Here is a 57671-nt window from a genome sequence, read left to right as displayed (position 1 = left end):
TTTCATTTTTGTCCATCCTATCCTTTAATAGTTTTTCAACCCTACTGCTTGTGCCTCAGCATCCATTAATTCCGTGATTTCATCATCTAAATCGACGACTGTCAATGACATGCCACCCATATCCAGCGATGTGACAAAATTGCCGATATAAACTTTTTCGACGCTGTGACCTTTTTCCTTCAATGTTTCCAGAACTTGTCCGCACACCACATATTGTTCCATCAGCATGGTCGAGCCCAAACCTGAGATCATCACGGCTAATTTCTTATTTCCATCAAAAGCGAAATCAGTTAAAATCGCTTCTGTCATTTCAATCGCAATTTCATTGGCACTGCCCAGTTGTTTCTTTTCAATTCCCGTCTCACCATGATGACCGATCCCAAACTCCAGCGTGCCCGGATCAATCAAGAAATTCGGCTTCCCTACAGCTGGAATCGTGCAAGGTGTGACCCCGACACAAATACTTCTCGTTCGATTAACCACTTTCTGTGCCACCGCGATGACTTCATCCAATGTTCCACCGGCCGCTGCTTTGGCTCCACCAACCTTCCACATGAAATAGCCGCCGGCGATTCCGTGACGTTTTTCACGAGTTTCTTTAGGCGAAGAGGCAATATCGTCTGTTGCGACCACATACTTCACTTCAATGTCCTCATCTTCGGCCATTTGGATCGCCATTTTGACGTTCATAGTATCTCCAGCATAGTTACCAAAAAGACACGCGACACCCTGACCATTATCAGCCTCGGTCATGGCATCGAAAAATGCTTGAGCAGGCGGCGAGGCAAAAACTTCACCAATCGCTACTGCATCCAGCATGCCCTCACCCACATAACCGAGAAAAGCTGGTTCGTGTCCGCTGCCGCCACCGGTAATGACGCCGACTTTTTCCTTCTTATCTTTGAGGGCTACTACCCGATCATTCAATGGTGAGATCATAATTTCAGGGTGCGCCGCAGCAAAGCCCTTCAGCATATCTTCAACAATAAAATCTGGATCATTCACGAAAATTTGCATCGCTTCTATTCCTCCAACAATTCTTTTATCGTAGTTACCAGCGCTTCAATAATCAAATAACAGGACGTTGCTCCAGCATCCTGATGCCCGATCGAACGATCACCGATCCGACTTGCTCGTCCGATTTTTGCTGGAATCATCTTAGTTGATTCCAGCCCTGCTTTAGCGGCACTTAGCGAGCTCGTCAAACAGTCTTCAAAGGAGCCATCTTCTGCAAAAGCTTGTTCATAGGCTTCAACTGTTGGAACCAACACGTCTATCAAACTCTTATCCCCAACCTGCGCATCGGTCAGATTAGCGAGGTTTTGATAGGATTTTTTCAACATTTTCAGTATGACTTCCTTGTCGATCTGCTCGTTCTTTCTCGATGCTGCGCTAAGTCCTCTGAAAAAGCTGCCATATAAAGGGCCCATCGAGCCGCCGATCTTATTGACCAACACCTGACTGATCACCTTAAAGCCATCACTCATAGTGTAGCTTGGCAACTCATCCAGTTCTTGTCTGGCAAATGTGAAGCCTTTGTTCATGTTGATGCCGTGATCACCATCACCGCCGTGACTATCGACTTCGCTTAAATATTCTTTATTGGCTTGGATCGTTGTAATAACCGCGTCTACAATTTGACTCCCTGCTTGATTGGAAAATTCCGTCTTCATGTCGGCTTATCCTTTCATTTCCAGAAATTTCTGATAATTTTCTTTAATCACCTGATGCATTCGAGTATCTAACGATATATTAGTGAAATGGATGATCGCATCATCAATCCCATGCTCATGAACATACGCCAAGAGTTCCACGGATTGTTCATCCTCTGGATTGTCAAAGAGAAAAGCGGCCGCGATCCCTTCCAATAAGCGTTTATTTTCTAGACCCAATTCTTCACATTGGACACATGGCCCTACTAAGCGTTCTTCTGGCTGTAACTTGCGAATAGGTGAGCGGGAAACACGTGTGATCATATCTTTGATACCAGGTGTCTGATAACGATCCATAATGAAATCAATGTAATCAATCATATCCTGCTTTGTAAAGCCGTATCTTTCCATCAATAAATGTGCTGATTCCCACATCGTCTCACGAATCATCTGCACCAAGTCTTCATTATGAAAAACATCTTGTATGATTGAATAGCCATGAACAAAGCCAATAAATCCCGCCCATGCGTGACCGCAATTGACAACGTAAAGCTTACGTTCGATATACTTTTTCAAATTAGTCGTATAGACGGCTTCCTTGATCGGCTTGTCTACTGGATCGACGAGTTTTGATTCTTCGATCACTAACTCATGGTCACGACCGATGTCGATGGTCTTTTTCCCGTCATGTTCAGATGCAAGGACCATCCGATCCACTGCGGTGTTAGGAAATGCCGCAATAGCATCCAGCCAATGATCTGCCGCCGGCTCTAGAGCAAGGATCGCTTTACGTAAAATCTCGCTGTTAAACATCGCATTTTCACAGGCTAAGATGTTTACTCGCTTTCCTCCAATATCAGCGCGTTTTTTCAACCCTTGTAAAAGAACTGGTGCAATCTTTGGTAAATTTTCCGCCCAGACTGCTGTCGTAATCAAGTCCGTGGTACTGATTTTTTCAATGATTTCTGCTTGATCTTCGATCGACGACAGTGCGTGGATATGGGTCAGTTGTTTCTTTTTGTAATCCTCATTGATTAAATAGAGATCAAAAGTGGCGGTTTCATTGATTTGCTTAACTAACTCACTATCTATATCAACAATTGTAGTTTCGTAATCGGAATCATGTAACAGGTCAGCGATAAAGCCGATACCGATACTTCCTCCGCCAAAGTGCAATGCTTGTTTCATTTAAACGACGACCTCCTCAAAAATCTTTAGAATCTCTGCTTTCGATGTTGCATGACGAAGAATCTCGACATTTTCCATCTCAGAGCAAATAGTCGCGATTTGACCCAAGATCTCGAGATGTTCGTTGTTTTTCCCCGCAATTCCGAATACTAAGTACGCAGTATTGCCATCAAAATCTATCCCTTCTGGTACTTGCAATAATGAAATACCCGAAGAATGAATCTTCTCAACTGATTTCACAATACCGTGAGGGATAGCGATGTGGTTGCCAATGTACGTCGATACTTCTTCCTCTCTCGCCAGCATATCTTGAATATAGCTTTCTGCCACATAGCCATTTTCAACTAAAATAGTTCCGGCTGCTAAAATGGCTTCGATTTTATTTTCGTAGTGCTGATTCAATTGGATATTCTCATCTTTAAAAATTTTCATTTTCCCATCTCGCAATCTATACAATTTCATTCATTTTTACTAAATATGTTTTCAAATCATCAGATGATCCGATCTTAGTGAGATCATAGACATGGTCAAAAAAGATTTCTTTGACTTGACGATAAAATTTATGGCTAATTCCCGAAAGACTTTCGGCAGTGTCTACTACGACTAAATAGTAGTTTCCTAATTGTTTTGATGCCTCAGATATTACCTGAATCCGATCTGCCGAAAATGTTGCGTTTTTACGAATAATAAAGAGCACCGTTTGCTCCTGCTGCGCAGTTGTCTGGATACTATTCGTCAGCTTGGCCTCATCAACTTCTAAAAATTCAGCTAAACGTTTGAATACATCACGCTTTTTTTTGATTTTTGTCGTAAAAATCACTTCTTCTCTGAACTGGCAATACCTCATCAACTCTAATACTTTTTGTGCGTAAAATAATCTTTTCATCAGATGATGCTCAAAATCTGCTACATTCATCTGCTTTTGCCGTTGAATCGTTTTCAAATCAGAGTACTTGTGGTTGTTGATCTTCGTCTGTACTAAAGCCAATTCTTGTTCATTCAGCAAGGGAGATACTTTCAAATAATCTTCCGATGCTAGTGGTAATGGGATCGTTGACAAGACTAATTCGTACTCATGGATATCTTTATTATGCAGATCAGTGAGTGAAATAATGTCCTTGACGTACACTTCCGGCACTTCGTATTCCAAACGGCTAGTTAGCATCTTTGACGATCCCATACCACTAGAACAAACGATTAGCACGCGAAAGGCCTTATTCGATAACTTGTCGATCATCATCACAAAATAAAGCACAAGAAAACACAGTTCATCTTCTGGAAAGAATTCTTTTCCAAACACCTCTTCCGCCGCATGACTCACGATCTCAAAAATAAAGAGATAGTTTTTCTTGATTTCATCCTTCATGGGATTTCTAACAAATAGACCGCTGTTGATACGCGTAACTGCTTTTCTTAAATGAGCGGATAGATCCCGGACTTGCCGTTCATTTCCGTGAAGTTTTACACCTAACTGTGCTTCGACATTGTTCACCATGTCCTTCACAGATATCGCGATATCATTGTCAAAATGCGGTAAGTCAAGTTCATTTGTATGATCTCTTTGAAAATACAAATGGATAATCCATTTTAAGTAATCTAAAAATGATTCTGGATGCGTTTTTTCAGCCAAAATGCTCTTTTGATTTTCAATCATCCGATGATAAAGCCGGTTACCCGTCTGATTTAGTTCGATTGCGATCGTATCAATCGAATTATTGGGCAACGTAGTCAAATGACAGATACTCAGCCACAGTGATAATAAAACAACTAATTCTTGCAGATCATTATCGTCAATATCCGCCTTTAGTTGACCTAGCTGCTCATAAACAAAATGGAGCGGATCACTGATTTTTTGAAAACAAATCTTCTTATAAAATGAATCCTTCGACTTTTTTAGTAAAAACCATGCAATAAATTCCGAAGAAGTCACGTGCTTCGTCAAGATATCTAAGGTCAAGATATGGCGATTGATCATGTCCGCCTCAAGTTTAATGCCTTCACCTTTTTTAGAAATGACGCGAATGCCCTTTTCAGGCAGACTATCCGTTAAAAAAGCAACATCCTTCTTAATCGTCGAAAGAGAGACCTGTAATTCTGCAGCAATCGCCTGCATCTTAATGAAGTCCTCTTCCAACAATAGAATCAGCGTGACCAAATCGACCCGTTCCGTTACGGTCAAAATTTGATGGATATTCTGTTTTTGAAAAGCTTGTTTTAGCGCCGCAAGATTTTCGGATTTCCCTTGGATCTCAAAGCCTTGTGAAGGAATCGTCACGAGCTCCAGTTGGAATGTTTTCAAGGTTGCCTTGATATTTTTCAATTCTCTGTAAACAGTCCGTTCGTTGATGTTTAGCTGATCACTGATATCTTGCACCGTATGCTTGCTTCTACTATTTAACAAGATCGTTAAGATAGAGCTTTCTCTGGTAGATAAATACATCTAACTTCCTCCCCATCTATTAATTAGTAGAATTCATCATACTACACTACAATGAAAGCGGATACGGTTTATTCACCATTATTTTCTCTGATAAATTTTATGAAGCGGTCATACTCACTGTTATCCAAGAAATTCTTGATTGTTAAAATCGGTACCTGCTTATCACTTGTCAGACCCTTTACTCTTTCCAATAAAATTTCATTCGTAATGATCAAATCAGCATTCTCGGGAATGTTATCAACAGAAACATTTTTGACCGTGACCTCCAGCATATTTTTACGTGCTTTAGTACTGAGCATGGAAGCGCCCATCGCACTGGAACCCATTCCGGCGTCACAGGCAATGATGACATTCTTGATCAATTTACCTGTTGGCACTGCATTTCCCGCTACGATTGGTTCTGGAATGGCTGTTTCAAAGGCTTCTGTAGTCGTAACGCCCACGCCTTCCACAGCTAACTCCTCTGCTTCGGCTTCAGCAGCAAGATCCTTTTTCAGACTCAGTTTTAAGAAAAAGGCACCAACTACAAAAGAAACCAACACCGCTGAAGCGTACATTGCAATGTTCACGATAAAATTTCCTCGAGGTGTCATCATCAATAGAGCTAAGAAACTTCCAGGAGAAACGGCACCAACCGTTCCACCGCCAAATATTTGGCCAATCGCTAAAGCTACCATATTGCCTGCGATCGGTGCTAAGATTGTAACTGGTTTAATCATGGCATAAGGAAAGGCTACTTCCCCGATTCCGCCTAAAAACTGGATCAACATTGATGCTGGCGCGGATTTTTTCGCCATGCCGGTACCAAACATTGAAAAGGCGATCAACAATCCAACCCAAGCACCACCATTTGCTTCTACTAAGAATAAGAGCGATTTCCCCGTTTCTAATACTTGCTGCGTACCCAATGGAATCATGATTCCGTGGTTAACAGCATTATTTAGGAATAAAACTTGTGCTGGTTGGACGAAAATACTGGTTAGAGGAATCAAGTTCCGAGCCATTAACCAATCGACTCCACCAGAGATGAAGGACAAAATCACCGCAAAAATTGGTTCTACTGCGACAAATCCAATCAATGCGATCGCAAAACCGAGAAAACCTAAGGAGAAGTTATCCACCAGCATTTCCAAACCAGGTTTGACTTTTCCCTTAAACAATTCGTCGATTTTCTTCATTAAGATCGCGCCAATCGGTCCCATGATCATCCCACCGATCAACATAGTGATATCTGCTCCGACCACGACCCCCATGGTTGCCAAAGCGCCAATGGCCCCGCCTCGTTTTCCATAGACATTGTATCCGCCAGTGTAACCAATTAAAACAGGTAATAAATAATTCAAAATCGGCGGAACCAGTTCATTTAAATGCTCGTTCGGCGTCCATCCAGTCGGGATGAAGAATGCTGCCATTAACCCCCAAGCAATAAATACACCAATGTTCGGCATAACCATCGAACTTAAAAATCCACCCATCCGCTGAATCTTCGCTCGCCAGCTGTTCGCATTTGCAGGTTGCTGAAACTCCATTTTTTTTCCTCCTTTTTCGCTATAAAGTACATGTGCCAATTTTATTAAACACTTTTTAGATTTATACATCCTTTTAAAAGTTGTACCAACATCCTTTTTAAAAAATTATTTTCGAAAGCGCCTTCTGACATTAATTATAGGTGGCGTTATTCAGAAAAGCTATCGGATGAAAGGACACCTTTGTCAGGTTGTCTCTGTCAAAAATACTCTTGTAGGACTTTTTAGAATTATTTAGACTTTGGATACTAACAATTATTGGAGGGATTTGTATGTCTGTAAAAAGAAACACACGGGAAATTATTGAAGAGTTATTATCTTTCGTAAACTACGAAAATGACGAGGAACTTGACCAATTAGTAGAGGCCATCCTAAATGCCAATAACATTTTTCTTTCCGGTGCCGGCCGATCGGGTGTCGCCATCACTGGATTTACTAATCGCTTACTTCATTTAGGCTTGGCGGTTAGCCTTGTGGGTGAGATCAGCTGTCCGAGAACAGCAAAAGGCGATTTATTGATTATCGGTTCCGGATCTGGTACTACGCCAAGCTTGGTTGCCCTTGCTAAAAAAGCGAAAAGAAACAACGTGACCCTTGCTCTGATGACGATGGATAAAGAGTCTGAAATCGCTCAGCTGGCCGATGTTGTTGTCGTGCTCCCTGGCGTATCGCCGAAATTGAAAGAAAACAATTTAACTTCAATTCAGCCGATGGGCTCTGCGTTTGAACAAATCAGTTTTCTTACTTATGATGGAATCATCTTGGAGTTGATGGCTAGGATGGGAGAAACTGGTGAGAGTATGATGGAAAGACATACAGATTTGGAATAACAGTGTCACGACAAAGAGTGCGCAATCAAAAACTGATTACGCACTCTTAAAATTACTTATCATAAAAAGCCTTATTTGAGCACATTTTTCTTTTATTCCTACTCTGAAAACATCAACGAAACTTTCTCTATTGAATCAATTCTCCTTCACTTTTACATTCGTCTGCATCCGTCCTTCAAAGATCCCTTTGATGATCCCCCATCGAATCAAGAAATCCCAGATCCCATACCTCCTTTTCCGCAGATTTATCCGTTTTACTCCATCACAAATAACCCTTCCCTAAAAACTGAAAAATTATCTTTTCCGATTCTGCTGGAATTGTTTCAACAGGTTCCTGATTTTTTTATTGGATTTCTCCTCTTTTCTTTGCGGCATGGTTCCGGCTTCTGCTAGTCCATTTTCCAAATGAGTAGCAGTTGAAGCCGGTGCTATTTTATTAGGAGGCGTTGTCTGAAGTGGGGCGGATGGTCGAGAAGGAGCCACTTGTTTTTGTGCATTCTGCTCTTTCGAATTTGCGGAAGTCGGATCATCAGGCGCTAAATAAACATCCGTTGACTGCGTGGCTTCTGGAATCGTGGCTGTTGCTCTTTTCGCGGTTTTTTCCCCATTTACTTTATTTGGAGCGACAGCTTGAGGGGATTCGTTTTGTGATTTTTGGCTGTTTTTTTCAAGTGAGGAGCTGTTTCCAGCCTTTGGACGGGTGTTCTTTTGCGTTGAGGTGGACGTTGTTTTCTTTTTGGCTGCGATTTTCTTCCCTTTTTTCGGCGAAGTCTTTTTCTCAACGAGAATCTCAATTTCACTTTTCACTCGTTTTGAATCCACTAAAGACACAAATTGACGGACTCCATCCTTTTGAAAAATCGATAATGTCGTCAAAATTTTCAGAATCGGTTCGAATTCTTTTTTATCCTTCGAGGGATCGACATCTCTCAGTACCCATTTAACTGCTTTCCCATTCGCATCTTCAAAGATCGTTTTAAGCACCACTTCCCGTTCATCTGGTTGCTCTTTCGTGAGCGTCGGCTGATTCACCAGATTGCTATGACGACGGGCTGTCTTGAAATTTTTATAATAATTATTTTTGCTTTTATAAAGTCGAGTAATGATGGCATTACGCTCTTCTTCAACAAAATAGCTTTCAAAAAAGGCATAATAGTCTTGCATTGTTTGATTTGGCTCAGCGGAAAGAAACAGTTCTCTGACTAGCGAATACGCAATTTGAGAAAAATCAGCAACAACTAGCGCATTTCTCACTAAAATCGCAACCAGACATTCGATAATATATCCGCTGTCTTGCTCGCTCGTGTAATATTCTGAAATTCTTTTTTCTAAAGAGTCTTTCTTCATTCCAAAAATCTGGCGTCTGTTCAACTGTTTCTTTTCCATCCCCATACTCCCCTTTGTTTTTGCTTGCGCTTTCATAAAATAAATTATACACCATTAAATAACTTTTTTCTTACCCAATTTTTTTCTTTTTTATAAAAAGTTTTGCAACATCAAAAGGATTCGTGGTTGTGATTTCTCGAAAATAATAACGTCAAACTTTTTTTGAATTTCGTTCTATTTCTCGTCAAACAAAAAAGTTCGAAAGATACGGCTGTCTCTTTCGAACTAAAAAAAATAGAAATTTCACGTAGCGGTACCTGAATTTAGGACACAGGAGCCACCCGAACAACTAATTTTAAAAGAAAATCATTGAATGTATGCCCCGAAAGGCCATTTAGGATCATGTCGACGTAAACATTTCCTTGAATTTTTAGATCCTGTTTCTCCAGATACTCGAACATCATTTTGAGGATCGTATCGTGGGAGACGACTCCGGTATAGTAGCACACCAAGTAATCTCCTGCTGGTCGGCTCTCAGCAGCTTCGGGAACGCGAATATAATATTGGATCTCGATGGATTCAAAGGGATCGTTCTTTAATTTATCGCTTTCAATTTTGAACATGATCCCCGAAGGATAAATAAACGGATAGCCGGCTGAAAAGCCCTCTTGATAGACTTCACTCAACGAGATCGATGCGCGGAATTCAGGGATTTTATAAATTTTCGAACTAAAAAAAAGTGGGGTCATCTCTAAAGGGACCACTGAGAATTTTAACTGTTCTGCTTGTTCGTATTCCTTTAATGACGCCAATTGGCGCGTGACCATACCAGACATTTGCTCATAATGCTTTTGCTTTTGAAGGATCAATTCTTGCTGACGTTTAAGCAACGTGGCCGCTTGTTCCGGGGTACTATTTTGCAGGTGATCTTTGATTTCTGACAAGGGCATTTTGATTTCTCGAAATAGATTGATCATATTGACCGTATAAAGTTGCGGATAATCATAGTAGCGATAGCCTTTTTCTCCGACATGCTTTGGTGGCAAAAGCCCGATCTGATCGTAATAAATCAAGGTCTTTCGTTTAATACCCGATAGCTTGGAAAATTCACTGATAGTTAAGTAATTCGTTGAGCGCATCACGGTCCCTCCTTTTTTTGTGCACATTTCTTGACTGTCTATTCACTAGACAGTTTATCATAGAGACAACTTCAATTGACCCTATGGTTTTGAAAAAAGACCATTTCCCTGTAACGAAGATATGGAGGTTCATTACAATGAAAAATGCTCAATTATCCACACAGCGTTCTAACGCATCTGATCGTCAGTTCATCCGACAATTAGCGGACTTAGCAAAAAGAAACTACGCACTCACAGACAACTTTTATTTAGCCAACAACCTGTCTTACTTTCTATTTAATGCGGCTGAATCGATTCCTATGCCTCACATTTTTCCTATTTCAACCATTGAGATTATGGAGAATTTATTTAAATCAGAGGTCGCCTTTGCAAAAAAAGCCGTCGAAGAAATAGAAGACTATTTGCAGCAGCCTTTGAAAACGACCGATTCCTTCGTTCTGACCGAGGCGGTCATAGCCGCAAATTATCAACTGAACATCAACGAACATGAACAGGAAAAATTTCTCCAATTGATCCATAGTTTACTTACACAAATTATTTTCCATGTTCAAATACCACGAGCTGACCTGTTTTGAAAGCCCCGCGATTGATGCGGCACCTTAAGTTTTTGGCGCTACATATACTAAAAGAGAAGCAGGAAGCCGAAGCATCTGACAATGACCTATATTTTTACGTAAGTGAACGCTATACCCATGAATTTCACGCTGCGAATCAGATCCGTGTCTTTGTCACTGAAACGTATGATTTCGATTTATCGAATGACGAAATCAGCTACCTCATTTTGCATTTTCGCGTGTTGAGAAAATTAGAAGCCTACTAAAATAGAACGAAAGAAGCCGTCCTCCAAAGCTGGAATAACTCCTAGCTTTGGAGGACGGCTCCTTTTTCTGTTGATTACAGCGTTCCGTCGATTAATAAATAAAGCATCGTTGCTAAAACGAGGATGATTCTGATGTGGATATTGATCTTTAACATGAAGAAAATCACTAGTAATCCTAAACAACAGGCAACGATTAGCAGCCTTTTTCTCATATATAAACGCCGATATAGCCACCGGCGATATGGCGATAATATTGGATTCGCTGCTTTCCACGATAGGTTTTGGGCGGAACATTCGTAAACCATTGTTTTATGGTTACTGCCCGGGTCCCGATATCTCCTGTTTGATTATCAAAACCCCCGTACTCGTTTTCAGCCCCCAGCGCGGTTACTGGCGTTGTTGCCAATAGCATTACTAAAACGCCTGCTGCCATTTTTTTCTTCATGGTCAATCAACCTCCTCATTCATTTGATTCGAATGCCGTTTATCGTTCATCGCCGTTATCCCTTCTAGTAACCTGCTAGAGACAAACAGCATTGAACAGACATTCCAATTACTGCTCATTATAAAGGTTGATCACTGGTTTGTTCGAAAATCATCCTAAACGCTCATTATTTCGTCTTGAGCGTTGCTTCCAGCTTTTTACTCAGACGAATAGACAACAAACATTTCTCGCCATTGGTCATCGTGACTTCTCTTTTTTTCTTATCGATCAGCTGGATATTTTTAAAATTGATCACGTATGATTTATGGATTTTGATCAGTGAAGGAGATAATTCAGCGGTGTCATTGATTTTTCCATAAAACTCCAGTGTACTGTTGGCTAGATGCAGGATCAGCTTGTGGGGTGTCGGCGCCGTTTCAAAAAACATCACCTGCTGCAAATCAAACACCCGAATTTGACTACCGATCTTCAATTGAATAAAGTCATCCGCTTTTTGAGACTCCTCCAAAAAATGTCGCTGCGCTTGGTCTAAGGCTGCCTGGATTCGTTCTCTGACGTTCGCAATGTCTCCCTCTTTTAAAATATAATCCATCGCTTCGACTTTGTATTTGAATGTCAGCGACAACAATTCATCATGGGTGGTAATAAACACAATTTTTCCACGTAAATCTTTTTCTCTGATTTTTGCGCCTAATTCAATACCGTTCATCTCACATTTTAAGTCGACATCTAAAAAGTAAATGCCTCGACTAGCCGGGTGCTGCTCCAAATAATCCAAAATCTCTTCAGGATCACCCGTGCTTACTTTGATCACCATGTCTAGTTCTTCGATCAGCAGATACTTTCTAATAAAAGACGTGACTTGTTTTCGTTGAACCTCATTGTCTTCGCAAATAAAAACCCCTAACACCGCTCTTCCTCCTCACCAATCACAACCACCTTCTGAGTAAAGCGCTGCTCAGAAATGATCGTTTCCAGCAAAATATTCGGCTCCATGGCTGTTAATTCATCAAGATTAGAAAGACCCAGTCCTCTTCCCTCGCCCTTGGTCGAAAAGCCTTTTTGTTTCAATACGTGCATCGGTTCTAGCTGCTGACGGGTCGTATTCTCTATCACAAAAATCGTATCTCCTTTGACCGAGAAAATACCGATCACTATTTTCCCGCCTTCAATCCTTTCTACCTCTTCGACTGCGTTGTCTAATAGGATGCCTAGTATGCGGATCAGCACGACTGAATCCACCTTCTGATTGAGCCTGATGCCGTCATCCGCTTCTATTTGTACATCGATTTTTTTATCCTGGGCCGCAAGCAATTTCATAGTCAAAATACTTTTTATATCCAAGGAATCGATCTTGTTCAATTCATCCGCATGGAGAATGTCGTTGCCTGTAAACCTTTTGGTCTTTATGACACTGGAATTAAAAAATGTTTTCAGCCCATCAAACTCTTCTTTTTCAATATAGTATTCGATTGCAGTCAACAGATTGACGTAATCGTGACGAAACTCGCGAATTCCCTGATACTGATTTTTTAGGTCCTCTATGTAGCGCTGGTGAATCACATACTCCACCTGTCTTTTCTCCGCCTCGATCTTTAACTCTTGATTACTTGAGATGGATTGAATGATCACGCCTCCGAGAAACGCGAAAATAAGATAAAAGACAGCTACAAATAATTTTAAGAACACCGTAGAGGCATAGAGCGAGATCGTCCCATAGGAAAAGTAGACAACCAATGCTGTCGTTAATAAATACGCGGTCAAATTAATTTTTCTCTTTTTTCTGATGAACGTTACTACATGCTTTTTATAAAACGAACTGCTAAGAATCAAAAGAGCATAATAGAGTACAAAAAAGAGCAAAAAGAACAAACCATTTTGTTTTTCCAATACAATAAGCAACAAGGGTTCGGTAATTCTACTGACTAGTATTTCTATCAGACACGCACTGGATACGATCAACAGTGAAAAGACAACATTTCTCTCCTCCGAATTTTTCAATGACAGAATCAGGAAAAAGAGAACCATCACCACCGTGTCTAGGTAAGTGAAGGTATAGCCAATAACTACTCCAAATAGGACGATCAAGGGAACAAGCAAATAATTGATCCGTTTTTTATTTTTGATCTCATCCAAAATAAAATAACTGATTCCGAAATTTAATACATGTGAAAAAGTGAAAAACGTAATAATCATTGCCTGCATGTGATCGCCCTTCCTTTTTTCAGTTAAATTCAGTATACCAAATGAGAAAGGGCTGAAAAAAGAAAATTCTAGTAATTTTCGAGCAAAATCTCCGGTACATAAGTAGCACACAGGAAGCTTTACGAACCTTTCACCCACAAAAAAATCAAAGCATCAGAAATCCATCCATGATCTCCGTGCTTTGATTTTTTTCTTTATTTACGATACATCTTAAATTCCAAATACAGATCATTATAGATCCCCAAATACTTCGGACCTAGATCTTTATAGACCTCCAAATGACTGATGGTCGCATCGTCGGGGTAAAATTGCTTGTCCCCAGAAATGCTTTTTGGCAGCATCGCCAACGCCTTTTTGTTCGGTGTGGAATAGCCGATGTACTCCGCATTTTGTTTCGCTGCTTCTGGCTTCAGCATGAAGTTGATAAAGTCGTAGGCCCCTTCTTGGTTTTTAGACGTTTTGGGAATCACGATATTATCGAACCAAAGATTCGAGCCCTCCGGCGGAATCACATAGTGCAGGTGCTCGTTCTCAGACATCATGTCTGCCGCTTCCCCTGAAAAAGTCACCGCGACGGCACTTTCTTCATTTGCCATATACATCTTAATTTCATCCGCCACGATTGCTTTCACATTTGGGGTCAATCCGCTCAATTTTTTGATTGCCTGATTCAATTGCGTCATGTCTTTGCTGTTGATTGAATGGCCCAAGCTTGTTAATGACAAGCCCATCACTTCCCGGGCACCATCGATCAGCATAATATTATTTTTTAATTCCGGACGCCACAAATCATCCCAATGCTTGATTTTATCGCTAGAAACAAATTTATCGTTGTACACGATCCCCAAGGTTCCCCAGAAATAAGGAATCGAGTACTTATTATCTTTGTCAAAATCCAAATCTAGAAAACGCGGATCGATATTTTCCAACCCATGAATCTTGGAATGATCCAAAGGCAGCAATAATTTTTCTTTTTTCATTTTTTGGATCATGTATTCGCTAGGAATCGCGATATCATATGCTGTACCGCCCTGCTTGATTTTTGCTTCCATAGCTTCGTTGGAGTCAAAAGTCTCATAATTGACCTTATAGCCGTACTCTTTTTCAAATTGCTTGATCAAATCAGGGTCGATATAATCTCCCCAGTTATAGATATTCAGCACTTTAGAGCTCGCGTTGGAGGAGTGGTTCAAACGCACCACCATGAAAGTCAGTAAGAGAATAATGGCGATCACGCCGATAAAAAGAGATTGTAGTTTCCTCATTTCAGCACTGCCACCTCCTCGAATTCACGCTTGCGTTTCCGTGCTTTCTTCGAAGCATCGCGACTAATAAAGTAGTAGCCCACGACTAACAAGAGAGAGAAAATGAACACAAGCGTAGACAAGGCATTGATTTCCAAACTGATCCCTTGTCGTGCCCGCGAATAGATCTCTACAGACAAGGTAGTGAACCCGTTCCCCGTTACAAAGAAGGTCACTGCAAAATCATCCAGCGAATACGTGAATGCCATGAAATAGCCTGCGATGATTCCCGGCGTCAGGAAGGGCAAAATAATGTTGGACAAGACCTGCCTATTGTTTGCCCCTAAGTCACGCGCCGCATCGATCATAGAATCATTCATTTCCTTTAATTTAGGTAAAACCATCAGAACAACGATGGGAATACTAAAGGCCACATGGGAAAGCAGCACACTGAAAAATCCCAATTGAAAGTTCTTTAATACACTCCCCAGCATTGTAAATAAAATCAAGAAACTGGCCCCTATGATGACATCCGGCGACACCATCAAAATATTGTTGAGACCTAGCAGCACATTCCGTGAATTTCGTTTGCGTGTATAATAAATGCCCATTGCCCCGAACGTCCCGATAACTGTCGCAAGTAAGGCGGACAGAAAGGCTAACACGAATGTTTGTACAACGATACCGATCAGCCGACGGTCCGAAAAGAGATTCTCGTAGTGCTCCCACGTGAACCCCGTAAAGGTACTCATATTCCCACCTTGATTAAACGAATAAAAGATCAAGTAAAAAATCGGGATATATAATAGAACAAATACAAAGATCAAATAGACATTGGCCCAAGAAAACGTTCTTCTTCTCATTTCACTCGACCTCCCTTCCGTTTTTCACCTGTCAGCATCATCACGATAAACATCGCGACGATCAAAATGACACCGATCGTCGAGCCCATTCCCCAATTTTGCGTCACAAGGAAATGTTCTTCGATTGCCGTACCCAATGTGATGACTCGATTTCCGCCGATCAGTCGTGTCAACATGAACAATGAAAGCGACGGAATGAAGACAGCCTGCACACCGCTTTTCACGCCATTCAACGAAAGCGGGAAAATCACGCGGCGAAACGTGTCAACATTGTTCGCACCCAAGTCTCTGCTGGCACTGATCAGAGAAGGATTGATTTCTTCCAGCGCATTAAAAATCGGCATGATCATAAACGGCAACTCGATATAGGCCGCTACAAACATGAAACTAAAATCCGTGAACAGCAGCTGTTTTTGTCCAATGCCAATAAAACTTAGAAAATCATTGACCGACCCATTGGCACTGAAAATCCCAATGAAGGCGTAAGCTTTTAACAATAAATTGATCCAAGTAGGTAACACCACCAACAGTAACAACAACTGACGGTGCTTCAGCTTTGCCAAAAAGTAAGCCGTTGGATAGCTGATCAAAAGCGTCATCGCAGTGATCAAAAAGGCGAACATCACCGAATTGACCGTCATCATCAAATACGTTTTTGAGGTCAGATACGTGTGATAGTTACTCAACGTAAAATTGCCGTTCATATCAAAAAACGATTGATAAACGATCAAAATCACAGGGGCGATCACAAAGAACACTAGCCAGAAGAAATAGGGGATCGAGTAAAAACGACGTATATTTTTCATTCTTTTTGCCTCCTAATCCTCATAACTGTCTAAGCGTGCTTCAAAGTCTTCTTCACTTTCATTGAAGCGCATGACGTGAATATCCTCTGGTTCAAAGGACAGACCAACTTGACTACCCTTTTTCGCTTTCTTAGTCGAATGGACCATCCACTCATTGCCGTCTGCATCAATGCAGTTCATCTCATAGTGAACGCCGCGGAACAATTGTGTATCCACGGTAACGACCAATTTTCCTTTTTCTGGCGTCGTCAGGGTCAGATCCTCTGGGCGCAAGACTACTTCCACAGGTTCATTTGGCCGCATCCCGCCATCGACACACTCGAACTCTTTCCCGACGAATTTCACTAAATTGTCTTCTACCATCTCACCGGCAACGATATTGCTCTCTCCGACAAAGTCCGCAACAAAATGATTGATCGGCTCGTCATATATATCAACTGGCGTGCCGCTTTGTACGATCTTCCCTTTGTTCATAACAAAGATCTCGTCACTCATCGCCAACGCTTCCTCTTGGTCGTGAGTCACAAAGATAAAGGTGATCCCTAAACGTTTTTGCAGCGCACGCAATTCATATTGCATGTCTGTGCGCAATTTCAGATCCAATGCAGATAAAGGTTCATCCAATAACAAGATCTTCGGTTCATTGACGATCGCACGAGCAATTGCGACCCGTTGGCGCTGACCGCCAGACATTTCGGTGATTTCCCGATTTTCATAGCCAGGCAATTGAACCAATTGCAGCGCCTCAAGCACTTTCTTCCCGATTTCTTTTTTCGACATTTTCTTGATTTTTAATCCAAATGCGACATTGTCAAACACATTCATGTGGGGAAATAGCGCGTAATCTTGAAAGACGGTGTTTACCTGACGTTTGTTCGCCGGGATGTCATTCATTCGTTTTCCTTCAAAAAGAATATCGCCTTCACTTACGTCAGTGAAACCGGCGATAATTCTTAAAATTGTTGTTTTCCCACACCCTGATGGACCCAATAAAGTATAAAAACGCCCTTCCTCGATATCAAAGTCGATTTTTTTCAATACAGGCTCATCATCGTCGTATCGTTTAATGACCTCTTTAAATGAAATAATTGTGTTTGCCATGACTTCACGTCCTTCTTCTATAAATAAGATTCTGTTGCGACGATCAGAACTTTACTGATTCCTGTCGCTTGATTTTGCAGGCGGTGGGGCTTGCTGGCTTCGTAATAAATACTTTCGCCCTTTTCCGCTTCATATAAGGTTTCGCCAAATCGCAGGGCTACTTTTCCTTCTAATACATAAATAAATGTTTCTGACAATGAAGGCGTGAACTGTTTGTACTGACCTTTTTTTTCTAACGTCAGTAAAATCGGCTCCATCTCTTTCTCGTTGGATTCCGGGATCAACCATTTAATATGGTACCCGTGTTCAGCATCACTGTAAAAAGTTGTGTCTTCGTCTTTGTAGACAATTTTTTGATCCCCTGTTTTTTGTTTGAAAAATTCTGCGGGGGTCACACCTAAAACTTCCAAAATATCAAAAAAAGTCTCCATGGAAGGAGAACTCAAGTCGCGCTCTAATTGAGAGATGTAGCCTTTGGACAGATCGGTTCGCTCCCCTAGTTCTTCTTGAGTCAAATTTTTTTGAATCCTTAAATTACGCAGCTTCTCACCAATTTCCATCGTCTCACTCCTTTTTTCATTCCACTTTTTTCGCAAGTTTGCTAATAGTAAACTTCATGTTTAATAGCACCATTCAAGTATACGAACTTTTTAGTAAAAATCAAGCGTTTCGACCCATTTTCTTAGGAGAGTTTTATAGAAATAAAAGAGAAAAGAAATTTGCTTTTTCTTCTATTTCCGCTAAGATAATAGTAATGAAAAAATGGATTTTGTCATGATAAAATAATTCCTTAGGAGGACGCACCATGACCGAGTATCACCGTTTACGTGTGGTCAAAGATGAGACCGTTCACACAAAAATTGAAACTTTTTCAAAACCCGAGGTGGATCAAGGAGACGTATTGATCGCTGTCAGTTATTCCGGCATAAATTACAAAGACGCTTTAGCAACAAAAATAAACACAGGTGTTTTGAGCAGCTATCCTATGACGCCCGGTATCGATCTTGCGGGAAAGGTCATTGAAACAGCCGATGCTAGTCTTGAGATTGGTGAGACCGTCATCGTTACCGGCTATGGTTTAGGGGTCAAACAAGACGGCGGTTTGAGTGAGTTAGCGGCCGTCCCTGCTGCTTGGTGCGTTAAGATACCCGAAGAATTGACTGAAAAACAGGCCATGACCTTTGGGACTGCCGGGTTTACGGCAGCATTGTCAGTCGATGCCCTGCTTGCTCATGGATTAAGCGCAGACAGTTCTGTACTGGTCACTGGTGCAACAGGCGGTGTAGGCGGTTTTGCGCTACACTTTTTGAAGCAAATCGGTTGTAAAGAAATCGTGGCATTGAGCCGTAAAAAGGATCAAGCAGACTACTTAACTCAATTAGGTGCGACTTCGGTGCTGTCACCAGAGGACTTGTTTCCTGAAAAAAGTCGCCCATTGAATAAGCAGCGTTTCGATTTTGCTATAGATACTGTTGGCGGCGACACTCTTGCTCAGATTCTTCCATTCATCCACTATGGCGGCAGCGTGGCTCTTTGCGGAAATGCTGGCGGCATCAAGTTGAATACGACTGTCTTGCCTTTTATCCTGCGTGGTGTTAATTTATTAGGCATCGACTCCGTAGAAGCATCAAGGACACAACGTCAAAAGCTTTGGAGCAAAATGGCAACAGAGTGGTCACTGCCGACAAATTTCCAAGTCCAACAAATTGAATTGTCACAGGTCCAGGAAACAGCGGATGCCCTTTTGGACGGGAACCACGTGGGGCGCACAATCGTTGCATTAGGAGGAAAACAGTAGTGAGAGTCTTAATAACGTCAGGCGGTACGTCAGAAAAAATCGATGATGTCCGCGCAATCACGAATCACTCCAGCGGTAAGCTTGGCAAAGCCCTAGCAGAAAGTTTTGCAGAAAAAGGGGCAATGATCGATCTGATCACTACCCGCCATGCAGTTAAGCCTGAGGGTGCGTCGTTCCACATCCACATTATCGAATCAACCATGGATCTAGAAAAAAAGATAACGGAACTAATGACAGAGCATACGTACGATGCCGTCATTCACAGTATGGCCGTCAGTGATTTCACACCTGAAAGTTCCGTGACATTAGAGGATTTAGAAACGGTGATTGCAGACAATCCGACAAATTTGCCAAAATCATTGTCCGATATCGCCAATCAGCGAACAGAGAAAAAAATCTCCTCAGATACCGAGCATTTGGTGATCGTTTTAAAGAAAAATCCAAAAATCATTTCACTGATCAAAACTTTGCAGCCTGAAACGATTTTAGTTGGGTTTAAGCTCTTGGTGGATGTTCCGATGATCGAGTTGTTGAATGTTGCTAAAGAAAGCCTCAAAAAGAACCACGCTGATTTTATTTTAGCTAACGATCTCGCGGAGATTCGCGGTGAAAAACACCATGGCTACTTGATCGACGCCCATCAAAAAGTGAAGGAAGCACAGACGAAATCAGAAATTGCGGAATTGATCACTCAAGAAGTCCTGAAACTGGAGGAAGCAAAATGAAAACTATCTTACTAGGGGTCAGCGGCAGCATCTCCGCCTATAAGGCAGCGGATATTACGAATGAATTGACTAAAATGGGCTATCAATTAGATGTTCTTATGACTGAGAGCAGCACAAAATTCATCACACCCTTAACGATTCAATCCTTGTCTCATCGCCGCGTCCATACAGACGTGATGGAAGAGCCGGATGCCGCATTGATCAATCATATCGCTTTGGCAAAAGAAGCCGATCTCTTCTTGGTCGCGCCTGCTTCTGCTAACACGATTGGTAAACTAGCCAATGGGATCGCAGATGATCTATTATCTACCGTTGCTTTGGCACTTTTACCCGATACACCCAAGATTCTCGCGCCAGCAATGAATACGTATATGTATCAAAATCCGATCGTCCAACGAAACATCGCAACATTGAAAGATGTAGGGTATCATGAAATAGAACCACGGGAAGCGCTGCTTGCTTGCGGAGATTATGGCCGCGGGGCATTAGCGAATGTTTCTGATATCGTGCACCTGGTAAATTCAAAACTAAAGGAGTAACACATGAAAGAGCGAAATGTTAAAGATTTTACGTTGACTGCGATGTTTTTAGCCATCATGATCATTTTGGCGGTCACCCCACTTGGTTTTATCCCGATCGGTCCTATCAATGCGACTACGATGCATATTCCAGTGATCATCGCTTCGATCGTTTTGGGCCCGCGTATCGGTGCAGGACTCGGTGCCATATTTGGTGTAATCAGTCTGGCTCGAGCGACTGTCGTAATTACGCCGATGTCCTTTGTTTTCTCACCCTTTATCGCCAACCCTTTGACAAATCATGGTGATTGGCGTGCCGTCATCGTTGCGATCGTCCCTCGAATTTTGATCGGTGTCGTTCCTTACTTTGTTTATAAAGGACTGCACCGCTTATTGAAAGAAAAAGTCCGTCCAGTCAGCTTATTCATCGCCGGACTGGCTGGATCAATGACGAATACGATCTTAGTCATGAATTTGATCTTCTTTTTCTTTAAAGACAGCTACGCAGATGTGCTGCAAGTGACCGCCAATGCGGTTTACGGTGTGATCCTTGGTATCATTTTTGGCAGCGGCTTGGTTGAAGCTATCGTTGCTGGAGTTGCCACCATGGGCGTTTGTTCCGTCTTGCTACGCTTAATGAAAAAATAAAAAAATGCTTGAAAGAATCTCTCAATGAGTTCTTTCAAGCATTTTTTTATTTTGGCTCTTCCCCAAGAATCCGAACTTCCGTCTCTAATGTCACATCGAATTTTTCTTTGATCGTTTTTTGAATATGGGCGATCAATTCAATATAATCCGTTGCTGTAGCATTGTCGATATTGACGATGAAGCCAGCGTGCTTTTCAGAGATTTGCGCACCGCCCCAGATCAATCCCTGCAAACCAGCATCTTGGATCAGCTTTCCTGTAAAATGTCCTACCGGACGTTTAAAGACACTGCCGCATGAAGGATATTCCAATGGCTGTTTCAGCTCACGCAATTCGGTTAATTCAGCCATTCGTTTTTCAATCTGTGTATGATCGCCAGGTGCCAATCTAAAATTAGCGCTTAGCACGATCGCGGGCTGCTCTTGGATCGCTGAATGCCGATAAGCAAAGTTCATTTGATCCTTGTACCACGTTTCAAAGGTTCCGTCCGCGAGTAAAACATCTACAGATTCAAAGACATCTTGCAATTGACCATCGTAGGCACCTGCATTCATGAAGACCGCTCCCCCGATGCTACCTGGGATACCGCAAGCAAATTCAAAGCCTGTCAAGGAATGATCCAAAGCAACATAGGTCGTATCAATCAGCTTGGCACCTGCTTGAGCAGTGATCGTGTCCTCTTCTACACGGATCGAGGTCATCTCTGTCAACATGATGACGACACCTCGAATCCCGCCGTCTTTGACGATCAAGTTGCTGGCATTGCCCAAGACGATCCAAGGAATGTCCTGTTCGCGGCAATAATCCACTAAAGATTTGACTTCTTCTTTGTCTTTCGGAAATGCTAGAGCGTCCACAGGTCCGCCAGTTTTTGTAAACGTATAATTCATTAAAGGTTCATCCAAAAGGATTTTCAAATTAGGTAGTGTGTTCGTTATGTCTATTGTTTTCACTTTGATAAGCCTTTCTCGTTCGATACGGGTAAATTTTTCAAACATCCTTGCTATTTTAGCACGCAAGAAAAAAACTTACCACCCCTTATAATTGATGGCGGATGTGTTGACGAAGCATTTGATCACACAGCTCATGACTCAATAAAATATTTTCTTGACGCAAATCAATCGTTTGTCCCTTCAAGCTGCCGATAAAGGCCTCGACTAATTGTTCAAACCCGCGTTTTTCCAATGTCGTTGTCCAGTCACCAAAACGTTGACTTTCTTCTGCTTGACCACGCTTGATCGTCAGCTCCGTCAATTGATCGAGGATCATTGTTTGTTCCGACGAACTAACGTGGTAGCGTTCCATTTTGCCGCCGCTCATCAGATCCATGGATAACAGACACTCTGTTGTTGCAGTGGACAGTTGCAGCTGTGCATAGGTCATCTGACCCTGTTCTTCCCGAATCTTCGAATGGACACTCATGATCTCATCATCCAGTAAATAAACCGCTGTATCCACCAAATGAATGAACAAATCATAAATTCCATACTGGGCATTCATGCCATGAGCAGGCTCATTCTTTTCTAGATGGATCACTCGTTTTTGCGGCAATTGCTTCAGTTGATCTACCATTGGCGCAAACCGACGATTGAATCCCACCATAAACAATAGCTGCTTCTCCTTGGCTAATTCCTGAAGCTGTTTCACTTCTTGCAGCTCTTCGCTGACAGGCTTGTCCATAAATACGGCAACCCCAGCTTCTAAACACTTTTTGGCGATTTCAAAATGCACCTTTGTCGCGACATGGATGAAACAAGCATCGATCGTTTTTCCCAGCAATTCATCAATTGTCGCTACCGTTTCAGTAAATCCATATTTCTCTGAAATGTTGCGGCGAACCTCTTCATTCCGTGTCGCAAAAATAAACTCCGTATCCTGACGCATTTTCGCATAGGTAGGCAAGTAGGCTTTTTGTGCGATCCCGCCGATCCCGATTACTCCGATTTTCATAGGTATTTCCTCTTTTCAATCTATTTTTTAAGCACTGTCAACTGACAAATACGCTCAACTGCTTTGCTTTCTTACTCTTTTTCGATACAATTAATTCGATGATCACTTTATAATGTATGGAGGAATGAACCGTGAAATTAATTTCTTGGAACGTCAATGGATTACGTGCCGTAATGAAAAAGAACTTTATGGACGTTTTTAATGAACTCGATGCCGATTTTTTCTGTCTGCAAGAAACCAAATTGCAGGAAGGTCAAATCGAGATGGACCTGCCAGGCTACTACGAATACTGGAACTATGCGGAAAAGAAAGGCTACTCCGGTACAGCAATCTTTACGAAGCATGAACCAATGACTGTGACGTATGGCCTAGGCATGGAAGAACACGATCAAGAAGGCCGATTAATTACCTTAGAATACCCTGAATACTATGTCGTTACTTGCTATACGCCCAATTCCCAAAATGAATTAAAGCGTCTAGACTACCGCATGACATGGGAAGAAGCCTTCCTGCAGTATCTAAACGGCCTAAAAGCGAAAAAACCGGTTATTTTCTGTGGCGATCTAAATGTGGCTCACGAAAACATCGATTTAAAAAATTGGAAAACCAATCAAAAAAATGCTGGTTTTACACCGCAAGAACGCGAAAAATTCAGTATCTTATTAGAGAATGGCTACATCGATACGTTCCGCTACTTCTACCCGGATCAAGAAGGCATTTATTCATGGTGGAGTTACCGCTTCAATGCCCGTAAAAACAATGCCGGATGGCGCATCGATTATTTTGTTGTCTCTGAGGACTTAAAAGACAAGCTGGAAGAGGCAAAAATTCATACCGAAATTTTCGGCAGCGATCATTGCCCAGTCGAACTCGACATTACTCTTTAAGAAAGAGTGAAAATTTGACCGCAAGACTTTCGCCGCTGAAAAAAATAGGTTAAAACAATGGCGAAGAGGTGAACCTGTTGAATTTTATCGCAATGGACTTTGAAACAGCCAATTACCAAACCCACAGCGCGTGTTCCCTTGCGCTGGTAATGGTGAAAAACAGCCAGATTGTTGGCGAATATTATTCCTTGATCAAACCAGAAACTGAGTTTTACTGGAAGAATATCCAAATCCACGGTATCCATCCTGAAGATGTTGAAAATGCGCCGAAATTTCCTGAAGTATGGCAAGAGATCCAGCATTACTACAAGGAAAATCGCTTGATCGTCGCTCATAATGCTGGTTTTGATACGAAAGTTTTAGCTGGCTGTCTAGAATATTATCAGTTAGAGCAGCCGTCCTATCTTTCACTTTGCACCGTGCGATCCAGCCGCCGCTTATTTCCTGAAATGGCAAACCATCGATTGAACACGGTCTGCGAAGAACTGGACATCCCATTAGAACATCACCACGATGCCTTAGAGGATAGTCGTGCGTGTGCCAAAATCCTTCTTTATCAAGAAGATCACTTTGGCGTTGATCCTCTAAAAAAATTAGTCTTGCCGATGTAGTCGGTGATTCCTTTAAAGCGAAGCACGCTGCTTCGCTTTTTTTAATGAATCAATTTACTCATTAATAGAACCTCTAAAAATTCCCCTTGTGCATCCCGAGCGCCACGTACCATCGTGGCTTCCGTTTCAAAACCAAACTTTTGATACAAATGGATCGCTCGTTCATTTCTTTTTTGAACGGTCAATTCCAATCGTCGAAGTGGCGAGGCATTCTCACTCCAATAAATGACTTCATCTAATAAAGCAGATCCAAGTCCGATTCCCCAGAACTCTTTCAAAACACTGATACCCATTTCTCCAATATGAGCGACTGTGTACTCTGGTCCTGCTTTGACCGATGCCATCCCAACAATTCGATCATCTGCAAGAGCTAATAAGAGGACGTTATTTTCACTCTCGTAAAGATTCGCCAATTGCAGCTCCAATAGCTCTTCATCTATACCTAAACCAGCCTCATCCATGATCAAAAAATCGGTTTCCTTCGCGATTTGACGACTCACCTTTAATAAGTCCGCAGCATCCTCCGGAATCGCTTCTCTCAAAGTTATTTCGACTTCACTCATTTTGTTTCCCACGCTTTCAAAATGCGTTCTTTGAATCGCTCTGATCGCTCACCATTCGCCAGCAACTCGACCCTTCTCAGATTCTCATCTTGATCGTCCTTAGATAAGAGCAGCTCCAGATAATCTTCTGGCATATAATCGCCCAATTGCTGCCCCCATTCAATCACAGAAAGACCATCACCTTCAAAATAATCATCCAACCCTAAATCATCCGCACCTGACTCGATACGGTACACGTCCATATGATACAGCGGCAACCGTCCCTGTTGATACTCACGAATAATCGTATAGGTAGGGCTTTTGATCATTTGGTCAATCCCTAACCCTAAAGCGATGCCTTTAGTCAGTGTTGTTTTTCCTGCACCAAGATTCCCAGTCAATACCAGATTATCGCTTGGATTCGCTGCCACTCCAATGATTTTTCCTAATTCTTCTGTTGCTGTTGTATCTGCTAACGTTATCACGCCGATTCCCCTCTTTTCTACTACCAATTTAGTATAACGATTTCAGCTTTTGTAGAAAAGTAAAAGATTTCTAATTGCTCGTTCCAATATAAAAAAATCAAGATAGCTAATAGATCTACCTTGACTTTTTATTTATTTAATTGAATTCATTTGGCCTCTATACTTATAGCTCTCTTCCAAGCCTATAACATGCTTTTCTCAAGCAGTAAGTTCAAATTATCTGTTCCTTTTTTTATCGTCCATCCTAATAACAATAGAATAGAGAGTGATAGGACCATAAGAACTATACCAAACACTTGTATCGTGTGATGAGCCGTTCCGAATAAAATAAGCGAGAAAGCGATAGAGGATAAGACCAACATATTTCGTGCCCAACGCTTCAAATTCTGAAGCATTCTCAGTTGAAATTCCATTTCTTTTTTATAGGCTGCTCTCGTTTTGTTAGCCATTCGTTCAAACTCCTTACTTTATCCAACTTTCCTATAAACCATACATCTTAAATATTCTTGATTCCTTTTAATATTGCAGTCCTGGATTAAAGAAACCAATCAATACACCTGCAAAAGCAATAACTACCAGTAGCAACATGACCTTTACCGGAGACATTCCTTTTTTAGCTAACAAGTACCAACAAAAGAAAACAAAAATAGCTGTTAGAAATCCTGGATAGACGCCATCTAATGTTTCCTGCAAATTAAGGAAAGGTTCCTTTGCCCCGTCTGCGGTCATTGTGAAAGCCGTTTTTATCGAGACCCAGCTTGCCGCAACGGCTCCTATCACGATTCCACCAATCAACGTGATAGATTCCCTGATCGCATCTCCCTTTGCCCCTACTAGGAAGTCAACCGCTTTCCCACCAAGATCGTACCCTTTAAAATAGATAAATCTCATTCCAAAATAAGCAAATAGATTCCAAGCAATAATATAGAAGATCGCTCCTAGTGGGGAACCGCCATTCGACATTCCTAACGCAATACCAAGTAAGATTGGAATGACCGTACCAACAACAAGAGAATCTCCAATCCCAGCAATCGGCCCCATTAGACCAGCACGTAAACCATTGATGGCTTCATCATCGACATCCTCCGCTCCGGATGCTCGCGCTTCCTCTAAGCCGGCAGTAATTCCGACGACGACTGCTCCTAATTGAGGCTCCGTATTGAAAAAGGCCGTGTACGTCTTGATTGCCTTTAACTGATCTTCCTTTTTTTCATACAATTCTTCAACGATTGGCAACATCGAACACAAGTACCCGAATGTCTGCATATGCTCTTGAGAGAAGCAGGTCAAATTTCCGTAATACCATTTATGAAAGGACTTAGACAACGTCTTTTTTGAAATCTTTTTCTCCATGTTAAATATCCTCCTCATCATCGTCGAATGGAGCACCCGCAGCGGTTGCTTTTTCCAATTTTATTGATCTGATCCGATAATTGATTAATGCAAACATTCCGGCAATCACTGTCGCAGATACTAAGTTGATGCCTAACGATGCTGCTAATGTGAAACCGAAGAAAAATGGAATGAAATCCGTAGCTTTCGTAACAATTTGTTTCAATAGAATAGCGATCCCAACTGCTGGCAATAATGCGCCCACTGTAAACAAGGTTTTCATTGCTAGACCATCCATTGGCAGATAATCCTTAATCAGATCTACCATTGGGGCACCCATCTTACACATCACTAATGTAGGTAGAAACGAACAAATGATATGGGATATCCAGGGCAGGCCATAATTGACCAGATTCAACTTGTTGAGTTCTCCCTTTTCGACGGCTTTCCATCCGATATGTTGCCAAGCCAAATTGATGGTAGCTGTTCCGTAAAACAGTACGGTTCCTAATGTACCGACCATTGTTCCAAATGACGTTGCTAATGCTGCTCCGTCTGGACTTGCCGCATCAATTCCATAACTCTTCAATGCCAGCATTGCCAATGGAATACCAATATAACTAACTGCGCGAACATCCGCTGACACCGTTCCGCCGGGTGTTACTAAAGCAATATATACTAATTGCATGGCGGCACCGACTAAAATACCTGTCTTCAAATCTCCTAAAATAATTCCACAAACCAATCCCCCGATTAATGGGCGACCTAGCGTATAATTTCCAATTGAAGTCCCACCTAGTCCAGGCATACTTGATAGACAAGCAAAAATCCCTAAAACTGCCGCCTGAAGCCAATTGATTGCCATAATTTATTGCTCCCTTCTGTTTTTAATAGCCAAATTTCCCTTTAAACTTGCTCCATGGACCGATCGATACATCTGGAAGCAAAGAAAACTCAATCTCATACCCCGCCTGACTCAGTTTTTCAAAAGCATCGGCTTCTTCTTGAGTAACGCTTTGATTGTTTCCAAGTTTTACAGCTCCTTCTCGATCATTGCAAGGGCCAACAATGATCTTTCTGATCCCCGGATCAAACCCGTCTTCTACTAAAAGCTTGTACATATCATTCGGATTTTTAGTAATTAAGAAATACCGTGAATCACTGTCTAAGACCTTTTGTGATTTTCTAGCAAATTCTTCCATACTCCAGACAAACGTTTTTTTCTCACTAGCGGCTTTATACGCGGCTTTTAATACGTCACTGGAAGCAGCCTTGTCGTTCACAGCTACCAACCCGTCACAAGGGTATTCCTTTGCCCAACGTGTCGTCGTCTGACCATGAATGATCCGATCATCAATCCTTACAAATGAAACTGTCATAATATAAATACTCCTTCCTAAATATCTTCGTCTTCATTATTTTTGACTAAACGAAATTCCTTGAGCGCTTCCCTTGCTTCCTTAGTTACCTGCACTACTAACTCTTCCTTCGATAAAGAATCTTTCATTAATGCAACTGTTACAGCCAACGGCAGATTCATCCCGCCCATCACGACCATCGTTTCTGTGAATCCTTTTTCCATCAAAATGCTTGTTGCATTGGTCAAAGGCGATCCGCCAATGAGATCTCCCAGGACGACCAATTCACTCCCAACGGGAATATCTTTTATTAACATTGAAAAATCGTTGGCAAAACTATCTATGGATTGGTTTTCCTTTAATCCACAAGCAAGTAATTCCTTTTTCGGTCCAACTAGCATCTGCAATGCATCTGCTAGTCCCTTGGCAAACATTCCGTGGGAAACCAATAGCATGTATTTCATTTACACTCCTCCTTGTCTTTACACTTGTAGCTTAACAAGAATTCTTAGCTATTCCATCTGCCGTCTGTCACATCTTTTTTATGAATTTTCAACAAAATGATTATGACAGATGTCATTTTGGTCTAGCATAATGTAAACAAAAAAACATGACCTTGATAACAGGTCATGTTTGGATGCGATCGTTTATTCTTTTAAATATTGATTAACTTCCCTTTGGAGTGTTAATAGTGAGACGTCCATATCTTCATTTGATTCAATAAGCTGTTGCAAGCTGGTATCGATGATTTTCAAGGTGGACTGATATTTTTTAAATTGACTATGATTGACCGTATCTTCCATCACTTCATTTAAAAGATGCAAGTCTACCATACTGTCTTTTGTATCTTCATTTATAAGTGAGATCGTCTGATCTGATCTAGTGACTTTTTTTAGTGGAGAAAGTCCTTGCGAGTACTCAATCAAGCTCTGCTGTACCTGCTGATCGTAACATAATGTTTTCAAGAATTCCCAAGTAATTTGAGTATGTTTTGTGTTCGCTGACATTCCCATTAATAGTGTAGAAGTTTGACTATTGCCTTCCTTACCATTAAGAGTTGGCATCTTTACGCAATCCCATTCGAAATTCGAGTACTTCTTCACTCTCCAAGGATAAGGTTTATACGTTCGGTACTGGGAAAGGGGCATTGGAGAAAAAGCAATCCTTCCCTTATCAAAATCATCTGCACTCACTGGGTAGCCTCGATTAAGTTTCTGAAGTCGTCTTACGAAATTAATCGATTCTTTGAATGAATCCTGGCTAAGATAGCTCGTATCCCCTTCCTCATCAAATATTTGGCTGCCATGAGCAAAAACGGAATCTAACCAATTGTAATCATAGTATCCATATTGATCAATCAGCCCGTCCCTGTCACTGTCTTTCGTCACTTCTTTTGATATCTTATAAAAGTCTTGTAATGTCCAATCATTATTAGGGATTGGAATTCCTTCTCTTTCTAATAGTGTTTTATTTACGAACATCAATGTCGGGTTACTCTCGTATGGCAGTGCATATTGATTTTTTTGGTAAACACCAGATTGCATTGCGCTTTTATAATAGTCCTCTTTGTTGAAATTCTGATCTTTTTCCATTAAAGAATCTAAGTCCTTCATAGCACCCAAAGAACTAAGCGTATTAAAATCCTCACTAGGGACTAAAAAAATGTCAGGTTCTTTACCTGTGACTATTTTTTCAGATAACCAAAGGGAATAGTCCTCTTTTTGAACTCCGCTATCATACACTATCGTGACATTTGGATGTTTCTTTTTAAAGCGAGCGATGGCATCGTCAATCACTTTATAGCTATTGCCGTTGGGAACATCCCAGTTGCTTCCTGCGAAGGTACCTAACGTGATCGTGACAGGCCTGCGATAATACGTCACGCCCAAAATGAGTACAACAAGAAAAAATAGCCCTGTTATCGCCCTCGCAATCTTTTTATTCATTGTTAAACCCCTTTGCCGTCTGCCCCGATTGAACTGCCCAAATTGCTAATTGTGTCCGATCCCTTAAATTGAGCTTTGTGAGGATAGAACTTAAATAATTACGAACTGTTCCTTCAGAAAGAAACAATTTTTCAGCGATTTCTCTGTTTGACAACCCATACCCAACTTGCTGCAGTACCCGCCATTCTGGATTACTGATGGTCTCAGTATCTTTCTTATCAACTTTGATGGTGTAATTATTCTGATTCATCTTTGAGAAGGTACTAAATACTTTCATCGCAATATCCGGATTGATCATTGCGCCGCCTTGATTGACGGTAACAATGGCGTGGTAAAGTTCATCCATACCTACTCCTTTGAGCAGATACCCGCTCGCTCCGTATCTCAATGCACTAAAGACAAAATCATCATCATCAAAAGTCGTCAGAATAATGATTTTAGTTCCAGGGTATGTTTCTTTGACTGCTTTAGTACAAAGGACACCATCCATATTTGGCATACGAATATCCATTAAAATAATATCCACGGCTTGCCTTTTTAAAAATTTCAACACCTCTACCCCATCAGCTGCAACACCTGCCACAGATAAATCATCGTGACTTCTTAAGACGACCTTCAATGATTCGCGAATCAATTCTTGATCGTCGGCTATAAGAACGCTAATCATACTGTTCTCCTTTCTGAATCGGTATTTTCGCTACTGTATGGAATCCATCTGTGCCGTCAAAACGAACGTCCCCGTTGATAACAGAAAGCCGCTCGACCATTTGCTTTAATCCAAAACCATGATGAATTTCCAAAGCCCCGACACCATTGTCATGGATATCCAAGTAAACCCAGTCTTTTTCTTGATAGAAACGAATCTTCAAACTTGTCGCACCGCCGTGACGCATGGAATTGGTCATGCTTTCTTGAATCACACGAAACAATACGTCTTCCTTTATCGATTCAAAATCAATATTATGCAGTTGATAATCCAATTCCACCTCTAAATGAGAGACGCTCGTAAACTCAGAAATCAGCTTCAACAGAGCACCCTTAAACCCTTGTTCTTCAAGTGCTCCTGGGCGAAGCTTATTCAAAGAATCTCTTACTTCGCCGATCCCTTGACGTATTACTTTTGCTACGACCTTCAATTGTTTTTTTGTTTCAGGTGCATCGATATCTATCATGACGATACAGGCATCTACCCCTGCAGCTATCCCTGTAAGTGCATGACCGAGGGTATCATGAATCTCTCTAGCGAGTCGTTTTCGTTCGTTTCTTTCTCCCATTTTTTCAATGGCTACCGAATAATTTTTTAATTCACGGTTTACTTGATGGATCATATCGAGTTCCTTAGCGATTTTTTCATTTTCTTCAAGTTGATGCGTAATGTACATAATAATAAAGCCAATAAAAATAAGGATATTCAGTGTGACCAATACGTTTCGTATCGCAAATAAGAGACTCCGAGTATTCATATCATATATTTCAAAAAATGCTTGCGGATTGTTCATGGGCAATACTGCTGAGGCTACTTCATAACTAGATACTAAATATAATATAATCAGTGCAACCAATATCCAGCGAGAAGAAGAATCTTTCCAATGATAAATGCTGTCACAAAAAACTAAGAGTACAATTCCGTTGTATCCCATATTAAATAGATACATCAATCCAAAACAAATCGTCAGCTGTACGACCGTGAATAAGACATTTAACACCTTATGATTGCGTGCAATGATTGTTCGATAATACATTAAAAAAATCAATACTATAAATAATAAAATCGACGCGAAATACACTACCTCTGGGTTCAAAGGAACATGATTGACCCGATCCAAAAACTCACGCGCGATTCGATGATCGACAACATATTTAGTTCCTATCAAGTAGACGGTTCCAAAAAAAATCACAATAATAAAATTTAATGCTGTCATAGTGTTTTTGATCGTCGTCAATGAAATATCGTACTTTCTCTTCATCACTGCCACCCTGTTTCATCGTAGGCCTCAACATTTCTTGACGTTATCAGTTTTACTTTAACTACGACTTCTTCTTTTCCATTTCCTTTAAGCAATTGATACATCTCATTTGCAGCAATTCTCCCCATCGAGATCGGTGATTGAGCGACTGTCCCGATCACATTTGAACTACTCATGATTAATGATTTAAGTTCGGGAGTACCGTCTACTCCATATACCTTTACATCGGATTTATCTACCTCTTCCAATGCGGCGATGGCTCCCAAAGCACTCGGATCATTCAATGCCATGACAACGTCAACATCAGGTGTTTCCTCAAGCATTTTTTCCATTAACGGCATTGCTTTTTCTAATTGTCCTTGGCATTCTCCCTGATTGACGACTTGATAGTCATCATGCCCCTTGATCGTTGCCAAAAACCCGTCAATGCGATCTTTTGCTGATTTAGTTGCTGTGTGCTTTAGTAAAATAATCTTGGTCCGGTCAAAACGATCCATCATATCTTTAGCACACTGAACTCCTGCGTCATAATTATCGGATACAACGGTAACATCCACGAGTTCAGAATTTTCAACAGGTGCATCTACCGCAATAAGAGGAATACCTGCTTTTTCCGCCTTTTCTAACGCAGGCTTAATGGCTCCAGAATCGATCGGATTAATGAAAATCCCGTCTACTTTCTTATCAATAAAATATTGAATCTGTTCATTTTGCTTTTCGATGTCTAAAGCAGGGTCCAGTGTAATCAAGGCATCTCCATTGTTCTCTATCACTTTCCATAGTTCGTTATTTATTACTTCATAAAAAGGGTTATTCATTGTCATAAAAGAAACACCAAAAACACGGTTTTGTCTACTCGGATTTTTATATCCTATCGAATATATTCCGAAGATTATCATAAGCATCAAAAGAATCAGACCTAATTTGAAAATTCCTCGTTTTTTCATCCGCACCACCCTTAACCCAATTATTCAAATTACTCCGTTTTATTCTTATCATACACTATTCAAGAAGCTCTCTCCTAGTGACATATGTAAGCATTTTACTATCGATTTGTATTTTTATACTATAAAAAAAGCAAGAACCCTCAAAAAGGATTCTTGCTTCTTTCGTTATAACGAAAGTTCTTCTCCCGCAGCTACTACTTTTTCTGCTACGGAATACGTTTGTGTATCCTCAGGAAAAAGGACCATGATGGTTTTCCCTTTTCCTTGCTGTTGCAAATATGCCAGATCAATCTCAGCAAGCTTCGTTTGCGGCGTCACCTTCTCTGCTTCATGAACAAAAATATTAAAGCCTTCACCATTCAACTCCACCGTATCGATTCCGATGTGGATCAAGAGCTCTTTACCGTCTTTTCTCTTAAGACCGATCGCATGCTTTGTAGGAAAGATGGTGGTTATTACACCTTCTATCGGAGAATACAGCTCGCCCGCTTCAGGCTCTATTGCAAATCCCGGTCCCATCATTCCTTCAGAAAAAACAGGATCATTTACTTCTGACAAAGGTGTCAAACGACCAGCAATTGGGCTGAAAATTTTAGGATTTTTCTTTTTAAAAAACGAAATCATACGTGTACTCCTCTCATGCGAATCGCGATCATCAAAATGACTAAACTGATCAGACTAACAAAGCCAACAATGGAATAAAAAAGTAGTTTTGTCCTTTGCGAAGGATTCTCTTCTCCAGAAAACAACTGTTTATTATAAAAATAGCACAATCCCGCACCAATAATATTTCCTGTTAGAATTTGCTGAACCATACTAAAGGTCAAAAACTGCTTTTCCAAATTCCTACTATTGGCCTTCTCATGACCAATGAAATAAAGACAGGCCGCCTGAAAAAGCGTCACAAAAGAAACTAGAAAAGCCAGTGCCAGTCCGGGGATTTGTGTAATAAGCTCTTGGATACTTAGTTGCTGATGAAAACTTATTAAGAATAAATAGAAGTAAAAGAGACTTGGGACCAAAATCCAATAGCCTAACAATACATTCCTCTTTATTCTAAATGATTTAAGCGCTATCATTTTTTTCACTCCTTCTTCAACTGTCTTTGCTTACTTGTAAATGTCTTTTCTTTATAAGCGACCGGCTAATTGTCTGTGGCAACTGTCTCGCCCTTATCAAGGGTATAGACACTATAGGATCGGCTTAAATAGTCCATCAAACAGTTTAATCCAATCAGCGATTGTGCCTGCGTGTGTCTTCTACCTACCACAAAATAATCACAATAATAATTCAAATGGAACGTGCTGTGTCTTGCAAAATAATTGTCTCCTATTGCAGTAACACTCAGCACAGGGATTTTTCGAACTTCTAAGGCCGTCAGATTTTCTTTGATCTCATCCGTCTCACCACTGAGAGAGACCACAATGACACAATCGTTTTTAGTGATGATCGGCATGACCATATCCAGTTCTGTTTTATTCGGTAAAACCAATACTCGTTTATCAACAGTTAGCATCATCTTATAAAATTCATCGATCGCATTTTTTTGTGAAAAACCCGTCGCGTAACAGTAGATGATCTGACTTTTATCGAACATCTCATTGATGGGTTCTAGATTCACAGAGTGCATATATTCCAATGTCTTTTTGATGTCGTCAAATTGTTTTTCAAAAATATCTTTTTCGTTCGTCTCTGTTTGCTCATTGGCTTCCGAATGACGCAAGAAATACTTCAATTCTGAATATCCAGAGAATCCGAGTTTCTTTGTTGTTCGTAAGACCGATGATTTTGATGCATGGACCATCGTTGCCAATTCCATGATGCCTGACGATTGGACCTGCTCAGGATTTGCAAGAATGAATTGTAAAATATCTTTATCCAATTCACTAAGTTCTTCTAAATGCTGATGGATCAATTGTTCTAATGTCATAAAATTCCCCCTCCTACACTATTATACGTGAAGGAGGAGAAAAGTAGCTTTATTTCACACAAACTATTTCAGTTCTGGCCAGAAATCTTTATTGGCTTCAATCAGATCATCCAATAATTCTTTTGCGATCCGCGCATTTGGAACGATTCGTGATAGAGACAATGCTTGGTACAGTTTTTGGTAAGATTTTTCTTCCCACGCCTCTACGACCAATTTTTCTACCGCGACCTGCTGCTCCATCAATCCTTTTTGGAAACGCGGAATCTTTCCTTGAGTAAGCGGCTCTGGACCATTGCTTCCGACAACACAAGGGACTTCAACCATGGCTGTCTCATCAAAGTTCACGATGGCCCCTTCATTTGGTACGATCAATAGCATCCTTTCGTGTGTGTTGTAGGCAATTGCTCGAGCCAAATCCACAATGTAGCTTGCGTGCTCATCCACCTCTAAAGACGTTCCTTCAGCGGTGCCTGCCTCCGCAATGCGATCACATTCGCTGAATACGTGCTGCTCTCTGCCTGCCATCACTTCATTTGCTCGTGTAAATTCTGGATTGGCGTGGGCTACTTCATCTTGCGGATAGAAATAATATTTCAAATACGTATTTGGTAATGTATCCGGGTCTAACGCATACACGTCTTTCGCTTTCGCAAAAGTATGCATCCAGCTTGCATCGGTGTGTTGAGATTCTTCGATTTCTTCTGGTAACGAATACCCATGATCCTTCACATGTGCTTTGATCTGAGGCATTAAATCATTGCCTTCTTTATCACGAATATCTGTCCACCAGCCAAAATGGTTCAAGCCGTAATAGCGAACGACCATCTCTTTACGTGAAGACAAACCGATTGAATGCGCCATTCGCTCTTCGATACCCACGGGCATATCGCAAATGTTGATGATTTTTGATGTAGGTCTTAATTTTCTCGTCGCTTCAGCTACGATTGCTGCCGGATTTGAATAGTTCAACATCCAAGCATCTGGTGAATACTGTTCCATATAATCGACTAGTTCCAATACGCCGCCAATTGAACGCATCCCATAAGCAATTCCGCCAGGCCCGCAAGTTTCTTGACCCACGACACCATATTTCAATGGAATCTTTTCATCTTTTTCTCGCATCGCATACAGACCAACACGGATATGTGCCATCACGAAATCCACATCAGTAAATGCCGCCTCGGGATCTGTCGTAGCGACAAAGTTGATTTCTGGTGCGCGTTCCTTTAGCAAAATCTCGCAGGCACTTGCGACGTGATTTTGGCGTTCTTCCAAATTGTCGTAAAATTTGATTTGTCGAATGGGAAATTTATCCAGATTATCCAACAACATCAATACGATCCCTGGTGTAAAAGTACTTCCTCCGCCTGCAATAACAATTGAGAATTTTTTCATTTTTAAATACGCTCCTTTATTAATTTTCTGCATCCATCAGTGTTTCAAATTGTTCTCTAACTTGTGGCACATCTAGGCCGACGATCACCTGAAAGGCATTGCCGTTACGAACGACGCCATGAGCGCCACCCGAACGAAAAACATCATCCGCTTGGACGAGCTTTTGATCCTTCACAGTGATCCGCAAGCGCGTCGCACAGTTGTTGACCTTGGCGATATTCTCTGCTCCGCCAAATCCATCTAAATAAACCGCCGCCTGCTCTGTATATTGATTCGCACCTTCTAATACAGGTACGCTGCCACCTTGTTTTTCTTTGTAATCTTTTTTCGAATACAACTTAACGTCTTGTGTCTTTTCTTCACGCCCTGGGGTCGCGAGGTTAAAACGTAGAATCAAAAAGCGGAAAACGAAAAAGTAAATCAGGACAAACGCAAGACCGATAATTAACTGAGTGAAAATCATCCCTTTATGATTCTGGAACAAAGGAATCCAGACTTTAGCTAATAAGTCGATGAAGCCTCCACCCATGTCTCCCACAACACCAAATCCATACATCGTCGCAGCCATTGTCGCTGCCAAAAGAGAATGAACCGCAAATAATGGGGGTGAGACAAATAGGAAAGTAAATTCCAAAGGTTCTGTAATTCCTGCCAAGACGGCTGTTAGTGTTGCTGGTATCAAAATGGCCAATACTTTTTTCTTGTTTTCAGGTTTTGCGCTAAAATAAAACGCTGCGGCGATTCCCGGCGAAGCAAATATTTTAGAATTGCCGTGCAAGGCGAAACCGCCCTCTGGGAATAATTGCTTTAATGGTGTCGTTGTTTGCGCAAATTCCTGCAAATGACCCATCCAATATTTGGTGATCCCTTCTTCCACAACAGCCGGACCATACACAAAAGGTGTATAAATAAAATGATGCAGCCCCGTAGGAATGAGTATTCGTTCTAAAAACGTATAGAGCCAAACACCAAAGATTCCGGCACTAGCTAGAAAGCCTTGTAATGAACCAATCCCTTGCTGGACTTTCGGCCAGATCAAACAAATGAGAAAGGCAATCGGCAGCATCGCGAAGAATCCTAAAATAACGATAAAGGATGAGCCTTGAAAGATTCCTAGAAAATCGGGTAATTTCGTGTCAAAGTAACGGTTGTGTAGAAAAACGACGATTGCTGAGATAAATATCGCCCCAATAATTCCGGTATCCAAGGTTTTAATTCCGCCGATCAGCTTAAACCCGCTTTCTCCTCCTGGTTCTGCTGCAAAGTTCACACCGAAAAAGTCGCCGAAATACTCAAGCATAGATGAAATGAAATAGTTACACGTGGTATAAACAACAAATGCTTCCATCGCTGCACGCGCATTTGCTTTTTTAGCTAACCCGATAGATAGTCCAATAACGAACAGCAATTCCATCTGATTAAAGACCGTCCAAGCACCATTTTCAACGATGCTCCAGATTGCATACCATGTGGTTCCCTCAGCAGCAATACTGCCGACAAGCATCGGGTTTTTGAAAATGATACAAAGAGCAACCATGATTCCCGAAAATGAAAATAAGAGCACCGGGGTGAACATCGCCCCTCCAAAGCGCTGAATCTTTTCCATCATGACAAAAACACATCTCCTTCCAATAATTATTTTTCCTGTTTACAAATTTGACTATACAGGCATAATAAAACGTTTACAATACGATCGCTCCTTTTGGGGAATTAGGTTCCGCCCTTGTCACCAGGTGTCTTCGCTTGGGAAATTTCCCAGACAAAAATAGTTGTCTGCACAAAAAAAGCAAGAACTCGCCGTTACATGCGAATTCTTGCTTTTAGCCTTCATAAAGCACTCTTTAGTTCATTAAAGATTGCGCTGCTGTGATGATTGAAAGTTTGTAAACATCTTCTTCGTTACAGCCACGTGATAAATCGGACACTGGTTTGTTCAATCCTTGTAAGACAGGACCAATTGCTTCAAACCCGCCGAAACGCTGAGCGATCTTATAACCGATATTTCCTGATTGTAATTCTGGGAATACGAAAACAGTTGCTTGTCCAGCTACTTGTGATTCTGGCGCTTTCAATTGTGCCACACCTGGAATATACGCTGCATCAAACTGTAATTCGCCGTCAATCAGAAATTCTGCCGCTAATTCTTGAGCAATTGTTGTGGCTTCCGCTACTTTTTCAACCTCAGGAGATTTAGCAGATCCTTTTGTTGAGAAACTCATCATTGCTACTTTCGGTTCAATATCAAATAATTCAGCAGTCTTAGCTGATTCTACAGCGATTTCTGCTAATTCTTGCGCAGTTGGATTCACGTTGATCGCACAGTCGGAGAACAAATATTTCTCTTGGTCACGACCACGAACCATCAAGAAGGCTCCGCTTGTACGGCTGACACCTGGTTTTGTTTTAATGATTTGCAAGGCGGGACGAACAGTATCTCCTGTAGAATGGATCGCTCCAGAGACCATACCATCTGTAATCCCCATGTATGTCAGCATCGTGCCAAAGTAATTTTCATCTTTAAGAATCTTTTCAGCATCTTCTTTGCTGACTTTGCCTTTACGACGCTCAACAAAAGATTCCACCATTTCATCCCAGCGATCGAAGTGATCAGGATCAATGATCGTGAAGTTGCTTAAAGCGATTCCACGTGCGCCCGCAGCTTTTTCAATTTCAGCTAGGTTGCCAATCAATACAGGTTCGATTAATTCTTCTGCTTTCAAACGAGAGGCAGCACCTAAGATACGTGCATCTGTTGCTTCTGGGAATGCCACTTTAATGTTGCGACGAATAATTTTAAATTTAAGACTGTCAAATAGTTCCACGAGTTAAAAACCTCCAGATTATTTTTTTCTTATTAATAATACAACAATTCACATGAAAAGAAAAGGACAGAATAAAACATCTGTATCACTAATTAAAATCTAGTAAATATGAATTAAGAGCCTTTTCACAAACTGTCCCTATAACAGAAACCGTTGTCATACTACACTGTTTCAGGCAACTGCCAATCAATCGGCTGTTCGCCCCACCCCTCCAAAAACTGATTCGCTTTTGAAAATGGCTTTGAACCAAAGAATCCACGATGTGCAGACAAAGGGGAAGGATGAACCGATTTTACGATCGCGTGCTTTGTCGTGTCGATCATTTTGATTTTTTCCTGTGCTGGCTTTCCCCATAAAATAAATACGATAGGCTTTTCCCGCTCATTTAATCGTTCGATAATGGCATCTGTTAATTGTTCCCACCCTTTTCCTCGATGTGAATACGCTTGACCTTCACGAACGGTTAATACTGTATTAAGCATCAGCACTCCCTGCTCAGCCCAACGAACTAGATTCCCATGTTGAACAGGAGGAATCCCTAAATCACTTTGCAATTCTTGATAAATATTACGCAGAGAGGGCGGGATCTTCACACCTGGTTGGACGGAAAAAGACAAGCCGTGAGCCTGATCTGCGCCGTGATAAGGGTCTTGTCCTAAGATCACCACTTTCACTTGATCATAGGGGGTTAATTCCAAAGCCTCGAAAATATGATACATATCAGGATGTATCCTCTGAGTAGAATATTCATCCTTCAAAAATTCTCGTAATTCTAAATAATACGGCGCTTGGAATTGATCTGCTAATACATGCTGCCAATCATTATGAATAATTTCTTTCATTCTATACACTCCTATTTATTATTCCTATTTCTACGAAAAAAAGAAAGGCGTCGGTCCATTTTTACGACTGATTTATCTCCGTCAAATTTCTTCTTTATTCAATGAATTCTTTTTAAAGAATGCAGTCGACATGGTTATCCACTCAAGGATTATGGTACACTATCGTTGTATGATAGGAAAGCTAGGTGAATAATTTTGATAAAACTCATTGCCTCTGATATGGACGGTACACTGTTGAACGATCAAATGCAAGTCCCAACAGCGAATATCGAAGCCATTCAGAAAGCTCAAGCTCAAGGAATCGAATTTATTACAGCAACTGGACGCGGAATGAGCCATGCGAAAATCTCTTTAGATGAAGCAAACATTCACGTACCGATGATTTTACTAAATGGTGCTCATGTCGTAAATGCCAAAAGAGAAACGATCTTTACCATTCCCATCGGCGAGAAAAAGACATTTGAAGTAATGGATATGCTTGAAGACGCCGGCTTGTATTATGAGATTTTCACGGCTGAACATGTGTATTCTTCCAATCAACCGATGCGAATCGAATTTTTCTCCGAACATATTTTAGGGAAAGTGCCTGGAATGTCAAAAAAAATGGCGATTGCAGCTTCTTCACGCCATCTATCCTTGACTCCGATCACGTTTGTAAAAGACATTCGTCAAACCTTGATCGATAAAAAAGAAGAAGTACTAAAAATCATCGCTTTTGACAAAGATGGCCCAGAGCAGTTAAAAGAAGTGACTGGTAAACTTGAAAAGATGGGTGATCTTGCTATCGCTGCTTCTGAATTAACGAATATTGAGATTAATCATGTCAATGCTCAAAAAGGCATCGCTTTGAAACAATTTGCTGAAGAGCGTGGTTTTACCTCTGACCAAGTGATGGCCCTCGGTGACAACTTTAACGATGTGAGTATGTTGACTTATGCAGGAACAAGTTTTGCGATGGGCAATGCCGCAGCGGCAATTAAGAAAATCGCCAACAATGTGACTGATACGAATGAAGAAAATGGTGTAGCGAAAGCAATCGATCGAATCCTTTCTGAATAGTAAAAATTAGAAGGTGTGAAGCAACATGACCGAATTTTTTATTCAAGAAAAACAATTGAGTTCTATGACACGAACGATCGTCAAAGATAACAAAGGTGTGCCTCTGTATTTGATGGTAGGACATTGGGGACGTAAAGGAAATGTCCTTTCTCTCTATGCGATGGACGGTCAAATCGTAGCCTATATCAAACAAGCCAGCGTCATTTTTGGTCGTAAGTTTGAAATTTATTATGAGCAGACACGTGTGGGCGTCCTTCACAAAATTTTCCATTGGCCTGGAGACTTTTATTACATACAGCAGCTTCACTGGGCTGTTTATGGTGATATTTATAACCATAAATATAAGATCAATCACTTCAACCAGCCAATTATGAGAATGGACAAGGCCACACTTCTAACTGGTGATTATTATGCATTAGATGTCATTGACCCCGCAGATGCGCCTATTTGTATTTGCGTTGCTGCGATCATGGATTATTGGCTGTATAATAGGAACAAACATAAAGAACCTGAAACAGCATTAGAAGTAACTTTTTCGCAAAATTAATGAGCTGTGTCCAATGGACACAGCTCATTTTTTATCCGCGATCGAACGCTTTTACTTTCCGTTGCATATGATCATATCGATGACCGCTGATCATCACTTCACCCACGTCTTTAAATCCATCTCGAAGATACAAACGTTTGGCATTGGGGTTTGATTGATCAACATTCAGTCCGATAATCTTCTCCCCTTCATGTGTCGCTAATCGATCCACTGCTGTAAGTAGTTTTGAACCGATTCCTTGCCCGCGGAATTTTTCATCGACAGCAATAGAATCTAAGTACCATTCATTCGGAAACGCTTCAGGATCAATAAACATTTGAATGTCCTCAGTGATCCCCTGCGAACGTAAATAATCCTTTAGCGGAAGGTCAATGATCGGCTCTTTGCGTGCAGGATATCCAAATACTGCACCGGCGATCTCGCCATCGATTTCTTCTACCAGTCCTCGCGCATATCCAAAGCGATAGGTAGGATCTTCAAAGCAAGCAGCGATGACTTCCAACGCCTTTTCTTCTCCAAATTCTTCTAAAAAATCTAGCTCCATATCCTTTAAAATAACTAGGATTAATTTAGCAACTGCTGTTCCATCTTCTTTTTTAGCAAATCGAATCATTTTAAAACCTCTCTTTTAATAACGTTTAACTCACAATATCAGTGTACCATGAGTGTAGATTTTTCGAAAGTATGATACTTTGTGTTCCGTTAGAAGTCTGCTATGATATCTTGGAATGATAGATTAGGAGGCACAGCATGAAACTTTTTTTGAAAATTCTCTTAGGGATTTTTTTAGCAATCGTTCTTGTTCTTGGCGGATATTTGATTTATCTATTTGCCAGCTACGATCGTTTGCCAGATACTATCACTTTAAAACCCCAAAATCACCAAAATCAGACGCTAGAAAAAAATAAGACCTACCGAGCAATGAGCCATAATATTGGTTATGGCGCGTATCCGCCTAGCTATAGCTTCTTCATGGATGGCGGCGCCTATTCCCGTGCTTACGACAAAAAGACGGTTGAAGAAAATATGCGAGGGATCGTCACTACAACAGAAGATATCGCACCCAACTTTGCCTTTTACCAAGAGGTCGACCAAGAAGGAGACCGTTCCCAGCATGTAGATGAGGTGGCCTTTCTGACGGATCGTTTACCGACATATAATAGTCTTTACGGTCAAAACTATGATTCCTCTTACCTGTTCTATCCTTTCACTGATCCAATCGGTCAAGCAAAGTCAGGTTTAGTAACTTTGAGTCAGGGTGAAATTACAAGCAGCAAGCGTTACTCATTACCAATTGAAAAAAATTTCAACAAATTTTTCGATTTAGATCGTGCATTCACCGTTAGCCGCATTCCAGTCAACGGAGGACAGGAATTTATTGCTATCAATACACACCTCTCCGCATTTACAAAAGACCGCTCCATCCAAGCAGCTCAATTAAAGAAAATTTTTGATGTCATGGAAAAGGAGTATAAAAAGGGAAACTATGTGCTGGTGGCTGGTGATTACAATCATGATGTTTTAGGAAACAGTCCTGACGTATTCGGTACCAGCAAAAAACGGGAAACATGGACACACCCATTTCCTAAAGATCAGCTTCCAGCAGGTTTCCATCTTCCTACCGGTACACTGGCTGAAGAGAAAATACCTTCTGCCAGAGCGTTAAATGAGCCTTATAAAAAAGGACAAACCTACACGACCTTGATTGACGGTTTTCTCGTTTCTGATAATATCAACGTCAAAGAGGTGCATGTGAAGGATATGCACTTCAAGTATTCTGATCACAACCCGGTCTATCTGGATTTTAGTTTCAACTAGAAAAAGAGGCAAAAACTTAAAAAAAGTTTTTGCCTTTTTTCGTAATCTTAAATCGAATTTGTTTTTTTCCGCGTTACTTTGTTAAGATGGAGAAAAGACAAAAGAGAAAAAGGACGGTTATCCATGCGACACTTTATTTTTGGCATACGCACCATTACGCTCCTTCAAGCAAACAAGCTGCTAAAGATGAAACATTGTTTGAAGGAGCTATAAACGATGTTTCATCTTTTTATTTAAGAGCGAATCTTTTGCTCTTTATTTGAAGTGACGAAATTTTTCGAAACGTTGGAGGAACGTAAAATGAATACAATTAAATCTGTCAATAAGCAGGCGCTCCCTGCTTTAATGACTATTTGGGAATCGTCCGTGCATGCGACCCACTCTTTTTTGACCGTAGAAGAAATCGATGCCTTAAAGCCTGAAGTGAGAAATGCATTATTGGAAATCGAACACCTTTATGGCTATTACGCCCCGAATCTCATCGGGTTTATTGGAATTGAAAACAAAAAAGTAGACATGCTGTTTGTCGATGCTTCCTACAGAGGACAAGGAGTAGGAAAAAAATTGCTTCAATATGCGCTGGACACCTTTCATGTGGGTTCTGTGGATGTGAATGAGGAAAATAGACAAGGGTTAGGCTTTTACACACATATGGGATTTCAAGTAGACAGTCGATCAGCACTAGATGGTCAAGGGAACCCTTATCCAATACTGCATTTGAAGAATGATCTTGAGGAGGATGGACATGAGAATTGAAGAAATAAAAACGGATAAAAAAAGATTTCTTGAATTACTTTTACTAGCGGATGAACAAGAAAATATGATCGATCGCTACCTTGAAGACGGAAGAATGTTTGTTCTATACGATGAGGAGCCAAAGTGTGAGGCCGTCGTGATCGAACGAAGCGAGACTGAATGCGAACTAAAGAACCTTGCTACCGATCCAACTCATCAAGGAAAAGGCTACGGCAAGGCAATGATCCAATTTCTATTCCATGAATTTCTGGGGCGCTATGAAACGATGTATGTAGGAACCGGCGACGTGCCAGCAACGGTCGATTTCTATAAAAAATGCGGGTTTCGTGAATCCCATCGTTTAGAAAACTTTTTTACTGATAATTACGATGAGCCCATTATCGACCACGGCGTGCACCTAGTGGATATGGTCTATCTACGTGCGGATAGTCGCGACAGATCATCTAAATAAACAAATTAGAAGCGCCTCCGAGAGAATTCGGAGGCGCTTCTGCTTCTTTTATAGCAGCTCTTGATACCGTTGAATGTATTTTTTCTTTACAAAGGTAACCAGCAATAAATAAGCAAAAATCGTAACAATTAACCAAAGCCAATATTGATTGGGTAAAATGCCTAAGCCCAAATTTTGGCCAAACGCTGTAAATGGCAAAAGCGTTCCTACTACGATTCCCAAAGTCGTGATCGCAGTCATGATGAAGGACCCTCTGCTTTGGATAAATGGAATATAAGGTGTTCGCAACGCATGCAAGACTAGCGTTTGAGACCAAAGGGATTCAACAAACCAGCCTGCGTGGAAAATAGCGACAAAGGCGACCTGCTGTTCAGGAGACAAAGAATGATAGCTTCCGCCAACTACAGCTGGGCAAATCACGAAGTACATCAGTAAGTAAGTCGTGATATCAAAAACAGAACTGGTAGGTCCTAACCAAATCATGAACTTTCCAATACTTGATGCTGTCCATTTTTTCGGTTTCTCTAAATATTCCTTGTCCATTCTATCCCATGGAATAGATATACAGGAAATATCATAAATGAGATTCAAAAACAAAATTTGCAGAGGCAGCATTGGTAAGAATGGCAGAAACGAGCTCGCAACCAATACTGAAAACATATTCCCGAAATTGGAACTGGCTGTAGCCTTGATGTATTTCATGATATTCCCGAATGTTTCTCTTCCTGAAAGAATCCCTTTCTCCAAAATCATCAAATCTTTCTCAAGTAGGATCACATCCGCAGATTCCTTGGCGATGTCCACCGCTGTATCGACCGATATTCCTACATCCGCTGCTTTCATCGCAGGTGCGTCATTGATCCCATCTCCAAGAAAGCCGACCGTATGGCCATTTTTTCGGAGCAAACTCGTGATCCGCTGTTTTTGCTGCGGATTCAATTTAACGAAAACATGGTAGTCTTCGGCGATTTCGGATAATTCATCATCGTTTAAATGAATCAGATCTTCCCCGTGAATGATGGTTTCTGCACCTAAACCAACTTGCTTACATACCGATTGCGTGACTAACGCATTGTCGCCTGTCAAAACTTTCACGTTCACGCCGTTTTCTTTTAATGCATGAAGTGCTTGCTTGGTGGTCTCTTTTGGCGGATCTAGAAAAGCTAAATATCCGATCAGCACCATCTCAGATTCATCAGAAGTAGAGAATTCCCCTACGACACTCGGATTAGTTTTTTGAGCCACACCGATGACCCGCAACCCGTCTTCATTTAGTTCATTGACCTTGTTTAAGACTTGTTGTTTTATTTCAGCAGTTAGTGTAGCAACACTTCCCTTAAAATCAACGAAAGAAGAAATCTCGAGCATCTCTTCAATGGCTCCTTTAGTGATCATTTGCGTCTTTCCATCTTGGTCTTCTACTACGACACTCATTCTACGCCGCTGAAAATCAAAAGGAATCTCATCTACCTTTTTATAGCGAATCTTACTCGTATCAAGTTCTTGTTCAGTAGACTCAATAATGGCAACATCGATCAAATTTTTCAAGCCTGTTTGATAATAGCTGTTTAGATAAGCATGCTTCAGAACCCGGTTGTCTTCTTCTCCATCACAATCCAAATGGTATTCCAGAATGATCTTGTCCTGGGTCAATGTTCCTGTTTTATCTGTGCATAGCACATCGATCGCACCAAAGTTTTGAATGGCATTCAAATTCTTAATGATGGTTCCATTTTTAGCCATGCCGGTAGCACCCTTGACTAAGTTCGTCGTAACGATCATCGGCAGCATTTCTGGTGTCAAGCCGACTGCTACGGATAGACCGAACAAGAATGCTTCCATCCAGTCGCCTTTGGTGAATCCGTTGATCACGATAACTGTCGGAGCCATTAATGCCATGAATTTGATAAAAAGAAATGATGTCTTCCGAATACCTAACTCAAAACTGGTTTGAATCGGCGTGGCTGCTAACGATTCAGCCACATCTCCGAACAACGTCCTCGCTCCTGTTGCTATCACGATTCCTTCTGCACTTCCGCTGATTACGTTGCTTCCCATAAACACAAGATTGTCGTAGCCAGTCTCCGCATTTTGTTTTGTTTCTATTTTGCCGGCACATTTCTCGACAGGGTAACTTTCACCGGTCAGTGCGGATTGAGAAATAAATAAGTCCTTTGAAGAAACCAATCGGATATCCGCTGGGATCATGTCCCCTGCTGAAAGTTTTACCAAGTCTCCGCAAACAATTTCTTCCATCGGAATTTCCTTATAGTGTTTGTTTCTGCGAACAGTCGCAGTGACCTTTACTAATGACTTTAATTTTTCAGCAGCCTTATTCGAACGGACTGATTGGATCAAGGTCATCGTTCCGCTGATGAGCACCATCACTAATATAATTCCGCTGCCGAAAAAATCCTTTTCTCCTGGTTCCGGCAGGATGCCTTCTGTAATAAAGGAAATAAGTCCTAACGCAATCAATACTAACGTAAACGGCGTAATATATGCTTTCAATACTTCTACGATCAAAGGCGTAGATTTCTTATGTGGAATTCTGTTTTCACCGAATGCCTCTCTTGAATCCTCGATCTGATCTTCAAATAATCCTAGTGACGAGCTCTCAAATGTCTCAAATAAACTTTGTGGTGTTTTCTTTGCAAATAGACTGTAATTTGTCTTATTTGGCTTGATTTTTTGTTGTTTCATACTCTTCTCCTTATTCCCGAAAAAAATTCGCCATAATCCTATTCCGATAAACAGATATAAACCAATATCTTTTAACGTATTCATGATTATCCCTCCAATAGTCGGGTTTACAGAGAAAATGGGTGTTAAAAACAAATAGACAATAGCGTCTTTTTGTCTCCAGTTTTCTGCCATAAACCCCTATTTATTGAACTACTGTCATCCATTTGTTTTCATCTCCCTTTTCATAAATTGTTCTAGTGGTGATTGAAGATCTTTTTTATACACACGCATTCTTAGCAGACCTTCTTGATATTCTTGTGATAGTCCTTGATAACCCAATTTTTCATAAAATCCCCAAGCCTGTTCTCTACCTGTGAGAAAGACAAAACGAAAACCGACTCGTTTTGCGACTTGTTCCGCGTAAGTAAGCAAATTCTTGCCTAGACCTTCTCCTTGGTAACGAGAATCTACTGCAACTTGCTTCACCTGCACACATTTTTCAGAAATGGGATGAAGCAATAAGGTTCCGATTACTTGTTCCTGTCGCTTGATTATCAAATGCAGATCCTTTCGTTCCTCTTTGGGTGCAGTCAGCAAACGCTGCTTTCCAGCGCTGGCCATCAATTCTTTGTTCCTCAGCTCTAATGCTTCACGATACAATGCACTGTTCCAACTAGTTAATGTGAATACTGTTTTACCATTTTCATTTCCCCCTTTTTATTCTTTTGAAAATAGCTATGATCGTTACGCAAAAAAAGACTTTCCGCTCAAAAAACTCAGCGAAAAGCCTTACCAAAATTCATCCTAAATAGACAAAATCCTATAGTCGATCTAATCGTTGAGTTTTGGCACTATACAACGTAAAGACAAACATCTTAGCTACCTTAAGAAAAGCCTTGTATTCGACAGTTCCTGTTCTACCCATTGGCGTCTCTCGACATTTTTGGGCAGTAGCCTATGTTTGTATAGGAGCCTCACCTAACAAATCATATTTTATTTTCGAACACAATATAACAAGTTATTTATTATCTGTCAAACCTTTTTATGATAAAAGTGACAAAAAATTCAATGGATTTAAACTTTTCTCCTTTATCAATCGCCTATATATCAGTATTTTGATGCGGAAATAAAATCCATAAATTTATTTTGCAAATGTTGTTAAAAACTACTTTCTCCAATAAAATAACTATCGTTTTAAAAAGAAAAAGCAGCGTCTTTAAGACACTGCTTTCCTCATAAAAATAGTTATTGATTATCCTAGCCGAAGCTGTGCGATAATTTCTTCTGCTGCAGCTAAGTTCATTCGTTCTGCTTTTCTTAATTGACTAGAAACTTGAGGAATTTCCTTCGCTGTCGCACCTGCTGTGATTGCCAGTGAACGGCTTTGCATCGCCATGTGTCCTTTTTGAATCCCTTCGGTCACTAACGCGCGGATCGCAGCCAAATTTTGAGCCAATCCAACAGCTACAATGACTTCTCCTAATTCACTAGCAGATGAAACGCCCAAAAGATTTAAGCTGATTTGTGCTTTGGGCAGCACCTTGGTCGCTCCTCCCACAATACCTACTTTCATGGGTAAAACAAGCTTGCCAACTAATTTATCCTCTTGCACCGTCCAATCCGTCAAGCCCTCGTACTGTCCGTTGCGGGCAGCATATGCGTGGCACGCCGCTGCCACTGCGCGCGTATCATTTCCCGTGGCTAAAACGACGGCATCGATGCCGTTCATAATTCCTTTATTGTGCGTCACTGCGCGGTAAGGATCAAGCTTACTGAATGCACTGGCCGCAGCGATCTTATCAGCGACTTCTTCTCCCATTTGTTGCAGAGGGATTTCGCAAGTTGCTTCAATCAACGCGCTCGTCGCATAGTTGCTCAGTATACTAAATAAAACCTCTGCTGCAGGAACAAGTTGTCGTACTTCTTCCGCTACAGCTTCCAACATCGTATTCAGAATATTGGCACCCATCGCATCCTTTGTATCAACCACTAGATCGATTGAAAGGTAGCCTTCTTCAAAGATACGATAATCAATCGTGCGCAATCCGCCGCCACGTTGATAAATAGACGGTGAACTAGCTTTAGCCGCCGCAAAAAGCCGTTGTTCATTGTCCCGAAACACTTGCACGAACGCCGCTGCTTCAGAAACATTTCTCAAGACGACCTGTCCAGTCATCTCTTGATTGCATACCCGTGTCTGAATCCCTCCGGCCTTCGCAAGGATTTTCCCAGCATTACTGGCCGCTGCAATCACAGAAGGCTCTTCAGTCATCATGGGGATACTGATCTCTTTTCCGTTAATGACAAAATGTTGTGCAACACCTAGAGGGATCGTTCCCTCCCCAATTTGGTTTTCGATGAGGTTGTTGGCAACTTGTTCTGGCAATACCATTTCTGTCGCTAACTGTGCTGCTTCTTTAGCCGATAACTTTTTTTCCTTCACCAACTTTGCTAAACGCTCAGCTTGGGTCAGTTGATAGAATTTTTTTTTTGCAGTTTCTTGATCTTCTGCTTTTGTGATCATCAGGGCCAAACCAAGTCCGCCACCGATGCACAAGCTTGCGATTCCCCGTTGCTTATCCTCTTGGAAAAGTTCAGAAATCAGCGTTGTCACGATTCTCGTGCCGCTTGCACCGATTGGATGCCCCAACGCAATCGCGCCGCCGTAGGTATTGATTTTTTCATCTGGGAGATCCAATTCTTTTTGCACAGCAACAGAGGCTGCTGCAAATGCTTCGTTGATTTGGAAGACATCCACATCATTGATCGTCTGATGGACTTTATTTAATAATTTATTAATAGCTGATACAGGGGCTACACCCATGATGCTTGGATCGATCCCAACTTCGCTATACCCATTAATAACAGCGACATAAGCTAAGTCGTGTTCGATAGCATAAGATTTTGCTGCTAACACTACTGCGGATGCACCATCATTCAACGTGGAAGCATTCGCTGCTGTGACAACACCGTCTTCTTTAAAGGCAGGTTTCAAAGAGCTTATTTTTTCAAGCGTGGAATCAAAACGGATGCCTTCATCCTCTTTGATACTGCTTCCGTCTGGAAGGACTACAGGAACAATCTCCGAATCGAACTTCCCATCTTTACTTGCTTTGGCTGCTTTCATCTGTGATTCGTATGCATATTGATCTTGCATCTCTCGAGTAACATGATACTCGACAGCCACTTTTTCTGCGGTTAGTCCCATATGTTTGCCGCTAAACGCATCTGTCAATCCGTCATAAATCATGCTTGATTTTGGTTCTTGCCACTCTTGCGCGACGTAATCAAATCGCGTGGTCTTTGGTGCTTGAGACATATTTTCTGTCCCGCCAGCGACGACTACCTGCGCCTCGCCTAGAAGAATTTGCTGCATTCCGAAAATAATTGCTTTCATTCCTGAGCCGCAAACTTCATTGATGGTCGTTGCTGGTACTTCATAAGGGATACCCGCTTTGATGGCTGACTGACGCGCAACATTCTGCCCGTTTTCTGCCTGTAGGACATTTCCCATAAATACTTGTTCCACCTGATCTGGTGCGAGCTCCGCACGTGTGATCGCTTCTTTTACAGCGATTGCACCGAGCTCGACGGCTGAAACAGTTGCCAGTTTGCCTTTATATCTGCCAATTGGTGTTCGTACAGCGCTTAAAATAACTACTTCTTCCAAGAGTGCACCTCCAATGTTTTCATTAAAAATCAGATGTAAGTATAGCATAGATAGTTTTATAATTTCTTAAGATTCAAACTTGACTAATTATGACCTTTCTGTGATATATTTACTTTTGGAAGAAAAGAATGTCCGTTTCCCTATGATTTCTTTGTAGTGGAAAGGCATGGGTGGTTTTCTTTATGTGAAAAATCACCAATAAGAACTAGGAGGAGCAATATGAATATAGGGATTGATAAAATCAGTTTTCACGTACCAAATTATTATCTTGATATGACGGATTTAGCAAATGCGCGTGATACTGATCCCAACAAATTTCACATTGGTCTTGGACAAGATCAGATGGCAATTATTCCAGAGACACAAGACATTGTCACTTTAGGAGCAAGTGCTGCTGCAAAAATTCTTACAGATGAGGACAAAAAAGACATCGACATGGTAATCGTCGGGACAGAATCCAGTACCGATTTTTCAAAATCTGCCGCAGTAATTATTCATGCCCTGTTAGATATTCAGCCTTTTGCTCGTTCATTTGAAATAAAACACGCTTGTTACGGCGGAACTGCCGCTTTACAGCAAGCACATGACTATGTAAGCTTGCATCCAGAGCGCAAAGTTTTAGTGATTGCAGCAGATATTGCAAAGTATGGACTGGCTACCGGCGGCGAGCCCACTCAAGGTTGCGGAGCCGTTGCGATGTTGATTACAAAAGAGCCTCGCTTATTAGCCTTTAATAATGATAGTGTCTTCTACTCTGAAGATGTTTACGATTTTTGGCGTCCTGCCGGGCATGACTATCCTTTAGTTGACGGTCATATGTCCAACCAAATCTATATAGATTCATTCACCCGCATCTGGGAGCAAAACAAAAAAGTCAACCAAACGACAAGTGAAGACTACGCAGCTTTGACTTTCCATTTACCTTATACAAAAATGGGTCGCAAAGCCTTACGAGCTATTTTTCCAGAAATGTCCGAATCTGAACAACAGCGTTTAGAGGCCCGTTATGATGAAGCCGTGTTGTATAGTCGCCAAGTCGGTAATCTTTACACAGGGTCCCTATATCTTGGGTTGATCTCCCTATTAGATAATGGCAGTTTAGCAACCGGTGATCGAGTGGGACTATTCAGCTACGGATCAGGTGCAGTCAGCGAGTTCTTCTCGATGACAGTGATGGATGGGTACAAGCAACATTTATCTATCAAAGAAAACCAAGCGCTTTTAAGTGAACGCAGCCAATTAACTATGGAAGCTTATGAAGACATGTTCAATGAAAAACTCCCTGTAGATGGTGGCACTTACACCTTCTCAGATTCAACTCCGTTTGCCATCAATAAAATCAGCGGAGACATTCGCTACTATAACAAGTAGTAAATTCAATTAATGTTCCCTTAAGCGTCGAAAAAGCCAGCTGATTAGCTGGCTTTTTTAGGCAAAAAAAATAATCTAGCAGGTCAAATGGCTAAGTGTTTTTTCTTCATTCCAAAACTTCTGGAATATTTACACCCTTTACTAGGTCTTAAGCGTCTTTATGGTCGAATGTCGCTCAAGCCTAACCACTAAGTAGAGAAATGGTTCCACTGTCTACATTCCTCTTCCCTGCTAGATTAAAATAACTTGGTAAGGAGATTTCAAATCCCTACTTCCTTTCTGCCATTACGGCATTCACTTTGAAATGAACACTGCTTCCGTTCATCTCTGTTGTATTTTTTACAACTTAGGGACCTATCCCTTACATCTATAGTTATACCATATTACACCACTTTTTGCAAGCGTTTACATATCATCCTGGGATATTTTTCATGCTATAATCTAAACGTCGGAAATATAAGAAAGCTCGTTTTTTAACGAAGATTGGGCGTTGCTCATTTGGAATTTCGACAGTCTTTAGGCAGCTCTGCAGCTTGCTTTGGCATTCTAAAAATAGTTATGATTACTGTAGGAGGAATCAATCCATGAAAATTTTATATATCTCAATTTCAGGAAACACCCGTGCCTTTGTTCAACATTTGAAGACGTATAGTGACGAACAGCATCAACAAAATAATGAGAATCCTTTGATTACTTCAAAAGAAATTTCTGAAAATAGTCCTTTTGAAAAAGAAGATGACTCATTTTTCGCATTTGTTCCGACCTATTTAGAGGGCGGTAACGGTGTCGATAGTGGCGATACAGAAATATTGACCGATGTTCTGCGTGACTATTTAGACTACGAAGATAACTATAAAAAATGTCTTGGCGTTGTTGGCAGTGGGAACAAAAATTTTAATTATCAATATTGTTTGACCGCTAAACAATACAGCGAGGCATTCGGGTTTCCCTTTTTAGCAGATTATGAATTAAGAGGAACCTCGGCTGATTGCGAACGAATCTACCACATTTTAAAAGAACACGAATCAAATTAATGGTACCTTCATTATTCTATTGACATTTTCTCATGTTAGGCGCATTCTTTTTTAAATAGAAAGTTTTATAGGAAAGGCGTGTTGCACATGAAAAAAGTCGCAATTATTGGTATGGGTCATGTCGGAAGTACGACTGCTTATACGTTAATTTCAAAAAATATAGTGGATGAATTGGTTCTATTCGATTCTCGAGCGGATATCCTCCAAGCGGAATTAAATGATCTGATGGACGGACAAATGGAGCAAAATCATCAGGTTCGATTGATCGAGCCTTCCTTGTCAGAATTGACAGATACAGATGTGATCCTTTTTTCTGCAGGAGACATCTCGATCTTTGAGGGAAACCCCGATCGGTTCGCGGAATTAAATTTGACCAAAACGATCGTTGAGGAGTGGGCGCCCAAGATTAAGGCATCTGGATTTAACGGCATCTTACTGAATATCACAAATCCTTGCGATGTAATCACTCAATACTTGCAAGAATTGACTGGTTTCCCACGTGAGCGTGTCTTTGGCACCGGTACCTCCTTAGACACTGGGCGTATGAAACATGCTGTCAGCAAAAAGTTAGACGTTCATCCTTCAGCTATTGATGGCTACGTGATTGGGGAGCACGGCGAAAGCCAATTCGTCGCTTGGTCTAGTGTCCGGATCGGCGGTATCCCCATCATAGATACGTTGACTCTGGAAAAACTTGCTGCTTTGGATGATGCAGCTCGCGATGGTGGCTGGGTGACCTTCCGCGGGAAAGGATATACCTCTTACGGGATCGCTATTCAATCCGCTCGAATTGTCGAAGCCATTTTAAATAACAATCATCTCGTTGTCCCAGTGAGTCATTACCATCCGGATGAAGACTGTTATGTGGGTTCTCCCGCAAAGGTGTCTTTAAAAGGGATCACTGAAAGTTTCCCATTGATCCTTTCCGAGACAGAGCAAGAAAAATGGCAGCACACGATTCAAACGATCCACGCTATGCATGACTCAATTTAGATACAAAAAAAAGACAGGAGCAAAATGTCCTGTCTTTTTCTACGCGCTTTTACTGACTACTGCCGCGTTTTTCCAATCAAAACTGATGAGCTTTGCATTTGGAGTACGGTAATCAAATACTTTGTCGTTTTCCAATGGTTCAAAATAGTTTTTGATGGCTCGAATCACAGAATTGTGGCAAACCAACAAATAAACATTTTCTTGATCTTGCTCCAGTTCCTCTAGTAAAGGAACGATTCGCGCATAGACATCCATCAAAGACTCGCCATTCGGATACCGTACTGCAAATTGTGTGCGGGTCTTTAAATAACCTTCTTGTTCATCACTTGTGCCATCATAATCTCCGTAATCTAATTCAATCAATCGGTTGTCAACATTCAGAGATAACTGATTTTTTTCTCCGACGATTCGAGCAGTTTCATAGGCACGTTCTAATGGCGAATGGATGATTCGAGTGATTGGTTTATCCAGTTGAGCGACCTCTTCTGCTAACTTTGCCGCTTGCCGATACCCAACTCCTGAGAGCGCAATGTCACTTCTCCCTGAAATAATTCCTTGTTTATTCCATTCTGTTTCTCCATGTCTCGCTACGTAAAGCAAATAGAACAATCCTTTCTATCCCAAAATTGAAAACCAGTGAATCATAGTTTTCAATTTAATCCTTGTAATAACTACTGGTGATTACCAGTACCGTTATCACTTTATCACTTGAATGAAAGGACGTCTACTTTTTACAGAAATTTTCTATTGTTTTTCCACGCCGTATGCTCTAGGAATGATCAAATGATCAATGAGCGGAACAAAACAATTCATTATCAATAAAATGAACGTCATCCCCTCAGGCATCGAACTGAATTGACGCCAAGCAACCAAAAGCAACCCGCAACAAATACCATAAATTATTTCACCTTTTGGTGTCGTTGGAGAGGTGCTGTAATCCGTAGCCATGAAAAAGGCACCTAACATTGTTGCACCGCCAAATACGTTCGCAAAAACGATCGTAGGATCACCCTTTCCAAAAAAGAAAGAAACAACGACTATCGTTCCAATCATGCAAAGGGGGATGTGCCAAGTAATCACTTTTTTATATAGCAAAAATATGCCGCCTAAAAGCAATAGAATCGCTGTTGTTTCAGCATTTTTCCCAGCAACTAAGCCTGTTAAACTGTCTAGCATTTGCCCGGAGCTTAAACTTTCACCTGCTTTTGCCTCCATTAATGGCGTCGCTGAAGACACGACATCTAATCCGCCAGTTGAGAAAAAAGGACGCGGCTGAACATTTGCAGACATCTCTGTTACAAAGATCAAGCGTAACACCGCTCGTCCAGTCAAAGCCGGATTTAACAAATTTCGGCCAATCCCGCCGAACACTTCTTTCGCAATGACGATCCCAATAACACCGCCCAACGCTGGATACCACAAAGGAACACTAGCGGGTAAGCTCATAGCCAGCAACATCCCAGTAACGACTGCCGAATAATCTTTAGGCAACGTATGTTTACGCAGCTTGAACCATAAAAATTCAGCAAGTAAACACGTCCCTACGGCGATCACATAGAGCAATAGCGAACGGATACCAAAGAAAACAATGGATGCAAAAATGCTAGGCATCAATGCAAGTACGACCAGTTGCATGATACGATCTGTTTTTTCCCGATACAATAAATGAGGGGAAGCCTCCATCATCGGATGACGGGAGCTGCGCAACGCCTCAAACGAACGTTTCTGATCCATTCCTATCCCTGCCTTTCCTTAACCGCTTGTTGACCGGCGATAATGTGCTCGGCTAAATGACGGCGTGCAGGGCAAATGTAGGTGCAGCAACCGCAATTGATACAACTATCCACATAAAGCTTCTCCAGCCGCTCCCAGTTTTCCTTCAAATAGCTCTTCTCAAGTTGGTGTGGTAAAAGACCGATGGGACAAACATCTACACAACGCGCGCACATAATACATGGACTAGGCGTGCTATCTTGATCGTGTGCTTCATTAATAATAATCAACCCATTGGCTGATTTGGTTAATGAAGCCGCCATCGTATCCACTGTTTTCCCCATCATAAAACCGCCAGTTATGATTTTCGATGGCTTTCCGTCAAATCCCCCACAAAAATCGATCATTTCTTCAATGGAGGTCCCAATCGGAAAGTAAACATTTTTTTGTTGTTTAACATCTCCAACGACCGAGCAAATCCGATGACTCAACGGAATTCCAGGATCAATCGCTTCATACACAGCAGCAGTAGTAGCGACATTAATGATCAAATAGCCTAGATCCCTCGTTGACCCGTCCGCAGGCTCTTCCATTCCGGTAATTGTTTTGAAAAGCATTTCGGTACTTCCCTGAGGGTATACCGATGGCACCTCAATCACCGAAAGCTTCGGAACGTCTTTGCACAGATCCTTCATAACCTCGATGGCTTCTTGTTTATCATCTTCAATTGCAATTATGCCCTCTTCGGCTGCTACAGCCTTTAATACCAACTCACACCCTTTTAGCAGCTTCTCGCCTTGTGTTGCCATCAACGCCGCATCTGCCATCAGTAGCGGTTCACATTCAGCACCGTTAAAAATGCACGTATGGATATCTTCTTTAGGGTTTAGTTTTACATGACTAGGAAAAGTCGCTCCACCTAAACCAACTACACCAGCAGTTTCCACTCGCTCGACGATCATTTCTGGGGTCAATTCATCAATGGTTTCGTGGTGTACCTCCCTTGGTCGCTCAAGAAAATCATTTTCTATGACCACGCAGGTCATCTCATCTCCTTGTCCTTGATCAATCTCTTTCACTCCCACGACTTTGCCAGAGATACTTGCATGGATATTCGCTCCCAAACCTTCACCCATTTTTGCAATTATTTGTCCAAGGAAGACGCGCTCTCCCGCGGATACAATAACCTCTGAAGCGTCCCCGATATGCTGTTGGACTGGGATATACACTCGTTTGGGGTAAATACTTTCTACTTTTTTATACTCGTCAATTCCTCTTAACTGTAAA

The 57671-nt window shown here is 41.3% G+C and carries 61 protein-coding genes and 1 riboswitch (2 of these 62 cut by a window edge); of the genes, 17 read left to right on the top strand and 44 right to left on the bottom strand.

Translation table 11 applies throughout. The features are described 5' to 3' along the window. The 7 genes from hxlA to IGI66_RS05320 form a co-directional block, all read right to left on the bottom strand. A protein-coding gene (hxlA, locus tag IGI66_RS05350; RefSeq protein ID WP_010781272.1) for a 3-hexulose-6-phosphate synthase crosses the window boundary here: on the bottom strand, window positions 1-6 show its 5' portion. 630 nt of this gene lie to the left of the window's left edge; only the first 6 of its 636 coding nucleotides appear in the window; the start codon lies at window positions 4-6; its stop codon lies beyond the left edge, outside the window. Between the two features lie 18 nt (window positions 7-24). Further along, window positions 25-1017, bottom strand: a complete 993-nt coding sequence (locus IGI66_RS05345; protein WP_438847927.1) for a dihydroxyacetone kinase subunit DhaK — start codon at window positions 1015-1017, stop codon at window positions 25-27. A gap of 5 nt (window positions 1018-1022) precedes the next feature. Continuing rightward, complete coding sequence (gene dhaL / locus IGI66_RS05340) at window positions 1023-1673, bottom strand: dihydroxyacetone kinase subunit DhaL (RefSeq protein WP_438847925.1); 651 nt, start codon at window positions 1671-1673, stop codon at window positions 1023-1025. Between the two features lie 6 nt (window positions 1674-1679). Then, window positions 1680-2840: a mannitol dehydrogenase gene (locus IGI66_RS05335; protein WP_438847923.1), complete on the bottom strand. Its 1161-nt coding sequence runs from the start codon at window positions 2838-2840 to the stop codon at window positions 1680-1682. Further along, on the bottom strand, window positions 2841-3272 hold the full coding sequence (locus tag IGI66_RS05330) for a PTS sugar transporter subunit IIA (RefSeq protein ID WP_010781276.1): 432 nt from the start codon (window positions 3270-3272) through the stop codon (window positions 2841-2843). Window positions 3273-3288: 16 nt separating this feature from the next. Beyond that, window positions 3289-5280: a BglG family transcription antiterminator gene (locus IGI66_RS05325; protein WP_438847921.1), complete on the bottom strand. Its 1992-nt coding sequence runs from the start codon at window positions 5278-5280 to the stop codon at window positions 3289-3291. 68 nt (window positions 5281-5348) lie between these two features. Beyond that, entirely contained in the window at window positions 5349-6809 is a 1461-nt protein-coding gene (locus tag IGI66_RS05320; protein ID WP_314577636.1) for a PTS mannitol transporter subunit IICB, read from the bottom strand. A 269-nt stretch (window positions 6810-7078) separates the two neighbouring features. On the opposite strand from IGI66_RS05320, the gene hxlB reads away from it, so the two are divergent. Next, on the top strand, window positions 7079-7636 hold the full coding sequence (gene hxlB, locus IGI66_RS05315) for a 6-phospho-3-hexuloisomerase (RefSeq protein ID WP_010781279.1): 558 nt from the start codon (window positions 7079-7081) through the stop codon (window positions 7634-7636). Between the two features lie 294 nt (window positions 7637-7930). Here the strand turns inward: hxlB and IGI66_RS05310 are convergent, their stop codons facing one another. Together IGI66_RS05310 and IGI66_RS05305 are read right to left on the bottom strand one after the other, a co-directional pair. After that, window positions 7931-9022 carry a hypothetical protein gene (locus tag IGI66_RS05310; protein ID WP_431381075.1) on the bottom strand — a complete coding sequence of 364 codons (1092 nt, stop codon included), beginning with the start codon at window positions 9020-9022 and terminating at the stop codon, window positions 7931-7933. A 263-nt stretch (window positions 9023-9285) separates the two neighbouring features. Beyond that, complete coding sequence (locus IGI66_RS05305; RefSeq protein ID WP_010781281.1) at window positions 9286-10101, bottom strand: MerR family transcriptional regulator; 816 nt, start codon at window positions 10099-10101, stop codon at window positions 9286-9288. A 137-nt stretch (window positions 10102-10238) separates the two neighbouring features. Between IGI66_RS05305 and IGI66_RS05300 the strand changes: the two genes are divergently transcribed. Together IGI66_RS05300 and IGI66_RS05295 are read left to right on the top strand one after the other, a co-directional pair. Continuing rightward, entirely contained in the window at window positions 10239-10676 is a 438-nt protein-coding gene (locus tag IGI66_RS05300; RefSeq protein WP_438847918.1) for a hypothetical protein, read from the top strand. A gap of 32 nt (window positions 10677-10708) precedes the next feature. Continuing rightward, the gene (locus IGI66_RS05295) at window positions 10709-10921 is read left to right on the top strand and encodes a PRD domain-containing protein (protein WP_438847916.1); all 213 of its coding nucleotides are present in this window, start codon (window positions 10709-10711) and stop codon (window positions 10919-10921) included. Window positions 10922-11129: 208 nt separating this feature from the next. On the opposite strand, the gene IGI66_RS05290 is transcribed toward IGI66_RS05295, so the two are convergent. The 8 genes from IGI66_RS05290 to IGI66_RS05255 all read right to left on the bottom strand — a co-directional run bounded on the left by IGI66_RS05290 (window position 11130) and on the right by IGI66_RS05255 (window position 18145). Further along, entirely contained in the window at window positions 11130-11354 is a 225-nt protein-coding gene (locus IGI66_RS05290) for a hypothetical protein (RefSeq protein WP_316408011.1), read from the bottom strand. 178 nt (window positions 11355-11532) lie between these two features. Further along, window positions 11533-12276, bottom strand: coding sequence for a LytR/AlgR family response regulator transcription factor (locus IGI66_RS05285; RefSeq protein WP_438847914.1), 744 nt, complete (start codon window positions 12274-12276; stop codon window positions 11533-11535). Then, complete coding sequence (locus IGI66_RS05280) at window positions 12270-13571, bottom strand: GHKL domain-containing protein (RefSeq protein WP_438847912.1); 1302 nt, start codon at window positions 13569-13571, stop codon at window positions 12270-12272. The genes IGI66_RS05285 and IGI66_RS05280 overlap by 7 nt, the downstream gene beginning before the upstream one ends. 194 nt (window positions 13572-13765) lie before the next feature. Next, a complete protein-coding gene (locus IGI66_RS05275; protein WP_086305697.1) occupies window positions 13766-14836 on the bottom strand; it encodes an ABC transporter substrate-binding protein in 1071 nt (356 codons plus the stop codon). Beyond that, complete coding sequence (locus IGI66_RS05270; RefSeq protein WP_438847910.1) at window positions 14833-15678, bottom strand: ABC transporter permease; 846 nt, start codon at window positions 15676-15678, stop codon at window positions 14833-14835. Before IGI66_RS05270 ends, IGI66_RS05275 begins: the two co-directional genes overlap by 4 nt. After that, window positions 15675-16484: an ABC transporter permease gene (locus IGI66_RS05265; protein ID WP_010781289.1), complete on the bottom strand. Its 810-nt coding sequence runs from the start codon at window positions 16482-16484 to the stop codon at window positions 15675-15677. Before IGI66_RS05265 ends, IGI66_RS05270 begins: the two co-directional genes overlap by 4 nt. Before the next feature lie 12 nt (window positions 16485-16496). Then, window positions 16497-17585 (bottom strand): ABC transporter ATP-binding protein, encoded by a 1089-nt coding sequence (locus tag IGI66_RS05260; RefSeq protein ID WP_431388980.1) that lies wholly within the window; start codon window positions 17583-17585, stop codon window positions 16497-16499. A gap of 17 nt (window positions 17586-17602) precedes the next feature. Continuing rightward, window positions 17603-18145, bottom strand: coding sequence for a helix-turn-helix domain-containing protein (locus IGI66_RS05255; RefSeq protein ID WP_431381080.1), 543 nt, complete (start codon window positions 18143-18145; stop codon window positions 17603-17605). A 245-nt stretch (window positions 18146-18390) separates the two neighbouring features. Between IGI66_RS05255 and IGI66_RS05250 the strand changes: the two genes are divergently transcribed. Genes IGI66_RS05250 through IGI66_RS05235 form a run of 4 tightly spaced genes read left to right on the top strand, consistent with a single transcriptional unit; the run spans window position 18391 to window position 21274 of the window. Beyond that, window positions 18391-19383, top strand: a complete 993-nt coding sequence (locus IGI66_RS05250) for a YhdH/YhfP family quinone oxidoreductase (RefSeq protein ID WP_431381081.1) — start codon at window positions 18391-18393, stop codon at window positions 19381-19383. Further along, window positions 19383-20108 (top strand): phosphopantothenate--cysteine ligase, encoded by a 726-nt coding sequence (locus IGI66_RS05245; RefSeq protein WP_431381082.1) that lies wholly within the window; start codon window positions 19383-19385, stop codon window positions 20106-20108. Before IGI66_RS05250 ends, IGI66_RS05245 begins: the two co-directional genes overlap by 1 nt. After that, on the top strand, window positions 20105-20647 hold the full coding sequence (gene coaC / locus IGI66_RS05240) for a phosphopantothenoylcysteine decarboxylase (RefSeq protein ID WP_010781294.1): 543 nt from the start codon (window positions 20105-20107) through the stop codon (window positions 20645-20647). The genes IGI66_RS05245 and coaC overlap by 4 nt, the downstream gene beginning before the upstream one ends. 3 nt (window positions 20648-20650) lie before the next feature. Then, window positions 20651-21274, top strand: coding sequence for an ECF transporter S component (locus tag IGI66_RS05235; RefSeq protein ID WP_438847905.1), 624 nt, complete (start codon window positions 20651-20653; stop codon window positions 21272-21274). A gap of 46 nt (window positions 21275-21320) precedes the next feature. Here IGI66_RS05235 and murB read toward each other — a convergent pair whose 3' ends face one another. Further along, the gene (gene murB / locus IGI66_RS05230) at window positions 21321-22226 is read right to left on the bottom strand and encodes a UDP-N-acetylmuramate dehydrogenase (RefSeq protein ID WP_314577621.1); all 906 of its coding nucleotides are present in this window, start codon (window positions 22224-22226) and stop codon (window positions 21321-21323) included. Between the two features lie 85 nt (window positions 22227-22311). Beyond that, window positions 22312-23223 carry a Gfo/Idh/MocA family protein gene (locus tag IGI66_RS05225; protein WP_431381083.1) on the bottom strand — a complete coding sequence of 304 codons (912 nt, stop codon included), beginning with the start codon at window positions 23221-23223 and terminating at the stop codon, window positions 22312-22314. Window positions 23224-23354: 131 nt separating this feature from the next. Here IGI66_RS05225 and IGI66_RS05220 point away from each other — a divergent pair, with 131 nt between their 5' ends. Beyond that, complete coding sequence (locus IGI66_RS05220; protein WP_010781298.1) at window positions 23355-24110, top strand: exodeoxyribonuclease III; 756 nt, start codon at window positions 23355-23357, stop codon at window positions 24108-24110. A 77-nt stretch (window positions 24111-24187) separates the two neighbouring features. Further along, a complete protein-coding gene (locus IGI66_RS05215; RefSeq protein ID WP_086305691.1) occupies window positions 24188-24721 on the top strand; it encodes a 3'-5' exonuclease in 534 nt (177 codons plus the stop codon). A gap of 41 nt (window positions 24722-24762) precedes the next feature. On the opposite strand, the gene IGI66_RS05210 is transcribed toward IGI66_RS05215, so the two are convergent. The 18 genes from IGI66_RS05210 to IGI66_RS05125 all read right to left on the bottom strand — a co-directional run bounded on the left by IGI66_RS05210 (window position 24763) and on the right by IGI66_RS05125 (window position 40287). Continuing rightward, window positions 24763-25284, bottom strand: a complete 522-nt coding sequence (locus IGI66_RS05210) for a GNAT family N-acetyltransferase (protein WP_438847902.1) — start codon at window positions 25282-25284, stop codon at window positions 24763-24765. Continuing rightward, window positions 25281-25748 (bottom strand): tRNA (adenosine(37)-N6)-threonylcarbamoyltransferase complex ATPase subunit type 1 TsaE, encoded by a 468-nt coding sequence (tsaE, locus tag IGI66_RS05205; protein WP_438847900.1) that lies wholly within the window; start codon window positions 25746-25748, stop codon window positions 25281-25283. Before tsaE ends, IGI66_RS05210 begins: the two co-directional genes overlap by 4 nt. 182 nt (window positions 25749-25930) lie before the next feature. Next, window positions 25931-26197, bottom strand: a complete 267-nt coding sequence (locus IGI66_RS05200; protein WP_438847898.1) for a hypothetical protein — start codon at window positions 26195-26197, stop codon at window positions 25931-25933. 67 nt (window positions 26198-26264) lie between these two features. Beyond that, complete coding sequence (locus IGI66_RS05195; protein WP_308605823.1) at window positions 26265-27122, bottom strand: PTS system mannose/fructose/sorbose family transporter subunit IID; 858 nt, start codon at window positions 27120-27122, stop codon at window positions 26265-26267. Further along, window positions 27103-27945, bottom strand: a complete 843-nt coding sequence (locus IGI66_RS05190; RefSeq protein WP_086305687.1) for a PTS mannose/fructose/sorbose/N-acetylgalactosamine transporter subunit IIC — start codon at window positions 27943-27945, stop codon at window positions 27103-27105. The genes IGI66_RS05195 and IGI66_RS05190 overlap by 20 nt, the downstream gene beginning before the upstream one ends. Window positions 27946-27967: 22 nt before the next feature. Beyond that, a complete protein-coding gene (locus tag IGI66_RS05185; RefSeq protein ID WP_438847895.1) occupies window positions 27968-28459 on the bottom strand; it encodes a PTS system mannose/fructose/N-acetylgalactosamine-transporter subunit IIB in 492 nt (163 codons plus the stop codon). A 17-nt stretch (window positions 28460-28476) separates the two neighbouring features. Continuing rightward, window positions 28477-28902, bottom strand: a complete 426-nt coding sequence (locus IGI66_RS05180) for a PTS sugar transporter subunit IIA (RefSeq protein ID WP_438847894.1) — start codon at window positions 28900-28902, stop codon at window positions 28477-28479. Between the two features lie 183 nt (window positions 28903-29085). Continuing rightward, window positions 29086-30384, bottom strand: a complete 1299-nt coding sequence (locus IGI66_RS05175) for an ABC transporter substrate-binding protein (RefSeq protein ID WP_438847892.1) — start codon at window positions 30382-30384, stop codon at window positions 29086-29088. Then, the gene (locus tag IGI66_RS05170; RefSeq protein WP_438847890.1) at window positions 30377-31051 is read right to left on the bottom strand and encodes a response regulator transcription factor; all 675 of its coding nucleotides are present in this window, start codon (window positions 31049-31051) and stop codon (window positions 30377-30379) included. Before IGI66_RS05170 ends, IGI66_RS05175 begins: the two co-directional genes overlap by 8 nt. Beyond that, a complete protein-coding gene (locus IGI66_RS05165; RefSeq protein ID WP_086305682.1) occupies window positions 31044-32351 on the bottom strand; it encodes a sensor histidine kinase in 1308 nt (435 codons plus the stop codon). Before IGI66_RS05165 ends, IGI66_RS05170 begins: the two co-directional genes overlap by 8 nt. Then, window positions 32351-33250, bottom strand: a complete 900-nt coding sequence (locus tag IGI66_RS05160; protein ID WP_438849278.1) for a sugar ABC transporter substrate-binding protein — start codon at window positions 33248-33250, stop codon at window positions 32351-32353. Before IGI66_RS05160 ends, IGI66_RS05165 begins: the two co-directional genes overlap by 1 nt. Window positions 33251-33463: 213 nt before the next feature. Then, complete coding sequence (locus tag IGI66_RS05155; protein WP_438847888.1) at window positions 33464-33922, bottom strand: PTS sugar transporter subunit IIA; 459 nt, start codon at window positions 33920-33922, stop codon at window positions 33464-33466. Beyond that, the gene (locus tag IGI66_RS05150) at window positions 33919-34377 is read right to left on the bottom strand and encodes a hypothetical protein (RefSeq protein WP_438847886.1); all 459 of its coding nucleotides are present in this window, start codon (window positions 34375-34377) and stop codon (window positions 33919-33921) included. Before IGI66_RS05150 ends, IGI66_RS05155 begins: the two co-directional genes overlap by 4 nt. 65 nt (window positions 34378-34442) lie before the next feature. Beyond that, window positions 34443-35228 (bottom strand): MurR/RpiR family transcriptional regulator, encoded by a 786-nt coding sequence (locus IGI66_RS05145; RefSeq protein ID WP_438847884.1) that lies wholly within the window; start codon window positions 35226-35228, stop codon window positions 34443-34445. 63 nt (window positions 35229-35291) lie between these two features. Further along, entirely contained in the window at window positions 35292-36623 is a 1332-nt protein-coding gene (locus IGI66_RS05140; RefSeq protein WP_086305679.1) for a 6-phospho-alpha-glucosidase, read from the bottom strand. Window positions 36624-36642: 19 nt separating this feature from the next. Beyond that, the gene (locus IGI66_RS05135) at window positions 36643-38232 is read right to left on the bottom strand and encodes an alpha-glucoside-specific PTS transporter subunit IIBC (protein ID WP_438847882.1); all 1590 of its coding nucleotides are present in this window, start codon (window positions 38230-38232) and stop codon (window positions 36643-36645) included. 232 nt (window positions 38233-38464) lie between these two features. Next, on the bottom strand, window positions 38465-39445 hold the full coding sequence (gene pta, locus IGI66_RS05130) for a phosphate acetyltransferase (RefSeq protein ID WP_438847880.1): 981 nt from the start codon (window positions 39443-39445) through the stop codon (window positions 38465-38467). A gap of 161 nt (window positions 39446-39606) precedes the next feature. After that, window positions 39607-40287 carry a uracil-DNA glycosylase gene (locus tag IGI66_RS05125; protein WP_010781308.1) on the bottom strand — a complete coding sequence of 227 codons (681 nt, stop codon included), beginning with the start codon at window positions 40285-40287 and terminating at the stop codon, window positions 39607-39609. Between the two features lie 195 nt (window positions 40288-40482). Here IGI66_RS05125 and IGI66_RS05120 point away from each other — a divergent pair, with 195 nt between their 5' ends. Then, window positions 40483-41346, top strand: coding sequence for a Cof-type HAD-IIB family hydrolase (locus IGI66_RS05120; protein ID WP_438847878.1), 864 nt, complete (start codon window positions 40483-40485; stop codon window positions 41344-41346). Window positions 41347-41371: 25 nt separating this feature from the next. Beyond that, complete coding sequence (locus IGI66_RS05115; protein ID WP_010781310.1) at window positions 41372-41893, top strand: LURP-one-related/scramblase family protein; 522 nt, start codon at window positions 41372-41374, stop codon at window positions 41891-41893. Window positions 41894-41924: 31 nt separating this feature from the next. Here IGI66_RS05115 and IGI66_RS05110 read toward each other — a convergent pair whose 3' ends face one another. Then, a complete protein-coding gene (locus IGI66_RS05110) occupies window positions 41925-42506 on the bottom strand; it encodes a GNAT family N-acetyltransferase (protein ID WP_010781311.1) in 582 nt (193 codons plus the stop codon). Window positions 42507-42643: 137 nt separating this feature from the next. On the opposite strand from IGI66_RS05110, the gene IGI66_RS05105 reads away from it, so the two are divergent. The 3 genes from IGI66_RS05105 to IGI66_RS05095 all read left to right on the top strand — a co-directional run bounded on the left by IGI66_RS05105 (window position 42644) and on the right by IGI66_RS05095 (window position 44918). Next, window positions 42644-43711, top strand: coding sequence for an endonuclease/exonuclease/phosphatase family protein (locus IGI66_RS05105; RefSeq protein ID WP_438847875.1), 1068 nt, complete (start codon window positions 42644-42646; stop codon window positions 43709-43711). Window positions 43712-44011: 300 nt separating this feature from the next. After that, a complete protein-coding gene (locus tag IGI66_RS05100; protein WP_367377766.1) occupies window positions 44012-44467 on the top strand; it encodes a GNAT family N-acetyltransferase in 456 nt (151 codons plus the stop codon). Continuing rightward, complete coding sequence (locus IGI66_RS05095) at window positions 44457-44918, top strand: GNAT family N-acetyltransferase (protein ID WP_086305673.1); 462 nt, start codon at window positions 44457-44459, stop codon at window positions 44916-44918. Before IGI66_RS05100 ends, IGI66_RS05095 begins: the two co-directional genes overlap by 11 nt. A gap of 48 nt (window positions 44919-44966) precedes the next feature. On the opposite strand, the gene mgtA is transcribed toward IGI66_RS05095, so the two are convergent. The 3 genes from mgtA to IGI66_RS05080 all read right to left on the bottom strand — a co-directional run bounded on the left by mgtA (window position 44967) and on the right by IGI66_RS05080 (window position 51273). Further along, window positions 44967-47621 (bottom strand): magnesium-translocating P-type ATPase, encoded by a 2655-nt coding sequence (gene mgtA / locus IGI66_RS05090; RefSeq protein WP_438849277.1) that lies wholly within the window; start codon window positions 47619-47621, stop codon window positions 44967-44969. A gap of 198 nt (window positions 47622-47819) precedes the next feature. After that, window positions 47820-48263, bottom strand: coding sequence for a GNAT family N-acetyltransferase (locus IGI66_RS05085; RefSeq protein ID WP_086305672.1), 444 nt, complete (start codon window positions 48261-48263; stop codon window positions 47820-47822). Window positions 48264-48426: 163 nt separating this feature from the next. Continuing rightward, a riboswitch (M-box (ykoK) riboswitch) is annotated at window positions 48427-48596 on the bottom strand. Window positions 48597-48855: 259 nt separating this feature from the next. After that, window positions 48856-51273 carry a hydroxymethylglutaryl-CoA reductase, degradative gene (locus IGI66_RS05080; RefSeq protein ID WP_438847872.1) on the bottom strand — a complete coding sequence of 806 codons (2418 nt, stop codon included), beginning with the start codon at window positions 51271-51273 and terminating at the stop codon, window positions 48856-48858. A gap of 219 nt (window positions 51274-51492) precedes the next feature. Between IGI66_RS05080 and IGI66_RS05075 the strand changes: the two genes are divergently transcribed. The 3 genes from IGI66_RS05075 (at window position 51493) to IGI66_RS05065 (ending at window position 54671) form a co-directional block, all read left to right on the top strand. Then, window positions 51493-52644 carry a hydroxymethylglutaryl-CoA synthase gene (locus tag IGI66_RS05075; protein WP_438847870.1) on the top strand — a complete coding sequence of 384 codons (1152 nt, stop codon included), beginning with the start codon at window positions 51493-51495 and terminating at the stop codon, window positions 52642-52644. 584 nt (window positions 52645-53228) lie between these two features. Further along, the gene (gene nrdI / locus IGI66_RS05070; protein ID WP_010781319.1) at window positions 53229-53678 is read left to right on the top strand and encodes a class Ib ribonucleoside-diphosphate reductase assembly flavoprotein NrdI; all 450 of its coding nucleotides are present in this window, start codon (window positions 53229-53231) and stop codon (window positions 53676-53678) included. 87 nt (window positions 53679-53765) lie between these two features. Further along, window positions 53766-54671, top strand: a complete 906-nt coding sequence (locus IGI66_RS05065; protein WP_438847868.1) for a lactate/malate family dehydrogenase — start codon at window positions 53766-53768, stop codon at window positions 54669-54671. A gap of 39 nt (window positions 54672-54710) precedes the next feature. Here IGI66_RS05065 and IGI66_RS05060 read toward each other — a convergent pair whose 3' ends face one another. From IGI66_RS05060 to rsxC, 3 genes are all read right to left on the bottom strand, one after another. Next, complete coding sequence (locus IGI66_RS05060; protein WP_301517337.1) at window positions 54711-55271, bottom strand: histidine phosphatase family protein; 561 nt, start codon at window positions 55269-55271, stop codon at window positions 54711-54713. Between the two features lie 144 nt (window positions 55272-55415). Then, on the bottom strand, window positions 55416-56405 hold the full coding sequence (locus tag IGI66_RS05055) for an RnfABCDGE type electron transport complex subunit D (protein ID WP_438847866.1): 990 nt from the start codon (window positions 56403-56405) through the stop codon (window positions 55416-55418). Window positions 56406-56407: 2 nt separating this feature from the next. Beyond that, window positions 56408-57671, bottom strand: partial view of an electron transport complex subunit RsxC gene (rsxC, locus tag IGI66_RS05050; RefSeq protein WP_010781323.1) — the 3' portion only. 50 nt of this gene lie beyond the right edge of the window; only the last 1264 of its 1314 coding nucleotides appear in the window; its start codon lies off the right edge, out of view — the gene reads right to left on this strand; its stop codon occupies window positions 56408-56410.

This window comes from Enterococcus sp. AZ048 (genome assembly GCF_051715125.1).
GTDB classification, from domain to species: Bacteria; Bacillota; Bacilli; order Lactobacillales; family Enterococcaceae; genus Enterococcus_A; species Enterococcus_A gilvus.
This window is presented reverse-complemented; position numbering and strand designations above follow the sequence as displayed.

What these genes read in the sequence shown, in the direction of transcription:
- IGI66_RS05165 (WP_086305682.1), bottom strand. Translation starts at nt 32,351, where the DNA reads ATGAAGAGAAAGTACGATATTTCATTGACGACGATCAAAAACACTATG.
- IGI66_RS05170 (WP_438847890.1), bottom strand. Translation starts at nt 31,051, where the DNA reads ATGATTAGCGTTCTTATAGCCGACGATCAAGAATTGATTCGCGAATCA.
- nrdI (WP_010781319.1), top strand. Translation starts at nt 53,229, where the DNA reads ATGAAAATTTTATATATCTCAATTTCAGGAAACACCCGTGCCTTTGTT.
- IGI66_RS05235 (WP_438847905.1), top strand. Translation starts at nt 20,651, where the DNA reads ATGAAAGAGCGAAATGTTAAAGATTTTACGTTGACTGCGATGTTTTTA.
- IGI66_RS05105 (WP_438847875.1), top strand. Translation starts at nt 42,644, where the DNA reads ATGAAACTTTTTTTGAAAATTCTCTTAGGGATTTTTTTAGCAATCGTT.
- IGI66_RS05145 (WP_438847884.1), bottom strand. Translation starts at nt 35,228, where the DNA reads ATGACATTAGAACAATTGATCCATCAGCATTTAGAAGAACTTAGTGAA.
- IGI66_RS05250 (WP_431381081.1), top strand. Translation starts at nt 18,391, where the DNA reads ATGACCGAGTATCACCGTTTACGTGTGGTCAAAGATGAGACCGTTCAC.
- IGI66_RS05185 (WP_438847895.1), bottom strand. Translation starts at nt 28,459, where the DNA reads ATGACAGTTTCATTTGTAAGGATTGATGATCGGATCATTCATGGTCAG.
- IGI66_RS05175 (WP_438847892.1), bottom strand. Translation starts at nt 30,384, where the DNA reads ATGAATAAAAAGATTGCGAGGGCGATAACAGGGCTATTTTTTCTTGTT.
- hxlB (WP_010781279.1), top strand. Translation starts at nt 7,079, where the DNA reads ATGTCTGTAAAAAGAAACACACGGGAAATTATTGAAGAGTTATTATCT.
- IGI66_RS05225 (WP_431381083.1), bottom strand. Translation starts at nt 23,223, where the DNA reads ATGAAAATCGGAGTAATCGGGATCGGCGGGATCGCACAAAAAGCCTAC.
- IGI66_RS05265 (WP_010781289.1), bottom strand. Translation starts at nt 16,484, where the DNA reads ATGAAAAATATACGTCGTTTTTACTCGATCCCCTATTTCTTCTGGCTA.
- IGI66_RS05135 (WP_438847882.1), bottom strand. Translation starts at nt 38,232, where the DNA reads ATGATGGAAAAGATTCAGCGCTTTGGAGGGGCGATGTTCACCCCGGTG.
- IGI66_RS05345 (WP_438847927.1), bottom strand. Translation starts at nt 1,017, where the DNA reads ATGCAAATTTTCGTGAATGATCCAGATTTTATTGTTGAAGATATGCTG.
- dhaL (WP_438847925.1), bottom strand. Translation starts at nt 1,673, where the DNA reads ATGAAGACGGAATTTTCCAATCAAGCAGGGAGTCAAATTGTAGACGCG.
- IGI66_RS05275 (WP_086305697.1), bottom strand. Translation starts at nt 14,836, where the DNA reads ATGAGGAAACTACAATCTCTTTTTATCGGCGTGATCGCCATTATTCTC.
- IGI66_RS05115 (WP_010781310.1), top strand. Translation starts at nt 41,372, where the DNA reads ATGACCGAATTTTTTATTCAAGAAAAACAATTGAGTTCTATGACACGA.
- IGI66_RS05160 (WP_438849278.1), bottom strand. Translation starts at nt 33,250, where the DNA reads ATGATAATCTTCGGAATATATTCGATAGGATATAAAAATCCGAGTAGA.
- IGI66_RS05195 (WP_308605823.1), bottom strand. Translation starts at nt 27,122, where the DNA reads ATGATGAGGAGGATATTTAACATGGAGAAAAAGATTTCAAAAAAGACG.
- IGI66_RS05210 (WP_438847902.1), bottom strand. Translation starts at nt 25,284, where the DNA reads ATGAGTGAAGTCGAAATAACTTTGAGAGAAGCGATTCCGGAGGATGCT.
- IGI66_RS05065 (WP_438847868.1), top strand. Translation starts at nt 53,766, where the DNA reads ATGAAAAAAGTCGCAATTATTGGTATGGGTCATGTCGGAAGTACGACT.
- IGI66_RS05200 (WP_438847898.1), bottom strand. Translation starts at nt 26,197, where the DNA reads ATGGCTAACAAAACGAGAGCAGCCTATAAAAAAGAAATGGAATTTCAA.
- IGI66_RS05290 (WP_316408011.1), bottom strand. Translation starts at nt 11,354, where the DNA reads ATGGCAGCAGGCGTTTTAGTAATGCTATTGGCAACAACGCCAGTAACC.
- mgtA (WP_438849277.1), bottom strand. Translation starts at nt 47,621, where the DNA reads ATGAAACAACAAAAAATCAAGCCAAATAAGACAAATTACAGTCTATTT.
- IGI66_RS05335 (WP_438847923.1), bottom strand. Translation starts at nt 2,840, where the DNA reads ATGAAACAAGCATTGCACTTTGGCGGAGGAAGTATCGGTATCGGCTTT.
- IGI66_RS05280 (WP_438847912.1), bottom strand. Translation starts at nt 13,571, where the DNA reads ATGCAGGCAATGATTATTACGTTTTTCACTTTTTCACATGTATTAAAT.
- IGI66_RS05260 (WP_431388980.1), bottom strand. Translation starts at nt 17,585, where the DNA reads ATGGCAAACACAATTATTTCATTTAAAGAGGTCATTAAACGATACGAC.
- IGI66_RS05125 (WP_010781308.1), bottom strand. Translation starts at nt 40,287, where the DNA reads ATGAAAGAAATTATTCATAATGATTGGCAGCATGTATTAGCAGATCAA.
- IGI66_RS05325 (WP_438847921.1), bottom strand. Translation starts at nt 5,280, where the DNA reads ATGTATTTATCTACCAGAGAAAGCTCTATCTTAACGATCTTGTTAAAT.
- IGI66_RS05300 (WP_438847918.1), top strand. Translation starts at nt 10,239, where the DNA reads ATGAAAAATGCTCAATTATCCACACAGCGTTCTAACGCATCTGATCGT.
- IGI66_RS05180 (WP_438847894.1), bottom strand. Translation starts at nt 28,902, where the DNA reads ATGAAATACATGCTATTGGTTTCCCACGGAATGTTTGCCAAGGGACTA.
- IGI66_RS05100 (WP_367377766.1), top strand. Translation starts at nt 44,012, where the DNA reads ATGAATACAATTAAATCTGTCAATAAGCAGGCGCTCCCTGCTTTAATG.
- IGI66_RS05150 (WP_438847886.1), bottom strand. Translation starts at nt 34,377, where the DNA reads ATGATAGCGCTTAAATCATTTAGAATAAAGAGGAATGTATTGTTAGGC.
- IGI66_RS05330 (WP_010781276.1), bottom strand. Translation starts at nt 3,272, where the DNA reads ATGAAAATTTTTAAAGATGAGAATATCCAATTGAATCAGCACTACGAA.
- IGI66_RS05305 (WP_010781281.1), bottom strand. Translation starts at nt 10,101, where the DNA reads ATGCGCTCAACGAATTACTTAACTATCAGTGAATTTTCCAAGCTATCG.
- IGI66_RS05055 (WP_438847866.1), bottom strand. Translation starts at nt 56,405, where the DNA reads ATGGATCAGAAACGTTCGTTTGAGGCGTTGCGCAGCTCCCGTCATCCG.
- IGI66_RS05255 (WP_431381080.1), bottom strand. Translation starts at nt 18,145, where the DNA reads ATGGAAATTGGTGAGAAGCTGCGTAATTTAAGGATTCAAAAAAATTTG.
- IGI66_RS05155 (WP_438847888.1), bottom strand. Translation starts at nt 33,922, where the DNA reads ATGATTTCGTTTTTTAAAAAGAAAAATCCTAAAATTTTCAGCCCAATT.
- IGI66_RS05110 (WP_010781311.1), bottom strand. Translation starts at nt 42,506, where the DNA reads ATGATTCGATTTGCTAAAAAAGAAGATGGAACAGCAGTTGCTAAATTA.
- IGI66_RS05140 (WP_086305679.1), bottom strand. Translation starts at nt 36,623, where the DNA reads ATGAAAAAATTCTCAATTGTTATTGCAGGCGGAGGAAGTACTTTTACA.
- IGI66_RS05075 (WP_438847870.1), top strand. Translation starts at nt 51,493, where the DNA reads ATGAATATAGGGATTGATAAAATCAGTTTTCACGTACCAAATTATTAT.
- IGI66_RS05095 (WP_086305673.1), top strand. Translation starts at nt 44,457, where the DNA reads ATGAGAATTGAAGAAATAAAAACGGATAAAAAAAGATTTCTTGAATTA.
- IGI66_RS05270 (WP_438847910.1), bottom strand. Translation starts at nt 15,678, where the DNA reads ATGAGAAGAAGAACGTTTTCTTGGGCCAATGTCTATTTGATCTTTGTA.
- IGI66_RS05320 (WP_314577636.1), bottom strand. Translation starts at nt 6,809, where the DNA reads ATGGAGTTTCAGCAACCTGCAAATGCGAACAGCTGGCGAGCGAAGATT.
- IGI66_RS05190 (WP_086305687.1), bottom strand. Translation starts at nt 27,945, where the DNA reads ATGGCAATCAATTGGCTTCAGGCGGCAGTTTTAGGGATTTTTGCTTGT.
- IGI66_RS05310 (WP_431381075.1), bottom strand. Translation starts at nt 9,022, where the DNA reads ATGGAAAAGAAACAGTTGAACAGACGCCAGATTTTTGGAATGAAGAAA.
- coaC (WP_010781294.1), top strand. Translation starts at nt 20,105, where the DNA reads ATGAAAACTATCTTACTAGGGGTCAGCGGCAGCATCTCCGCCTATAAG.